Source organism: Streptomyces sp. NPDC037100 (genome assembly GCF_055606225.1).
Genome location: NZ_JBVJSX010000003.1, coordinates 647652 through 704126 on the forward strand (window position 1 = coordinate 647652; position 56475 = coordinate 704126).

General features: G+C 72.4%; 53 protein-coding genes (1 of these 53 cut by a window edge). 36 read left to right on the top strand and 17 right to left on the bottom strand.

Annotated elements, in window-relative coordinates; translation table 11 throughout:
* Positions 1-126: 126 nt before the first annotated feature.
* From ACZ7EG_RS12990 to ACZ7EG_RS13085, 20 genes are all read left to right on the top strand, one after another.
* Positions 127-2202, top strand: coding sequence for a PA14 domain-containing protein (locus tag ACZ7EG_RS12990; RefSeq protein ID WP_471076403.1), 2076 nt, complete (start codon positions 127-129; stop codon positions 2200-2202).
* 287 nt (positions 2203-2489) lie between these two features.
* Positions 2490-2762: a hypothetical protein gene (locus ACZ7EG_RS12995; RefSeq protein ID WP_471076406.1), complete on the top strand. Its 273-nt coding sequence runs from the start codon at positions 2490-2492 to the stop codon at positions 2760-2762.
* A gap of 565 nt (positions 2763-3327) precedes the next feature.
* Positions 3328-3855 carry a DUF2617 family protein gene (locus ACZ7EG_RS13000; protein ID WP_471076409.1) on the top strand — a complete coding sequence of 176 codons (528 nt, stop codon included), beginning with the start codon at positions 3328-3330 and terminating at the stop codon, positions 3853-3855.
* Positions 3856-4112: 257 nt separating this feature from the next.
* Complete coding sequence (locus tag ACZ7EG_RS13005) at positions 4113-5765, top strand: polyamine aminopropyltransferase (RefSeq protein WP_471076412.1); 1653 nt, start codon at positions 4113-4115, stop codon at positions 5763-5765.
* A gap of 196 nt (positions 5766-5961) precedes the next feature.
* Complete coding sequence (locus ACZ7EG_RS13010) at positions 5962-6780, top strand: SRPBCC family protein (protein ID WP_471076415.1); 819 nt, start codon at positions 5962-5964, stop codon at positions 6778-6780.
* Positions 6781-7089: 309 nt separating this feature from the next.
* Positions 7090-7878 carry an aldose epimerase family protein gene (locus ACZ7EG_RS13015; RefSeq protein WP_471076418.1) on the top strand — a complete coding sequence of 263 codons (789 nt, stop codon included), beginning with the start codon at positions 7090-7092 and terminating at the stop codon, positions 7876-7878.
* A 10-nt stretch (positions 7879-7888) separates the two neighbouring features.
* Positions 7889-8437: an orotate phosphoribosyltransferase gene (gene pyrE, locus ACZ7EG_RS13020; RefSeq protein WP_471076421.1), complete on the top strand. Its 549-nt coding sequence runs from the start codon at positions 7889-7891 to the stop codon at positions 8435-8437.
* A gap of 148 nt (positions 8438-8585) precedes the next feature.
* Entirely contained in the window at positions 8586-9608 is a 1023-nt protein-coding gene (fbaA, locus tag ACZ7EG_RS13025; RefSeq protein WP_471076423.1) for a class II fructose-bisphosphate aldolase, read from the top strand.
* Between the two features lie 86 nt (positions 9609-9694).
* Positions 9695-11161, top strand: a complete 1467-nt coding sequence (locus ACZ7EG_RS13030) for an MFS transporter (RefSeq protein ID WP_471076426.1) — start codon at positions 9695-9697, stop codon at positions 11159-11161.
* Between the two features lie 167 nt (positions 11162-11328).
* Positions 11329-11742: a DUF3151 domain-containing protein gene (locus ACZ7EG_RS13035; RefSeq protein ID WP_283968124.1), complete on the top strand. Its 414-nt coding sequence runs from the start codon at positions 11329-11331 to the stop codon at positions 11740-11742.
* Positions 11743-11890: 148 nt separating this feature from the next.
* Entirely contained in the window at positions 11891-12721 is an 831-nt protein-coding gene (locus ACZ7EG_RS13040) for a tryptophan 2,3-dioxygenase family protein (RefSeq protein ID WP_471076430.1), read from the top strand.
* Positions 12714-13898, top strand: a complete 1185-nt coding sequence (kynU, locus tag ACZ7EG_RS13045) for a kynureninase (protein WP_471076434.1) — start codon at positions 12714-12716, stop codon at positions 13896-13898. Before ACZ7EG_RS13040 ends, kynU begins: the two co-directional genes overlap by 8 nt.
* Before the next feature lie 234 nt (positions 13899-14132).
* Positions 14133-14996, top strand: a complete 864-nt coding sequence (locus ACZ7EG_RS13050; protein ID WP_471076437.1) for an alpha/beta hydrolase — start codon at positions 14133-14135, stop codon at positions 14994-14996.
* Positions 14997-15313: 317 nt separating this feature from the next.
* A complete protein-coding gene (locus tag ACZ7EG_RS13055) occupies positions 15314-16360 on the top strand; it encodes an alpha/beta hydrolase (RefSeq protein WP_471076441.1) in 1047 nt (348 codons plus the stop codon).
* Positions 16353-17690 carry an acyltransferase family protein gene (locus ACZ7EG_RS13060; protein WP_471076444.1) on the top strand — a complete coding sequence of 446 codons (1338 nt, stop codon included), beginning with the start codon at positions 16353-16355 and terminating at the stop codon, positions 17688-17690. Before ACZ7EG_RS13055 ends, ACZ7EG_RS13060 begins: the two co-directional genes overlap by 8 nt.
* Positions 17683-19059 (top strand): sensor histidine kinase, encoded by a 1377-nt coding sequence (locus ACZ7EG_RS13065; protein ID WP_471076447.1) that lies wholly within the window; start codon positions 17683-17685, stop codon positions 19057-19059. Before ACZ7EG_RS13060 ends, ACZ7EG_RS13065 begins: the two co-directional genes overlap by 8 nt.
* On the top strand, positions 19056-19739 hold the full coding sequence (locus tag ACZ7EG_RS13070) for a response regulator (protein ID WP_471076449.1): 684 nt from the start codon (positions 19056-19058) through the stop codon (positions 19737-19739). The genes ACZ7EG_RS13065 and ACZ7EG_RS13070 overlap by 4 nt, the downstream gene beginning before the upstream one ends.
* A 99-nt stretch (positions 19740-19838) precedes the next feature.
* Positions 19839-21182, top strand: coding sequence for a sensor histidine kinase (locus tag ACZ7EG_RS13075; protein ID WP_471076452.1), 1344 nt, complete (start codon positions 19839-19841; stop codon positions 21180-21182).
* On the top strand, positions 21179-21844 hold the full coding sequence (locus ACZ7EG_RS13080; RefSeq protein WP_471076455.1) for a response regulator: 666 nt from the start codon (positions 21179-21181) through the stop codon (positions 21842-21844). Before ACZ7EG_RS13075 ends, ACZ7EG_RS13080 begins: the two co-directional genes overlap by 4 nt.
* A 52-nt stretch (positions 21845-21896) precedes the next feature.
* Positions 21897-23114: a cytochrome P450 gene (locus ACZ7EG_RS13085; RefSeq protein ID WP_471076458.1), complete on the top strand. Its 1218-nt coding sequence runs from the start codon at positions 21897-21899 to the stop codon at positions 23112-23114.
* Here ACZ7EG_RS13085 and ACZ7EG_RS13090 read toward each other — a convergent pair.
* From ACZ7EG_RS13090 to ACZ7EG_RS13100, 3 genes are read right to left on the bottom strand one after another with little or no spacing between them, the layout of a single operon-like run.
* Positions 23098-23322, bottom strand: a complete 225-nt coding sequence (locus tag ACZ7EG_RS13090) for a hypothetical protein (RefSeq protein WP_471076461.1) — start codon at positions 23320-23322, stop codon at positions 23098-23100. The genes ACZ7EG_RS13085 and ACZ7EG_RS13090 overlap by 17 nt on opposite strands.
* 46 nt (positions 23323-23368) lie before the next feature.
* Positions 23369-24997: an ABC transporter permease gene (locus ACZ7EG_RS13095; RefSeq protein WP_471076464.1), complete on the bottom strand. Its 1629-nt coding sequence runs from the start codon at positions 24995-24997 to the stop codon at positions 23369-23371.
* On the bottom strand, positions 24994-25908 hold the full coding sequence (locus ACZ7EG_RS13100; RefSeq protein ID WP_471076467.1) for an ABC transporter ATP-binding protein: 915 nt from the start codon (positions 25906-25908) through the stop codon (positions 24994-24996). The genes ACZ7EG_RS13095 and ACZ7EG_RS13100 overlap by 4 nt, the downstream gene beginning before the upstream one ends.
* Positions 25909-25982: 74 nt before the next feature.
* Here ACZ7EG_RS13100 and ACZ7EG_RS13105 point away from each other — a divergent pair, with 74 nt between their 5' ends.
* Positions 25983-26480, top strand: a complete 498-nt coding sequence (locus tag ACZ7EG_RS13105) for a GbsR/MarR family transcriptional regulator (RefSeq protein ID WP_471076470.1) — start codon at positions 25983-25985, stop codon at positions 26478-26480.
* A 19-nt stretch (positions 26481-26499) separates the two neighbouring features.
* Here ACZ7EG_RS13105 and ACZ7EG_RS13110 read toward each other — a convergent pair whose 3' ends face one another.
* On the bottom strand, positions 26500-27396 hold the full coding sequence (locus ACZ7EG_RS13110; protein ID WP_471076473.1) for a diacylglycerol kinase catalytic domain-containing protein: 897 nt from the start codon (positions 27394-27396) through the stop codon (positions 26500-26502).
* Positions 27397-27581: 185 nt separating this feature from the next.
* Here ACZ7EG_RS13110 and ACZ7EG_RS13115 point away from each other — a divergent pair, with 185 nt between their 5' ends.
* Together ACZ7EG_RS13115 and ACZ7EG_RS13120 are read left to right on the top strand one after the other, a co-directional pair.
* Positions 27582-28865, top strand: coding sequence for an adenylosuccinate synthase (locus tag ACZ7EG_RS13115; RefSeq protein WP_471076476.1), 1284 nt, complete (start codon positions 27582-27584; stop codon positions 28863-28865).
* Between the two features lie 141 nt (positions 28866-29006).
* Complete coding sequence (locus tag ACZ7EG_RS13120; protein ID WP_471076479.1) at positions 29007-29300, top strand: hypothetical protein; 294 nt, start codon at positions 29007-29009, stop codon at positions 29298-29300.
* 9 nt (positions 29301-29309) lie between these two features.
* Here ACZ7EG_RS13120 and ACZ7EG_RS13125 read toward each other — a convergent pair whose 3' ends face one another.
* From ACZ7EG_RS13125 to ACZ7EG_RS13135, 3 genes are all read right to left on the bottom strand, one after another.
* Complete coding sequence (locus tag ACZ7EG_RS13125; RefSeq protein ID WP_471076482.1) at positions 29310-29960, bottom strand: hypothetical protein; 651 nt, start codon at positions 29958-29960, stop codon at positions 29310-29312.
* Between the two features lie 121 nt (positions 29961-30081).
* Positions 30082-30783, bottom strand: coding sequence for a GntR family transcriptional regulator (locus tag ACZ7EG_RS13130; protein WP_471076485.1), 702 nt, complete (start codon positions 30781-30783; stop codon positions 30082-30084).
* A 141-nt stretch (positions 30784-30924) separates the two neighbouring features.
* Positions 30925-32280, bottom strand: a complete 1356-nt coding sequence (locus tag ACZ7EG_RS13135; protein WP_471076488.1) for an aminotransferase class III-fold pyridoxal phosphate-dependent enzyme — start codon at positions 32278-32280, stop codon at positions 30925-30927.
* 169 nt (positions 32281-32449) lie between these two features.
* Here ACZ7EG_RS13135 and ACZ7EG_RS13140 point away from each other — a divergent pair, with 169 nt between their 5' ends.
* The 4 genes from ACZ7EG_RS13140 to ACZ7EG_RS13155 all read left to right on the top strand — a co-directional run bounded on the left by ACZ7EG_RS13140 (position 32450) and on the right by ACZ7EG_RS13155 (position 37345).
* The gene (locus ACZ7EG_RS13140; protein ID WP_471076491.1) at positions 32450-33055 is read left to right on the top strand and encodes a DJ-1/PfpI family protein; all 606 of its coding nucleotides are present in this window, start codon (positions 32450-32452) and stop codon (positions 33053-33055) included.
* Positions 33052-33510 carry a MarR family winged helix-turn-helix transcriptional regulator gene (locus tag ACZ7EG_RS13145; RefSeq protein WP_471076494.1) on the top strand — a complete coding sequence of 153 codons (459 nt, stop codon included), beginning with the start codon at positions 33052-33054 and terminating at the stop codon, positions 33508-33510. The genes ACZ7EG_RS13140 and ACZ7EG_RS13145 overlap by 4 nt, the downstream gene beginning before the upstream one ends.
* 78 nt (positions 33511-33588) lie before the next feature.
* The gene (locus ACZ7EG_RS13150) at positions 33589-35661 is read left to right on the top strand and encodes a serine/threonine-protein kinase (RefSeq protein ID WP_471076497.1); all 2073 of its coding nucleotides are present in this window, start codon (positions 33589-33591) and stop codon (positions 35659-35661) included.
* A gap of 130 nt (positions 35662-35791) precedes the next feature.
* The gene (locus tag ACZ7EG_RS13155; protein ID WP_471076500.1) at positions 35792-37345 is read left to right on the top strand and encodes a substrate-binding domain-containing protein; all 1554 of its coding nucleotides are present in this window, start codon (positions 35792-35794) and stop codon (positions 37343-37345) included.
* Between the two features lie 6 nt (positions 37346-37351).
* On the opposite strand, the gene ACZ7EG_RS13160 is transcribed toward ACZ7EG_RS13155, so the two are convergent.
* Positions 37352-38110, bottom strand: a complete 759-nt coding sequence (locus tag ACZ7EG_RS13160) for an SLATT domain-containing protein (RefSeq protein WP_471076504.1) — start codon at positions 38108-38110, stop codon at positions 37352-37354.
* 276 nt (positions 38111-38386) lie between these two features.
* Here ACZ7EG_RS13160 and ACZ7EG_RS13165 point away from each other — a divergent pair, with 276 nt between their 5' ends.
* From ACZ7EG_RS13165 to ACZ7EG_RS13175, 3 genes are all read left to right on the top strand, one after another.
* The gene (locus tag ACZ7EG_RS13165; RefSeq protein ID WP_471076507.1) at positions 38387-38746 is read left to right on the top strand and encodes a YbaB/EbfC family nucleoid-associated protein; all 360 of its coding nucleotides are present in this window, start codon (positions 38387-38389) and stop codon (positions 38744-38746) included.
* A 94-nt stretch (positions 38747-38840) separates the two neighbouring features.
* On the top strand, positions 38841-39440 hold the full coding sequence (recR, locus tag ACZ7EG_RS13170) for a recombination mediator RecR (RefSeq protein ID WP_003991835.1): 600 nt from the start codon (positions 38841-38843) through the stop codon (positions 39438-39440).
* A complete protein-coding gene (locus ACZ7EG_RS13175; RefSeq protein WP_344461245.1) occupies positions 39433-40092 on the top strand; it encodes a DUF5063 domain-containing protein in 660 nt (219 codons plus the stop codon). Before recR ends, ACZ7EG_RS13175 begins: the two co-directional genes overlap by 8 nt.
* A 17-nt stretch (positions 40093-40109) precedes the next feature.
* On the opposite strand, the gene ACZ7EG_RS13180 is transcribed toward ACZ7EG_RS13175, so the two are convergent.
* The 4 genes from ACZ7EG_RS13180 to ACZ7EG_RS13195 all read right to left on the bottom strand — a co-directional run bounded on the left by ACZ7EG_RS13180 (position 40110) and on the right by ACZ7EG_RS13195 (position 43276).
* The gene (locus ACZ7EG_RS13180) at positions 40110-40775 is read right to left on the bottom strand and encodes a response regulator (protein WP_471076510.1); all 666 of its coding nucleotides are present in this window, start codon (positions 40773-40775) and stop codon (positions 40110-40112) included.
* 21 nt (positions 40776-40796) lie between these two features.
* Entirely contained in the window at positions 40797-41705 is a 909-nt protein-coding gene (locus ACZ7EG_RS13185; protein ID WP_471076513.1) for a hypothetical protein, read from the bottom strand.
* A 1-nt stretch (position 41706) separates the two neighbouring features.
* Complete coding sequence (locus ACZ7EG_RS13190; protein ID WP_471076516.1) at positions 41707-42333, bottom strand: hypothetical protein; 627 nt, start codon at positions 42331-42333, stop codon at positions 41707-41709.
* 106 nt (positions 42334-42439) lie between these two features.
* Complete coding sequence (locus ACZ7EG_RS13195) at positions 42440-43276, bottom strand: PhzF family phenazine biosynthesis protein (protein ID WP_471076519.1); 837 nt, start codon at positions 43274-43276, stop codon at positions 42440-42442.
* Positions 43277-43447: 171 nt separating this feature from the next.
* Here ACZ7EG_RS13195 and ACZ7EG_RS13200 point away from each other — a divergent pair, with 171 nt between their 5' ends.
* Positions 43448-43969, top strand: a complete 522-nt coding sequence (locus tag ACZ7EG_RS13200; RefSeq protein WP_471076522.1) for an SgcJ/EcaC family oxidoreductase — start codon at positions 43448-43450, stop codon at positions 43967-43969.
* Positions 43970-43975: 6 nt separating this feature from the next.
* Here the strand turns inward: ACZ7EG_RS13200 and ACZ7EG_RS13205 are convergent, their stop codons facing one another.
* Positions 43976-45334 carry a sensor histidine kinase gene (locus ACZ7EG_RS13205; RefSeq protein ID WP_471076525.1) on the bottom strand — a complete coding sequence of 453 codons (1359 nt, stop codon included), beginning with the start codon at positions 45332-45334 and terminating at the stop codon, positions 43976-43978.
* Positions 45331-46125: a response regulator transcription factor gene (locus ACZ7EG_RS13210; protein WP_471076528.1), complete on the bottom strand. Its 795-nt coding sequence runs from the start codon at positions 46123-46125 to the stop codon at positions 45331-45333. The genes ACZ7EG_RS13205 and ACZ7EG_RS13210 overlap by 4 nt, the downstream gene beginning before the upstream one ends.
* 233 nt (positions 46126-46358) lie before the next feature.
* On the opposite strand from ACZ7EG_RS13210, the gene ACZ7EG_RS13215 reads away from it, so the two are divergent.
* From ACZ7EG_RS13215 to ACZ7EG_RS13230, 4 genes are all read left to right on the top strand, one after another.
* Complete coding sequence (locus tag ACZ7EG_RS13215) at positions 46359-47636, top strand: aspartate kinase (protein ID WP_031140483.1); 1278 nt, start codon at positions 46359-46361, stop codon at positions 47634-47636.
* Complete coding sequence (locus ACZ7EG_RS13220) at positions 47636-48730, top strand: aspartate-semialdehyde dehydrogenase (RefSeq protein WP_471076531.1); 1095 nt, start codon at positions 47636-47638, stop codon at positions 48728-48730. The genes ACZ7EG_RS13215 and ACZ7EG_RS13220 overlap by 1 nt, the downstream gene beginning before the upstream one ends.
* A gap of 551 nt (positions 48731-49281) precedes the next feature.
* Positions 49282-49857 carry a SigE family RNA polymerase sigma factor gene (locus ACZ7EG_RS13225; protein WP_471076534.1) on the top strand — a complete coding sequence of 192 codons (576 nt, stop codon included), beginning with the start codon at positions 49282-49284 and terminating at the stop codon, positions 49855-49857.
* Positions 49858-49985: 128 nt separating this feature from the next.
* On the top strand, positions 49986-51029 hold the full coding sequence (locus ACZ7EG_RS13230) for a hypothetical protein (protein ID WP_471076537.1): 1044 nt from the start codon (positions 49986-49988) through the stop codon (positions 51027-51029).
* 57 nt (positions 51030-51086) lie between these two features.
* On the opposite strand, the gene ACZ7EG_RS13235 is transcribed toward ACZ7EG_RS13230, so the two are convergent.
* Together ACZ7EG_RS13235 and ACZ7EG_RS13240 are read right to left on the bottom strand one after the other, a co-directional pair.
* A complete protein-coding gene (locus tag ACZ7EG_RS13235; RefSeq protein WP_471076539.1) occupies positions 51087-51881 on the bottom strand; it encodes an SURF1 family protein in 795 nt (264 codons plus the stop codon).
* A gap of 98 nt (positions 51882-51979) precedes the next feature.
* Positions 51980-52804 (bottom strand): class I SAM-dependent methyltransferase, encoded by an 825-nt coding sequence (locus ACZ7EG_RS13240; RefSeq protein ID WP_471076541.1) that lies wholly within the window; start codon positions 52802-52804, stop codon positions 51980-51982.
* A 102-nt stretch (positions 52805-52906) separates the two neighbouring features.
* Here ACZ7EG_RS13240 and ACZ7EG_RS13245 point away from each other — a divergent pair, with 102 nt between their 5' ends.
* The gene (locus tag ACZ7EG_RS13245; protein ID WP_471076543.1) at positions 52907-54775 is read left to right on the top strand and encodes a S9 family peptidase; all 1869 of its coding nucleotides are present in this window, start codon (positions 52907-52909) and stop codon (positions 54773-54775) included.
* 143 nt (positions 54776-54918) lie between these two features.
* Here the strand turns inward: ACZ7EG_RS13245 and ACZ7EG_RS13250 are convergent, their stop codons facing one another.
* Positions 54919-56475 carry the 3' portion of a potassium channel family protein gene (locus tag ACZ7EG_RS13250; RefSeq protein WP_471077077.1) on the bottom strand. It continues 336 nt past the right edge of the window, so 1557 of the gene's 1893 nt are visible here — the last part of the coding sequence; its start codon lies off the right edge, out of view; the stop codon is at positions 54919-54921.

The following is a 56475-nucleotide window of genomic DNA, read 5'->3' on the forward strand; positions in this document are numbered from 1 at the left end:
TCCCCCAGTTTTGGGGGGGGGGAACACAACACAGAAACCCCAAAAACCCCCCCCCCTTTGCAGGGGTTTGGGGTGGTGGGGGGGAAACCCTTTTCTCCCCCCCCCCGCCCCAGACCGAAGGAAGGCATGAACCGAGCCACTCGTGCGTCCGCCCTCGCCGCGACCACCGTCCTCGCGACGACCGGAGCCCTGCTCACGTGCACGTCCGCCGCCGGTGCCGCCACGGCGCCCGTGACCTGTAAGTCGCCCGTCTTCAAACGGCAGTTCTACGCGAACACGACTTTCTCCGGTACGCCGAAGAAGACCGACTGCGATTCGAAGATCGATCAGAACTGGGGCACCGGCGCCCCCGCCGCCGGGCTGCCCAGCAACTACTTCGGCGTGCGCTGGACCGTCACCCGGGACTTCGGCTCCGGCGGACCGTTCTCGATCCCCGTCGCGACCCGCGACGGCCTGCGCGTCTACCTCGACGGCACGCGCAAGGTCGACATCTGGAAGAACGTCTCGACAACCCAGACGAAGACCGTCAACATCACCATCCCGTCCGGGACGCACACCCTCCGCTTCGACTTCGTCAACTGGACGGGCGCCGCGAACGTCAAGGCGGACTACCTGCCCCGCACGTCCGCTACCGTCGACACGGTCAAGCCCCTCGTGCCCACCGGCACCTCCCTCACGTACGACTCCTCGTACCAGGCCGACTTCAGCTGGACGGCCAACAAGGAGATGGACCTCGCGGGCTACCGCGTGTACCGCCGGCTCCAGGGCACCTCGTACGGCACCAAGCCGCTGGCCACGACGACCTCCACGTCGTACACGGACACCACGCTGCCGAAGAACGGCGCGGTCTACTACTACGAGGTCCGCGCCTTCGACAAGGCGGGCAACGAGTCCGCGGGTACGGCGGACAAGTCCGTCACCACCGTCGACGAGAGCGCTCCCGCGGCGCCGAAGGGTGTCGAGGATGCCTGGAAGCCCGACTACTCCGAGAAGGTCAGCCTTTCCTGGTACGGGAACACCGAGGCGGACTTCGCCGGGTACAACGTGTACCGCTCCACCACCGGCAGGCCGGTCGCGCTCACCGCGGCGAACCGGCTGAATGGTGACAAGCCGCTCACCCAGTCCTGGTACCAGGAGCCGCTGCCGCTGACCGGGGACACGTACTACTACGTCGTCACGGCGGTCGACACGCACGGCAACGAGTCGGCGGCTTCCGGCACGGTGGAGTTCTACACGCGGGACAAGACGGGGCCCGTGGACACCGCGCACAACGCAACGGCGGTCGAGGACGAGCGCGGGGTCACGCTGACGTGGGACAAGTCCGAGACCACCAGCGAGGACTTCGTCGGGTACACGGTCCTGCGCTATGACAAGCCGCGCACGGAGCCCGGGCGCACGACCGTGGAGGTCGCCAAGGGCATCCGGGGCACGTCCTTCACGGACGCGGCCCCGCCGCCGGGCGCCACGTACTACTACTCAGTCGTGGCTGTGGACGACGCCGGGAACGGGGGCACCCCCTCCGTCGAGATGCCGGTCGCGGTCGCCGGAAACAAGACGCCGCCGCCCCCGGTGACGGGCACGACCGCCACCGCCCAGGAGAACGGCGTCTCGCTGAGCTGGGACGCCAGTGACGATCCCGGTCTCGACCACTACCGCATCCTGCGGGGCACCCTCGTCGACGGCGAGTGGGTCTTCAAGCCGCTCATCGATGCCTGGACCCTCAAGCCCAAGGAGTTCACGGAGACCCACCACCTCGACCGTATGGCCGCCGACGGTGAGCAGTTCCGCTACAGCGTCATCGCCGTCGACCAGTACGGCAACCAGCTCACCGTCGAGACCGGGGCACCCGTCCAGGGCGTCACCGAGCTCGACCTGCGCCCCGACGCCGACGCGGGCCCCGCCGTGGACGACAGCCCGATCGGCCACCTCTACGGCGACGTGAACGGCTGGGTCGGCTGGTGGCTGGGCAGCGCCACGGGCGCCAACGGCAGCAAGGTGACCGGCTTCACCGTCTACCGCTGGAACCGGTCGACCCACGTCTTCGACAAGGTTGACGTCCAGACGCGCGGTGACAGCACCAGTTGGTCGTACGTGGACACCGCCCGGCCCAAGGGAACGACCACGTACTACCGCGTGACGGCCACCCTCGCGGACGGCACGGAGACGGCCGCCCGCGAGATGGGGTTCGCCTCGGAGAATTAGCTCCCGCCAGGGGAAGCAGTGGAGGCGCCCGGCCGGAGTTCCCGGCCGGGCGCCTCCCTGTTCTGTGCCGCTGTATGCGTCAGAGCGACCCGCGGGCCGCTGACAGTGAGCTTCGGACGGCTCCTGATCTTCCTTTCTGTGGAGGTCAGGGACCTTTCCTCATGCGTGACCCTCAGAAGTTCCTCAACTCTGTGTTGGGCCGGGAACGGGGAGGGCATCACCGCCTCACGCAAGAGCGAGGCGCCCACGGGGGGCCGCTTCGGGGGAAACGAAAGGAGGGTGACGCCATGATCGTCGGCATCATCCTGGCGGTGGTCGGAGTCGTCATGGTCGGGGCGCTGGTCTCCAAGGCCCGCAGGGGCGGGCCCCCTTCCCGACGGACGGCGCGGCGCGGGGCGTGGGCGTCCTCCGGTTCGAGCAGCAACAACAGCTGGTGGGCCGGCGGGGGCGACTCCGGCGGCGGACACAGCGGGGGACACTCCTGCAGCAGCGGCTCGTCCTGCGGAGGCGGGTCGTCCTGCGGGGGTGGTGGCGGTGGCTGCGGCGGCGGAGGCAGCTGACTGACGTCGGCCGTCCTCCCTACGGGGAAGCCGTATCCACCGAACGCGGGGTCCGCACCTGGGGGCGGGTCCCGCGTTGTCATGTCCGGGGCTTCCCGGACGGATCACCGGTCGAACGCCTGTGGGGGGTGCGCAAGGGGATCCCGGCAACGCTTCCTGCCTGTAGGACAACTCCCACCCGCCCTGGCGCCGCTCCGGCAACTGTGCGCGTCGAACCGTCCTTTCGGGGGTCGGGCGCAATTCCGCACCCCCGTCCGTCCTGGCTCCGGGCGTGAGCCACGGCGCACCGGCGCACGCCTCCCCGGCACCGGCGCACGCCGTAGTTGAACAGTTGAGCTGTGGAGCCCTCTGAGGGATGGAAACCCTACGAACTTGGGTAAAAACGCTGTGGCGGCGCCGCCGTTCATGATTCCCTCTAAGCCACCGACGCAGCCTCTCGGACGATCTGCGGACACCTTCCTGAAACCGGCCGACCGGGCTGCCCCGGGCCGACATCCCCCGGTGCCGTGCCACCGGGGCGCAGCGGACCCCTCTCCCTCTCCTTGTGTGCTTGCGGAGCCGATCCATGCTCACGACCCTGAACACCTCCTACACCGACACGCGCGCGGCCGATCTCGCATGGGCCCTGGGGCGCGAGCCGCTTCCCGCGCTGGCCGTGCTCGACCTCGAACTGGCGGGCACCAAAGTGCAGTTGCGGCTCCTTGGCGCGTCCCACCAGGTCCTGCTGGAGGAGGAGCGGGGCATCTGCTCGGAGACGGTGGCGTGCATCGCGGGCAGCAGCACCCCGCTTCCGCTCGGCGTCGCCAAGCGGGTGAACGACTGGGAGTACGAGTTCGCCGCCCGCGTCGAGGTCCTCTCGCCCGGCTCCTTCGCGGGCCGCGCCCAGGAGTTGCTGGCCCTCGTCTCCGACCACCCGCACGGCCTCGTCGGCGTCTTCCCCGGCAGCCCCTACGCCTTCACGGCCCTGCTCGCCCAGCACCACGAGGGCCAGGTCCACTGGCGGACCTGGCACGCCTACCCGCAGGACGGCCAGTTGGTGGCGACCCGCACGAAGGTGGGTGTGCGCGTACCGGCGGCGGTGCTCGTCAACTGACCCCGGCGCGAAGGCGACGGCAACGGCGACGGCGATGGCGGCACCCGGCACCCGGCCGCCGACCGCCGTCCGGCCCGCCGGCCCGCATGCGGCGAACCGAGTGGTGCCGGCGACGTTGGCACCCGGCCGCCGACCGCCGTCCGGCCCGCCGGCCCGCATGCGGCGAACCGAATCTCGTACCGATGTCCGGGCCCTGTAAACCAGCACCACACGTGTGGGTGACGAACCGCAGTCGAAGCGTGACGTAACGTCGCAGAGTGATCGAGCCGCACGCGCCCGCCCCGCCCGGTTGCCCGCCGCCCTGGAGCGCCCCTGGCGGCCCCACCGATCCGGCGCGGCTGCCCGTACGGCCCGGTACCGGACGGTTCCTGGTCCTCGCCGGCGTGTTCGTCTGCGCGGCCTGCGGACTCGTGTACGAACTGGAACTCGTCGCGCTCGCCTCGTACTTGATGGGCGACTCCGTCACCCAGGCGTCCGTCGTGCTCTCCGTCATGGTCTTCGCCATGGGCATCGGTTCCCTCGCCGCGAAACGGCTGCGTCCGCTCGCCGCGGCCGGCTTCGGTGCCGTGGAGGCCACCCTCGCGCTCGTCGGCGGGTGCAGCGCGATGGCCCTGTACGCGGTGTTCGCCTGGACCGGCGACTGGGGCGGGATGTGGGCCAACGGGCCGCGCTGCCTGCTGGTCGCCTTCTCCCTGGCCACCGGGCTGCTCATCGGCGCCGAGGTCCCGCTGCTGATGGAGCTGATCCAGCGGATCCGCCGCCAGGACGCGGGCGGCGCGGTCGCCGACCTGTCCGCCGCCGACTACGTCGGCGCCCTCGTCGGCGGCCTCGCCTTTCCCTTCCTTCTGCTGCCGTTCCTCGGGCAGTTGACCGGCGCGCTGCTCACCGGTGCGGTCAACGCGGTCGTCGGCGGTGCGCTGGTGCTCGGTCTGTTCCGCCGGGACCTGACCCGGCGCGCCCGCTGGTTGCTGCTGGCCGGCAACACCCTCGTGCTCGTGGTCCTCGCCTCGGCCGCCGTCCTCGTCGACGACTTCGAACGGGCCGCGCGGCAGGCGGTGTACGGCGACGACATCCGCGTGGCACTCCGGACCGAGGTGCAGGAGATCGTCCTCACCGGCGGCACGCACGGGCGGCCCCTCGACCTGTTCCTCGACGGCCGGCTGCGGGTCAGCGGACGCGACGAGCCGCGCTACCACGAGGCCCTCGTCCACCCCGCGATGAGCGGGCCGCACGCGCGCGTGCTGATCCTCGGCGGCGGGGACGGCCTGGCCACCCGCGAGGTGCTGCACCATCCCGGAGTGGACCGGGTCGACGTCGTCGAACTCGACGCCGAGGTGATCCGCCTGGCCCGCACCGACCCGGCCCTGTCCGCGCTCAACCGGCACGCGTTCGGCGACCCACGTGTGCACGTGACGACCGAGGACGCGTTCGGCTGGCTGCGCGGAGCGACTCCGGCGACGTACGACGTGGTCGTCTCGGACCTGCCGGACCCGGGGATCACGGCGAGCACGAAGCTGTACTCGCAGGAGTTCTACGGCCTCGCGCGGCGCGTGCTGGCCCCCGGCGGACGGCTCGTGGTGCACGCCGGGCCGGTCGCCGCCGGCCCCCGGGTGTACTGGACGGTCGAGGCGACCCTGCGCGCGGCCGGTTTCCGCACCGCCCCGTACGGCACGGGCGGCCGCCACACCGCTTTCGCCGGGCCCGACCGCACCCCCGCCGACCGCTCCCGGGCGCCCCGCGACTGGGGTTTCGTCCTTGCCGCCCACACGGACCCGCGGCTGCGGCTCGACCCGGGCGGCCCGCGGCCCCGAGTCCTCACCGAGGCGTCCCTGACCGCGGGGGAACGGGCGGCACGAAGGACGCGGATCGCGGGGTTGCCGCCGTCGACGCTGGTGCACCCGCGCTACTGAGGGGCGGGGCCGTCCTCGAGGGGCCGTCCTTGCGGGACCGTCCTCGAGGGGCAGCCCTCGCGGGGCCGTCTTCGCGGGGCCGTCCTCGCCGGACCCGTCCTGCGGACCGGGAGGATACGTCTGGTGGGGGTGGATCGGGGGGCTAATTCCTCAGCCGGGGGTGCGTTACGCGCTGTCCTGGGTAGAGTCCGTCGACATGGAGCACGAGGTGTTCGTTCCGGTTCCGGCCGAGCGGCTGAGGGAGGTGCTGGACGACCCCGCGCGGGTCGCCCGGGCCGTTCCCGGGCTCCAGCAGGACGCCGGAGCCGAGCCCGTCGCCGGGCGGCTGAAGATCCGCGTCGGCAGTCACTCCGTCACCTACCGGGGTGCCCTGCGGGTGACCCGGCGCGAGGGCGCGTACGCCGTCGAGGGCGAGGCGGAGGAGTCGCGCGGCAGCGGCTCGGTCGAGCTCGCCCTGCGGATCACCCTGCGCGAGGCGGAGAACGGCTGCACCGTCGTGTACGACGGCACGGCCACCGCGGAGGGACGGATCAAGGACCTCCCGGCGGACGCGGTGGAGGGGGCGGTCACGCGGCTGCTGAACCGTTTCGCGGAGCACCTGGCCGCGGCGGCCACGGACGCGGGCGACGAAGGTGCGCGGCCGGAGGCGGAGGAGAAGGCCCCCACCCACCCCGGTCTCACCGAGGAACCCCCGGCCCCGGAGCGTCCCTCCGGCTTCGGCGCCGACGCCCCGCCCTCCTCTCCGGGACCTGTGGACAACGTGGACGACGTGAACAACGGGAACAACGGGGACGACGAGGACGACGACATCGCCGAAGCGGCGCACGCGCGACGGACCATGATCGGACGCAGCGCCGAGGAGGTCGACCACGCCCCGCCGCGCGGCCGGTACGCTCCCGTGCCCGCGCCCCAGACCGTGGCGGCCCCGGCCCCGCTGCGCTGGGCGGCCCCCGCGGCGGCCCTCGCCCTGGCGTCGGCCGTCGTGGCGGTCCGGGCCCTGCGCAGACGCCGCTGAGCCACGCGGCACCGCCACGGCCGCGAGGTGGCCCGGGGCGGTGACGGCCGCTGGACTTGCGAGCGGCCCGACCCGGACTGTCCCGCCCCGGGCACACAGGGCCCGAGCGGCGCGACCGGTGAGGCCCTCTTGATCACCGCAGCAGACGCCGCTGAGCCACGCGGCACCGCCACGGCCGCGAGGAGGCCCGGGGCGGTGACGGCCGCTGGACCTGCGAGCGGCCCGACCCGGACTGTCCCGCCCCGGCCACACAGGGCCCGAGCGGCGCGACCGGTGAGGCCCTCTTGATCACCGCAGTAGGGTCGTCCCGTGAGTGACGAAGACATCACGCTGACCGCGGGTGACGCGGAGGTGACCGTGCAGCCGGGCAACGGCGGCCGGGTCGGAGGACTGCGGATCGGTGGCGTCGAACTGCTGCGCCAGGGCGAGCGCTTCGGCTGCTTCCCGATGGTGCCCTGGTGTGGCCGGACCCGGGACGGGCGGTTCCTGGACGGCGCCGCGGTGCGGCAGTTGCCGCTGAACGCCCCGCCGCACGCCATCCACGGCACCGTCCGCGACCACGCCTGGCGCACCGCCCGCACGAGCACGGGCGAGGCCGTCCTCACCTGCGAGCTCGTCGACCCCTGGCCCCACCCGGGTCTCGTCACCCAGGTCGTCGCCCTCACCGAGGACGCGCTGACGCTGACCATGTCCGTCGAGACGTACCAGTCCTCCTTCCCGGCGCAGATCGGCTGGCACCCCTGGTTCAACCGGAACCTCGGCGGCCAGGACGTGACCCTCGACTTCGACCCCGCCTGGCAGGAGGAGCGCGGCGACGACCACCTGCCCACCGGCAACCGCCTCGACCCGAAGCCCGGCCCCTGGGACGACTGCTTCGGCATGCCCGGCGGCGTCGAGGCCACCCTGACCTGGCCCGGTCAGCTGGAGCTGAAGGTGACCAGCCGGGAGGAGTGGGTCGTCGTCTACGACGAGCAGCGGGAGGCCGTGTGCGTGGAGCCGCAGACCGGCCCGCCCAACGGCCTCAACACCCTGCCGCACCTGGTCACGCCTCTGGAGCCGCTGGAGGCCTCGACGACCTGGAGCTGGCGCCGCCTCTAAGCTGGGCGGCATGACGGACACACGCGGCGCGCTGCTGCAGCAGATCAAGGACAAGGCCGTGGTGCACGGCAAGGTGACCCTGTCGTCGGGTCTCGAGGCCGACTACTACGTCGACCTCCGGCGCGTCACGCTCGACGGCGAGGCCGCCCCGCTGGTCGGCCAGGTGCTGCTGGACCTGACCGAGGAGCTGGACTTCGACGCCGTCGGCGGCCTGACCATGGGCGCCGACCCGGTCGCCGCCGCCATGCTGCACGCGGCCGCCGCGCGCGGGAAGCGCCTGGACGCCTTCGTCGTGCGCAAGGCCGCCAAGGCGCACGGCCTGCAGCGGCGCGTCGAGGGCCCGGACATCGCCGGCCGCCGCGTGCTGGTCGTCGAGGACACCTCCACGACCGGCGGCTCCCCGCTGACCGCCGTCGAGGCCGTGCGCGAGGCCGGGGCCGAGGTCGTCGCCGTCGCGACCATCGTCGACCGGGCGACCGGCGCCGCCGAGAAGATCCAGGAGGGGGCCGGGGTGCCCTATCTCTTCGCCTTCTCCAAGGACGAGCTGGGCCTCGACTGACCTGGGACTGACCAGGGCGTGGACGGTGGCCTGGACCTTCCGGCCAAGTCTGGAAAGATGGGGCCGACGATGACGTCGCACCCCAAGGTCTAGGTCAGGGCCGTTAGACACAGCAGTACGTCAACCCGCAGATACAAGGAGCGGACGCATGCCCATCGCAACTCCCGAGGTCTACAACGAGATGCTGGACCGGGCGAAGGCAGGAAAGTTCGCCTACCCGGCCATCAACGTGACCTCCACCCAGACCCTGCACGCGGCCCTGCGCGGTTTCGCTGAGGCGGAGAGCGACGGCATCGTCCAGATCTCCACGGGTGGCGCCGAGTTCCTGGGCGGCCAGTACAGCAAGGACATGGTCACCGGCGCGGTCGCCCTCGCCGAGTTCGCGCACATCGTCGCCGAGAAGTACCCGGTGAACATCGCGCTGCACACCGACCACTGCCCGAAGGACAAGCTCGACGGGTACGTACGTCCGCTGCTGGCGCTGTCCCAGAAGCGCGTCGAGGCCGGTCTGAACCCGCTGTTCCAGTCGCACATGTGGGACGGCTCGGCCGAGACCCTCGCCGACAACCTCTCCATCGCGCAGGAGCTGCTGGAGCAGGCCCGTGCCGCGAAGATCATCCTCGAGGTGGAGATCACCCCGACCGGTGGCGAGGAGGACGGCGTCTCCCACGAGATCAACGACTCCCTCTACACCACGGTCGACGACGCTCTCCGCACCGCCGAGGCCCTCGGCCTCGGTGAGAAGGGCCGCTACCTGCTCGCCGCGTCCTTCGGCAACGTGCACGGCGTGTACAAGCCGGGCAACGTCGTCCTGCGCCCCGAGCTGCTGAAGGAGCTGAACGAGGGCGTCGCCGCCCAGTACGGCAAGGCGTCGCCGTTCGACTTCGTCTTCCACGGCGGCTCCGGATCCACGGAGGAGGAGATCCGCACCGCCCTGGAGAACGGCGTCGTGAAGATGAACATCGACACCGACACCCAGTACGCGTTCACGCGCCCCGTCGCGGACCACATGTTCCGCAACTACGACGGCGTCCTGAAGGTCGACGGCGAGGTCGGCAACAAGAAGACCTACGACCCGCGCACCTGGGGCAAGCTCGCCGAGGCGTCCATGTCCGCGCGCGTCGTCGAGGCCTGCGGCAACCTGCGCTCTACCGGCACGAAGATCAAGTAAGTCCGGTCCGCACCGGTTCGCATCCGGTTCGCCCGCGTCGAGCCCGGCACCTGCTCAGGTGCCGGGCTCTTCCGTATGCTCCCTGCATGCCCGATGTCCGGCTGGCCTCACCACAGGGCAAGTGGATCCTGCTCACCACCGTCCTCGGCTCCAGCATGGTGCTGCTGGACTCGACCGTCGTCAACGTGGCCCTGCCGCGCATCGGCCGCGACCTCGACGCGAACCTGTCCGCGTTGCAGTGGACCGTCAACGCCTACATGGTCACGCTGGCCGGGCTGATCCTGCTGGGCGGGGCGCTCGGGGACCGGTTCGGGCGGCGGAAGGTGTTCGTCGTCGGCGTGGTGTGGTTCGCGGTGGCGTCGCTGCTGTGCGGGATCGCGCCGAACGCGGGCGTGCTGATCGCCGCGCGGGCCCTGCAGGGGGTGGGCGGCGCGCTCCTGACCCCCGGGTCACTGGCGCTGATCCAGGCCTCCTTCCACCCCGACGACCGGGGGCGGGCGGTCGGCCTGTGGTCCGGCTTCGGCGGGGTCGGGGCGGCGGTCGGGCCGTTCGTCGGCGGCTGGCTGGTGGACGGGCCGGGCTGGCGGTGGGTGTTCCTGCTGAACGTGCCGGTGGCCCTGGTGTGCGTGCCGGTCGCCCTGCGGCATGTTCCCGAATCGGGGGACCAGCGGGCGCACGGGCGGTTCGACGTGCTCGGGGCCGTCCTGGGGGCGCTCGCGCTCGCGCTGGTGACGTACGCGCTGATCGAGGCCGGCGGGGGCGGGGCGGTGGTGGCCGTCTCGGCGGTGGCCGGGCTGGCCGCGGCCGTCGCGTTCGTGGTCGTCGAGCGGCGCCGGCCCGATCCGATGATGCCGCCGGACATCTTCGCGTCCCGGCAGTTCACGGCCGTCAACCTCGTCACGCTGTGCGTGTACGCGGCGCTCGGCGGGTTCTTCTTCCTCGCCGCGCTCCAGCTCCAGGTCGTCGTGGGCTACTCGGCCCTCGCCGCCGGCACGGCGCTGCTGCCGACGACCGTGCTGATGCTGCTGCTGTCCGCGCGCTCCGGGGAGCTGGCCGACCGCATCGGGCCGCGGATCCCACTGACGGTGGGGCCGCTGCTGTGCGCGGCCGGGATGCTGCTGATGCTGCGGGTCGGGCCGGGGGCGTCCTACCTCGCCGATGTGTTGCCGGCGCTGCTGGTGCTCGGGCTCGGCATGGTCACGCTGGTCGCACCACTGACGGCGACCGTGCTGGGCTCGGTGAGCGTGGTGCGCGCCGGGCTGGCCAGCGGCATCAACAACGCGGCGGCCCGGGCGGCGGGCCTGATGGCGGTCGCGGCGCTGCCGCTGCTGGCGGGCATGGGGGAGGAGGCGTACCGGGAGCCGGCCGCCTTCGACACGGCGTTCGGAAAGGCCATGGGGTGGTGCGCGGGGGCGCTGGTGGCGGGAGCGGTGATCGCCGCCGCGGCGGTCCGCAGGCCGCCCCCGGACTGCAAGCGGCCGGAATGCCTGCGGCACGGCGGCATCACGGCACCGCCACTGGAGGGCGAGCCGGTACGGAAGCGGTTGGGGTAACGGGACCCGGCCTGCGGGCATGCGTGCCGCTGGGGGTGACACGGGTGGGTGTGGGGCCCCGCCTGCTTGAGCGGAGCCGAGAGTGTGGGGGAGGCACACCGCTACGCCGGGTTGCGCACCCCCCGGTCCATGGCGCCGCCGCTGTCCCGATGCCTCAGACTTGAGGCATGTCCATTCACGAGAACCTTCTCGGGGGCCCGCCCCCGACCCATCTCCCCGACGACCCCGGGCCGCGGGAAATGCTCGCCTCGGGTGCCGCGTCCGCCGAGGTCGCCGGCGCGCACCCCACCTCCTCGCTCGCCTGGGCGCAGCTCGCCGACGAGGCGTTCGAGCGGGGCGCTGCCGTGGAGTCCTACGCGTACGCCCGCACCGGCTACCACCGCGGCCTGGACGCGCTGCGCCGCAACGGCTGGAAGGGCCACGGCCCGGTGCCTTGGGAGCACGAGCCGAACCGCGGCTTCCTGCGTGCCCTGCACGCCCTCGCCCGGGCCGCGCAGGCGATCGGCGAGCAGGAGGAGTACGAGCGCTGCTCCCAGTTCCTGAAGGACTCCTCGCCGACGGCGGCGCAGGTCCTGGGCTGATCACGGTCCGTGCACGCGAGGCCCGTCCCGAAAGGCGGGCCTTGCGGTTCCGGGGGACGATTGCGCAAGATGCCCTCGGGGACCGGGGCCCCCGTGTCGGATTCGGCAGGGGCGGACCGCTACCCGGAGTTATACGCAGGAGACAGCGATGTCCCACGAGGCTCACGAGCCCGAGACCCCGCATCTCGACTTCCACGGCACGACGCCGTACGAGGACTACGTCAAGGCGGACGTACTCACCCACCTCCAGCACACCCTCTCCGACGACCCCGGAGAGATGGTCTTCCTGGTGACGACCCAGGTGATGGAGCTGTGGTTCACCGTCATCGTCCACGAGTGGGAGACGGCCGCAGGCGCGCTCAGGGGGGACGACATCCCCACCGCCATCGCCGCGCTCAAGAGGTCCGTCCGCGAGCTGGAGGCGCTCAACCACTCCTGGAAGCCGCTCGCCCAGCTCACGCCGGCCCAGTTCAACTCGTACCGCAGCGCCCTCGGCGAGGGCTCCGGCTTCCAGTCGGCGATGTACCGGCGCATGGAGTTCCTGCTCGGCGACAAGTCCGCGTCCATGCTCGTCCCCCACCGGGGCGCACCGCGTGTGCACGCCGAGCTGGAGAAGGCGCTGTACGAGCCGAGCCTGTACGACGAGGTCGTACGGCTGCTGGCCCGGCGTGGGCACGACATTCCCCAGGCGGTGCTGCGGCGCGACGTCTCGCGGCGTTACGAGCCGTCGCCGGAGGTGGAGGCGGCCTGGACGGCCGTCTACTCGGGCGACGAGAGCGACGAGGTCGCCCGGCTGGGCGAGGCGCTGAGCGACGTCGCCGAGCTGGTGTGGCGCTGGCGCAACGACCATCTGGTCGCCACACGCCGCGCGATGGGCGCCAAGACCGGCACGGGCGGCTCCGCCGGGGTGGCCTGGCTGGAGAAGCGCGCGCAGAAGAACGTGTTCCCCGAGCTGTGGACGGCGCGGTCCTATGTCTGACCTGGCCATAACGGCAGAGAAGCTGGACGCCGCCGACGAACTGGGCGGCAAGCGCGAGGAGTTCGTCCTCGACGAGGTCGTCTACCTCGACGGCAACTCCCTCGGCGCGCTGTCGGCCGTGGTCCCCGGCCGGGTCGAGGACGTCGTACGCCGCCAGTGGGGCGAGCTGCGCATCCGGTCCTGGGAGGAGAGCGGCTGGTGGACGGCGCCCGAGCGGATCGGCGACCGGATCGCCCCGCTGGTCGGGGCGGCGCCCGGGCAGGTCGTCGTGGGCGACTCCACCAGTGTCAACGTCTTCAAGGCACTCGTGGGCGCGGTGCGGATGGCCGGGGAGGGGCGTGACGAGCTCCTCGTCGACGCGACGACCTTCCCCACCGACGGGTACATCGCCGAGTCCGCCGCCCGTATGACCGGCTGCACCCTGCGGCCCGTGACACCGGCCGAGGTACCGGGCGCGTTGGGCGAGCGCACCGCCGCCGTCCTGCTCAACCACGTCGACTACCGCACCGGCCGGCTGCACGACCTGCCCGGACTGACGGCCGCCGCGCACGAGGCCGGGGCGGTCGCCGTCTGGGACCTGTGTCACAGCGCGGGCGCGCTGCCGGTCGGGCTGGACGCGAACGGCGTGGATCTCGCGGTCGGCTGCACCTACAAGTACCTGAACGGCGGGCCCGGTTCACCGGCGTACCTGTATGTGCGGCGGGAGCTGCAGGACCGGTTCGACTCGCCGCTGCCCGGCTGGAACTCGCACGCCGAGCCGTTCGGGATGCGCACCGGCTACGAACCGGCTTCCGGCGCCCTGCGCGGCCGGGTCGGCACACCCGACATCCTGTCCATGCTCGCCCTCGAGGCGGCACTGGAGGTCTGGGAGGGGGTGTCGGTCGAGGCGGTGCGGGCCAAGTCCCTGGCGCTGACGGACTTCTTCCTGGAGTGCGTGGCGGCGTATGTGCCCGAGGGCAGGGTGGAATGCGTGACGCCGGTGGCGCACGCGGAGCGGGGCAGCCAGATCGCGCTGCGCTGCGACGACGCCGCTGACGTGATGAAGCGGCTGATCGAGCAGGGTGTGGTCGGCGACTTCCGGGCGCCGGACGTGCTGCGCTTCGGCTTCACACCGCTGTATGTCGGATTCGCCGACGTGGAGCGGGCGGCGCGGGTGCTGGCCCGGACGCTGGCCTGAGTGGCGGCGGGGCTGGGACGCCGGCCTGAGTGGCGGCGGGGCCGGGATGCCGGCCTGAGTGGCGGCGGGGCCGGGACGCCCATGAGACGTCCCGGGCCCCGCGGCGCCCCGTCCGGACTGACCGAGCGTCACATCCCCGTGTCACCGCACGTCACGCGCCTGGTACCGTCCCGGCCAACGGTCGGCCCCCTCAACTGGGCCGCCGCGTACGGTTCATCGCTGGAGGGTTGGAGCATGACGGACGACGTCGCAGCAGCACGGGCCGCTGCCGAGGAGGAGTCGGCCTTCTCCCACGCGCCCGTCGACCCCGACGCCACCGCGGCCTACGGCGACCATCCGGACCAGGTGATCGACTTCTTCGCGCCGCGCCGGGCGGGCGGACCCGGGCCGGCCCCGGTCGTCGTCGTCCTGCACGGTGGTGCCTGGCGGGCGCCGTACGACCGGCGTCACATCAGCCCGTTCGCGGACTTCCTCGCCCGCCGCGGGTTCGCCGTGGCCAGCGCCGAGTACCGGCGCGGCGGCGACGGCGACTCCGTCGCGGGCCGGTGGCCCGACACCTTCGACGATGTCGCCGCCGCGCTGGACGCTCTTCCCGGGCTGGTACGGGAGGTGCTGCCACAGGCCGACCCGCGCCGTACGGTCCTCACCGGCCACTCGGCGGGCGGGCATCTCGCCCTGTGGGCCTCCGCACGGCACGTCCTGCCGGCCGACTCGCCCTGGCGCAGCGGCAGCCCGGTGTCGCTGCGCGGCGTCGTCGCCCTCGCCCCGATCGCGGACCTCGCCATCGCCGACAAGCTGGACGTGTGCGGCGGTGCCGCACGCCAACTCCTGGGCGGGGACGAGCACTTCGCCGAGAGGCAGCCGTACGCCGACCCGGCGCTGCTGCTGCCCACCGGGATCGCCACCACACTCGTCCAGGGCCGTGCGGATCTGGACGTGCCGCATGCGGTCGCCGAGTCGTACGCGGAAGCGGCGGCGAAGGCCGGGGAGATGGCGTGGGTGACGCTGCTGGAGGACGTGGGGCACTTCCCGCTGATCGACCCGGCGGCGGACGCGTGCGCGGTCGTGGTGGAGGAGATCGCGCAGCTGGCCTGGTGAGCGGTGGGCCGCGAGGCTTCGTGACGGTGTTCTGTGACGGTCCGTCGTGGTGCTGGCCCTGGTGAGTGGTTGGGCGTGCGGCTTCGTGACGGTGTTCTGTGACGGTCCGTCGTGGTGCCGGCCCTGGTGAGTGGTGGGCGTGCGGCTTCGTGACGGTGTCCTGTGACGGCCCGTAGGAGCGGTCCCCGGGTCGTACCCGTAGTACCTGAGAGCTACGCCCCAGGTGAGTTCCCGGGCGGGACGCGGGCGAGGTCACCCGCTCCGTAACTTCCCTTTCACGCGGACCCGATGGCCGGGTGCGCTGGAGGGGGACGACCATGGGGCCCGCACCGAAGTACCGCCGTGCCGGTGACCGTGGTGGCGGCAGACGCCGTGTCGGTGGACGGCGCGACGCCGGCGGACGGCGGGGTGCCGGCCGATGGCGGCGCGCCACGCTCGCCGCCCTTGTCACGGGTGCGGTGGTGTTTCCCCTCTCCGCGGCCGTACGGCCGGAGACCCCCGCCCCGGCCCCCGCCCGGCTCGCACCCCTCCGTGCGTCGACGCTCGGCGAGGCCTACGCGGCCAACCGGGCGAACGCCGCAGAGGCGGCCCGGACGGCGGCAGCCCATCACGACCGGGACCGTGCCGCAACGGACCGTCATCTGTCGTCGCCGAAAAGACACTTGCTGCACTTCGACGGCCGCGGCTCCGGCCGGGTGACGGAGGTCCTCGGCGACCTCGCCCGGGCCGACCGCATCGCCGTCCTGGTCCCCGGCTCCGACACGAGTCTCGACACCTACGGCCGGTTCCACGCGGCGGCCGCAGCCCTGCACCGGCAGCTCGCCCGGCAGGCCCCGGCGGGCACCCGCACCGCGGTCGTGGCCTGGCTGGGCTACGAGACGCCGGGCACGGTCAGCACGACGGTCACCACGACCGGCAGGGCGGAGCAGGCGGCCCCGCACCTGCGGGCGCTCGTCGCCGACCTGCGGTCCATAGCGGGCCCCCGGCCGCGTATCTCGCTGTTGTGCCACTCGTACGGCTCGGTCGTCTGCGGCCGTTCCGCCGCCGGGCTCGCCGTCGACGACATCGCGCTCGTCGGCAGCCCCGGCACCGGCGCGGACTCCGCCGCCGCACTCCACACCCGGGCCCGGGTGTGGGCGGCCCGGGGCGGTGACGACTGGGTGGAGCACGTACCGCACCTCAGCGTGGACCTGTTCGGCACCAGCGTCGGCTTCGGCACCGACCCGGTGACCCCGGCGTTCGGCGCCCGGGTGTTCGCGGCGGGCGATGCCCGCCACAGCACGTACTTCAGCCCCGGCTCGACCTCCCTGACCAACCTGGCCCGGATCGTCCTGGGCGAGACCAAGGCGGTGACCCATGACTGACATCGGCGTACGCGCCGTCCGGCAGCGAGTGCGCCGAGGCGCCGACCGCGTCGGCGAGGCCACCCCACCCCGCCGCGACCGGGCCGTGGACGCCCTGCGGGCCGCCGCCGTCCTCGGTGTCGTCCTCGGGCACTGGTTCGTCACGGCCCTGGTGTCCGACGGCCGCACCCTGCGCACGGCGAGCCCGTTGCAGCACATGCCGTGGCTGGCCCCCGTCTCCTGGACGTTCCAGACACTCGCCGTGTTCTTCCTGGTCGGCGGCCATGTCGCCACCCGCAGTCATGCCTCGGCCCGGGCCCGTGGAGTCCCGTACCGCCGGTGGCTGACGGCCCGGCTGTCCCGGCTGTTCAAGCCGGTCGCCGCCGTCCTCACCCTGTGGACGGTCGCCGCCGTCGCGCTGCTGCTGTCGGGCACCGAGTTCGGCACGGTCCGCACGCTGGTGAAACTGGCCCTGTCCCCCCTGTGGTTCCTCCTGGTGTTCGCCGGTCTGACGGCGGCCACCCCGCTGCTCGCCCGGCTCAACCCGCTCTGGCCGCTGGCCGTCGTGCTGCACGTGGACCTTCTGCGTTTCGGCCTCGGCGGCCCCGCCTGGCTCGGCTGGGTCAACGTCGCGGCCGGCTGGATGGTGCCCTACGCCCTGGGCGCGGCCTGGACCCGGGGCGAGCTGGAGCGCCGCCGCGCGGGCTGGATCCTGCTCGTCGGCGGTGCGGCGGCGACCGCGGGACTCGTCGCGTGGGCGGGTTATCCGGCCTCGATGGTCGGCGTCCCGGGCCAGGGCATGTCCAACCTGTATCCGCCGACACTGGCCGTCGTCACGTTCGGCCTTGCCCAGTGCGGGGGCGCCCTGCTGCTGCGCGAGCGGCTGCGGCACGCGATGCGCCGGCCCGTGGCGTGGGCGGCGGTGGCGTTCGTCAACCTCTCCGCGATGACCGTCTTCCTCTGGCACCAGACGGCCTTGACGGCGACGACCGCCACCGGCCTCCTCGCGGGCAGGCTGCCCGGCCTGCACACGCCGCCCGACGGACTGGCCTGGGTGGGGGACCGGCTGCTGTGGCTGCCCGTGTTCGTACTGGCCCTCGCGGTCTGCTGGGGCGCCTTCCGCTCCTTGGAGGGCAGCGCCGGCGAGCGGCTGAGCGGCGGCGGGGGGCTGATCGGTGGCGAGCGGCTGAGCGGTAGCGGGGGGCTGAGCGGTGGCGAGCGGCTGAGCGGTGGCGGGGGGCTGAGCGGTGGCGGGGGGCTGAGCGGCGAGGGCCGGGACCGCGGGTCGCGGGTGGTTCGGGCGCACCGTCCGTGCGACCGGGACGCGGCGAGGGAGGCACGTCATGTCTAGGCTGGGCCGCGTGACGGAGACGGGGGTGGGCCGCGCGCCGCGGGCGCGCGTCAAGGGCTGGCTGCGGGGCGCGCGCGAGGACCTGTGGACCGTCCGGATCGATCCGCTGCCGCCCTCCACCTGGATGCGCTGGCTGCCGCACGGGCTGTTGTGCCTGGCCGCCTTCGGCATCACGCTCGGCGGCACGGGTGACATGAACGACAACGGCCATCTGGCCCCCGGCCTCGCTCTCCTGATCGCGGGCGGGCAGGGCGGCGCCGTGGTGCTGGGGCTGTGGCGGCCGGTGCCGGCCTGGTGGCTGTCCCTGGGACTGTTCGCCCTGGGCGCCGCCGCGGTGCGCACCCGGATGGGCTTCGACCTGGAGACCTACACCTGGCCCTGGACCGCGGCCGGAATCATCGCCGAGATGCTCGTGCTCCTGCTGCTCGCCCTGCGGGTGCCGACCCGTGCGGCGGTGGCGGCCCTGGTGGTGACCTGGCTCTTCACCTACGCCTTGGAGAGCCTGGGGACCGGGGAGCCCTACGACACCACCGGTGTGCTCGCGGTCTCCCTGTTCACCGTCGTCGTGATACTCGGCACCGCCCTGCGCGGCCGCCGCGAGGCCCGCGCGCAACTCGTCGAGCAGACCACCCTCACCGCGGAGGAACGCACCCGGCGCACCCTGCTGGAGGAGCGCAGCCGCATCGCGCGGGAGCTGCACGACGTGGTTGCCCACCACATGTCGGTCATCTCCATCCAGGCGCAGGTCGCCCCGCACCTCGTCGAGAACCCGCCCGACGAGCTCAGGGAGAACCTCGCGGGCATCCGGCAGAACGCCCTGGAGGCCTTGATCGAACTTCGCCGCGTGCTGGGCGTGCTGCGCTCGGAGCACCCCGGGCCGGGGGAGCCGTTCGCCGACGCGGGTGACCTGACCACACCGCACGCCCCGCAGCCCACGCTCGACCGGCTCGACGCGCTGGTGGAGAACACCCGGGCTGTCGGCCGCGAGGTCGTCACCGACATCAAGGGCGAGCGGCGACCGCTGCCGCCCGGCGTGGAGCTGTCGGCGTACCGGATCGTGCAGGAGGCGCTGAGCAACGCCCTGCGGCACGCGCCCGGCGCGAGGATCACCGTCCGACTCGCCTACGAGCCGGACGGTCTGGAGGTGGAGATCGTCAACGGCCGCCCGACCGGGCCGCCCCCGCCGTCGACCGGCGCGGGACACGGACTGCTCGGCATGCGGGAGCGGGTCGCGATGCTCGGTGGCACGATGACGGCCCACCCGTGGCACTGGGACGGCTTCAAGGTCACCGCCTTCCTCCCGGACACCCCGCCCGCCGACGCCCCGGGCACCCACCCACCCACCGCCCCCCGGAGAAGGACCTCATGACGAGCGGTACCGGCGAACCCATCAGGGTTCTGATCGTCGACGACCAGGCGATGGTCCGGCAGGGCTTCACCGTGCTGCTCGGCGTCCAGCCCGACATAGAGGTCGTCGGCGACGCGAAGAACGGTGAGGGCGGCGTCGCCCTGGCCGCGGAGCTCGCCCCGGACGTCGTCCTGATGGACATCCGCATGCCCGGCATCGGCGGCATCGAGGCGACCGAGCGCATCACCGCCGCCCACCCGGACATCAGGGTGCTGGTGCTCACCACCTTCGACCTCGACGAGTACGTGTACGACGCGCTGCGCGCCGGAGCCTCCGGGTTCCTGCTGAAGGACGCGTCGTCCGAGCAGCTCGCCGAGGCGGTCCGGGTCGTCGCGGCCGGGGAGGCGCTGCTCGCCCCGGTCATCACCCGCAAGCTGATCGCCGAGTTCTCCCGGCTCGACGGCAAGCCCCGCGCCCCGCTGAAGGAACGCGTCGGCGATCTGACCGAGCGGGAGACGGAGGTGCTCTCGCTGATCGCGCAGGGCCTGTCGAACGCGGAGATCGCCGGGCATCTGTTCGTGGCCGAGCAGACGGTGAAGACCCACGTCGGCAGGATCCTGGTGAAACTGGGCCTCAGGGACCGGACGCAGGCGGCGGTGTTCGCGTACGAGTCGGGGCTGGTGCGGCCGTCGGGATACTGAGGGGCGGCGCGGCGGGCCCCGTAGTACCTGAGAGGGACTCTGCGGAACCCCTCTCACTGGGGACGACCGGGACCCGGGGGCGCGCTTACCGTTCTGTACGTGACCGAGACGACTCACACACAGACCACGCCACCGGGGGACGGGGCGGCCATACCGCGCAGCCCGGAGTACCGGGTGGCGGTGGACTCCCTGCGCGGGCTGCGACAGGACCTCATCCACGACGCCTTCGCCTACCGGCCGCTGCCGGGCCGGCGCACGGACGGGCGGTTCGCCCGGCGGCTGCCGGGGCGGCTGCGGGAGTACGCGGCCTGGCTGCCGCACGCCCTGATCGTCGCGGCGGCCCTGATCTCCGTGGCTTTCGCCACCGTCGACTCCGGTGGGCCCGCCGCGCTGATGGGTCTGTTCTGCGCGGTTCCGGTGCTGCTGACCATGGTGCGGCCGGTGGGGGCGTTCTGGGCGTCCATGGTTTCCACCCCGGTCGTGGCCATGCTCGGCAGCCGCTGGTTCGAATGGCCGTGGGCGGCCGGCAGCTTCGTCAGCCATCTGACCGTGCTGACGGTGGTGGCGATGCGCACCAGGCCGCGCACGGCCGGGTGGATGTGGGTGCTGACGGCGCTGTACGCCATCGTCGCGGACAGCGGAATCGCCCCGACCTACATGTACGGCAGCAACTCCGGCGGCATGCTGATCATCTCGGCGCTGATCCTGCTCTGCGTCACCGTCTGGCACATCCGCCGCAACGCCGAGCAGGAAGTCACGGCCCAGCTGACGGTCACCGCGCACGAGCGCTCCCGCCGCACCCTGCTGGAGGAGCGCACGACCATCGCCCGCGAGCTGCACGACGTGGTCGCGCACCACATGTCGGTGGTCGCCATCCAGGCGGAGGCCGCGCCCTACCGGGTGGACAACCCGCCGCCGGAGCTGGAGAAGGCGTTCGCCACGATCCGGGAGAACGCGGTGGCGGCGCTGACCGAACTGCGCCGCGTCCTGGGCGTCGTCCGCGCCGAGGACTACGAGGCCCCGGACGCCCCGCAGCCGACGCTCGCCGATCTGGACGGGCTGCTGGCCAACGTGCGGGAGGCCGGGCTGGGCGTCGACAAGGTGGTGACCGGTGCGGTGCGTGAGCTGCCGCAGGGCGTGGAGCTGTCGGCGTACCGGATCGTGCAGGAGGCGCTGAGCAACTCCCTGCGGCACGCCCCGGGCGCGACCGCCCGGGTGGAGATCGGGTACGTGCTCGGCGGTCTGGGTCTGCGCATCGTCAACGGCCCGCCGCCGAACCCGATCCTGATCAAGCCCTCGCCCGGCGCGGGGCACGGCATCACGGGCATGCGGGAGCGGGTGTCGATGCTGGACGGAGAGATGACGGCGGGCCGCACGGACGACGGAGGGTACGAGGTGGCGGTGTTCCTGCCGGTCGCCCTGCCGGACGAGGGTGACTCATGACCATCCGGGTGCTGATCGCGGACGACCAGATGATGGTGCGCGAGGGCTTCTCGGTCCTGCTGAACGCGATGCCGGACATCGAGGTCGTCGGCGAGGCGGTGAACGGCCGGGAAGCCGTCGCCAAGGTCCGCGAGCTCGCCCCGGACGTGGTGCTGATGGACATCCGCATGCCCGAGCTGAACGGCATCGAGGCGACCCGCGAGATCGTCGCCGCCGACGGCGCGGCCAAGGTGCTGGTGCTCACCACCTTCGACCTAGACGAGTACGTGTACCAGGCGCTGCGCGCGGGAGCCTCCGGCTTCCTCCTCAAGGACGCCTCGGCGCGCCAGCTCGCCGACGGGGTGCGTGTGGTGGCGTCGGGGGAGGCGCTGCTGGCGCCGTCGGTGACCAGACGGCTGATCACCGAGTTCTCCAAACTCTCCGAGACCCCGCGCCTGATGCCCTCCGCACAGGCCGCCTACGGGGATCTCACCGACCGGGAGACGGAGGTGCTGGTGCTCATCGCGCAGGGGCTGTCGAACTCGGAGATCGCGGAGCGGCTGGTGGTCGCCGAGTCGACGATCAAGACACACGTCAGCCGGATCCTGGTGAAGCTGGGCCTCAGGGACCGGACACAGGCGGCGGTGTTCGCCTACGAGGCGCGGCTGGTGACGCCGGGGTGACAGGGGGCGCCGCCCCTGGTCAGAGTGGGGGGTGCCGGGCTAGCGTCCGTTCATGGCAGCTGTTTCCGACCTCGGGTTCGACCCGTGGGACCCGGCGTTTCTCGCCGACCCGTACCCCGCTTACGCCGACCTGCGTGCCCAGGGCCGCGTGCACTGGTTCGAGCCCACGAACCAGTGGCTCGTCCCGCACCACGCGGACGTCTCTGCCCTGCTGCGCGACCGGCGCCTCGGGCGGACGTACCAGCACCGGTTCACGCACGAGGAGTTCGGCCGCACGGCGCCCCCGCCGGAGCAGGAGCCGTTCCACACGTTGAACGACCACGGGATGCTCGACCTGGAGCCGCCGGACCACACCCGGATCCGCCGCCTGGTGTCCAAGGCGTTCACACCGCGCACGGTGGAGCGGCTGAAGCCGTACGTGCGGGGCCTGGCCGACGACCTGGTGTCCGGGCTGGTCGCGGCGGGCGGCGGCGACCTGCTGAAGGACGTCGCCGAGCCCCTCCCCGTCGCGGTGATCGCCGAGATGCTCGGCATCCCGGAGCCCGACCGGGGCCCGCTGCGGCCCTGGTCGGCGGACATCTGCGGAATGTACGAGCTGAACCCGTCCGAGGACACCGCGGCCAGGGCGGTCCGCGCGTCGGTCGAGTTCTCCGACTATCTGCGCGAGCTGATCGCGGCGCGCCGCAAGGAGCCCGGCGACGACCTCGTCTCCGGTCTCATCGAGGCCCACGACGAGGGCGACCGGCTCACCGAGCAGGAGATGATCTCCACCTGCGTCCTGCTGCTCAACGCCGGCCACGAGGCCACGGTGAACGCCACGGTCAACGGCTGGTACGCCCTGTTCCGCAACCCGTCCCAGCTGGAGCTGCTGCGCGCGGACCACACGCTCATCCCCTCCGCGATCGAGGAGCTGATGCGCTACGACACCCCGCTCCAGCTCTTCGAACGCTGGGTCCTGGACGAGATCGAGATCGACGGCACGACGATTCCCCGAGGCGCGGAGATCGCGATGCTGTTCGGCTCCGCGAACCACGACCCGGCGGTGTTCCGGAACCCGTCCGCCCTCGACCTCACCCGCACCGACAACCCCCACATCTCCTTCAGCGCCGGCATCCACTACTGCATCGGCGCACCGCTGGCCCGTATCGAACTGGCCGCCTCGATGGGGGCGCTGCTGGAGCGGGCGCCGACGCTGCGCCTCGCCGAGGAGCCGGAGCGGAAGCCGAACTTCGTGATCCGGGGTCTGGAGGGGCTCAGCGTCGAGGTCTGAGCCGCCGGAGCAGGGCCCAGGCCGCCAGGGCGGCGGCGGCCCCGCCGAGGACCGCAAGCGGCAGTTCGGCGTAGAGCACGCTCCAGTCCGGGGCCGCCTCGAACCGCCAAAACCGCCCCCGGACTCCGACGGCCCACACCGCGAGTCCCGCGCCGGCCCCGAGGGCGGTGGTCAGACATCCCGTGGCGGCCTGCGTACGTTGTCCCATGCCCGGCATGGACGTACGCGTGCCGCTGCACAGTTCCCGCCGCCGCTCAGGCCGACATGTCGCGGCGGCGCAACCCCGCCAGGCCCGCGGCCACCAGCAGCACCGCCAGCCCGGTCAGCACCAGCACCGGCCCCCACTCCATCGATCCGCCCGGCAGCTTCGGCAGGTGCCCGAACGGTGAGACGTCCAGCACGGCCTGCGGTGCGTCCAGGGCGGGCCCGACCCAGCCGATCAGGAGCACGGCTCCGGCGACGCCCCACGCCGCCAGGGCCGCCCGGGGCAGGATCCCGTGCAGCAGCACCGCCAGCCCGCCGATCACCCACACCGCCGGGAGCTGCGCCAGGCACGCTGCCAGGATCGGGCCGGTCTCCTCGCCGTGGCCGACGGCGAAGCCGAGCCCGGCCAGCAGCATGATCAGGGCGGCGCCACCGAAGGCGATCACCAGGTGGCCGGCGGCCCAGCGCACCCGCCCCACCGCGTTCGCCAGCACCGGTTCCGCCCGGCCCGAGGTCTCCTCGCCGTGCAGGCGCAGCACCGACGCCACGATGTACAGCGCCGCGATCAGGCCCAGCATCCCGATCATCGACGCCAGGAACGCGTCCGTCAGGCCGGACTGGCCGCCCATGCGCTCGAAGATGCGCCGGGCGCCCGCGTTGTCGCCCACCAGATCCGCCGCGCTGTCGGTCATGCCGCCGTAGACGACCCCGGCCAGGAAGAAGCCGATGCTCCAGCCCAGCACGCCGCCGCGCTGCAGCCGCCAGGCCAGGGCGCCCGCGCTGCCCAGCCGGCCGGACGCCGGGCCCGGCCGGGTCGGCAGGAAGCTCATGCCGAGGTCCCGGCGGCCGGCCAGGGCGTAGGCCACCGCGCCCTGGAGGGCCACCGCCCCGGCGAGCAGGGCCAGCACCCACCAGCGCTCGGACGCGTAGGGCCGCAGGTACTCCAGCCAGCCCAGCGGCGACAGCCAGGTCAGGACCGACGAGCCTCCCCCCGTGCCGAAAGCCTGGGAGGTACCCCCACCCGTCGCCGCGTCGCCCGCCGCGCGCAGGACGAACGCGGCTGCGAGCACAGCCGCCGTCAGGCCGCGTGCCAGCCGCGCGCTCTCCGTCAGCTGCGCGACGATCGCGGCCATCGTGGCGAAGACCATCCCGACGGCGGCGATCCCGAGCCCGAGGGCCAGGGCGCCGGTCGCGCCCTGCCCGGCCAGCCCCGCCGTCACCAGCAGGGCCAAGACCCCGTTCGCGACCGCCGCCGCGAGCAGGGCCGCCGTCAGGGAGGCCCGGCGGCCCACCATCCCGGACGCCACCAGCTCCTGACGGCCGCTCTCCTCCTCGTCCCGGGTGTGCCGTACGACGATCAGCAGGCTCATCACGGCCGCCAGGGCACCGGCGTAGATGCCGACGCGCCAGGCCGTCAGGGCGCCCAGCGAGTCGCCGAAGACCGGGCCGACCATCGCGCGCAGCGAGGAGTTGGTCTCCATCTGCCGGAGCAGGTCGGCGCGTTCGGCCGGGGTGCCGTACAGGCCCTCCAGGGTGCCCGGCATGGAGAGGACCATCAGCGCGTTCACCGCGATCCACACGGGGATCATCAGCCGGTCGCGGCGCAGGGCGAACCGCAGCAGGATGCCCGTGCCGGCCAGCTGGCGTGAACTGCCGGGCCGTACAGCGAACGTGGTCATCGGGCCACCGCCGCGTCCGGCCCGGCCGTCTCCTCCTGGTAGTGCCGCAGGAACAGCTCCTCCAGCGTGGGCGGTGTCGACGTCAGCGACCGTACGCCCGCGCCGCTCAGCGACCGCAGGACGGCGTTCAGCCGGTCGGTGTCGACCTGGAGCCGGACGCGGTGCCCCCGCACGTCGAGGTCGTGCACGCCGGGCAGCTCCGCCAGGCCGTCGGGCGGACCCGCGAGTTCGGCGACGACGCTGGTGCGGGTGAGGTGGCGCAGGTCGGCGAGCGAACCGCTCTCGACCGTGCGGCCGTTCCGGATGATGCTCACCCGGTCGCACAGCTCCTCGACCTCGCTGAGGATGTGGGAGGAGAGCAGGACCGTACGCCCCCGGTCGCGCTCCTCACGGACACAGCGCTGGAAGACCTCCTCCATCAGCGGGTCCAGACCCGAGGTCGGCTCGTCCAGGATCAGCAGGTCGACGTCCGAGGCGAACGCGGCGACCAGGGCGACCTTCTGCCGGTTGCCCTTGGAGTAGGTGCGGCCCTTCTTGGTGGGGTCGAGTTCGAAGCGCTCGATCAGCTCCGCGCGGCGCCGCGCGTCGAGCCCTCCGCGCAGCCGGCCGTAGAGGTCGATGACCTCGCCGCCGGAGAGGTTGCGCCACAGCGTGACGTCCCCGGGGACGTAGGCGATGCGGCGGTGCACCTCCACCGCGTCCGTCCACGGGTCGCGGCCGAGGACCTGCGCGGCGCCCGAGTCGGCGCGCAGCAGGCCGAGCAGGACCCGGATGGTGGTGGACTTCCCGGCGCCGTTGGGGCCGAGGAAGCCGTGGACCTCGCCGGCGGCGACCTCCAGGTCGAGCCCGTCGAGAGCATGCGTCCGCCCGAAGGACTTGTGCAGTCCGGAGACGGTGATGGCCTTCGTCATGTTTCAGAACGTACGCTTCTTTCAGAAATTTGTGAAGTTAAGGAAGCATGTGAATCGAGGATAGGGTGGGCCTCATGACGGAATCAGCCAGGACCGGCCGGGACGCGGAGGCCGTGTCGAGGTTCGTGGAGTCCTTCGCGGCGCAGCTGGTCGAGGCGGGGATGGCGCGGATGCCCGCCCGGGTCTTCGCCGCGCTGCTCTCCTCCGACGCGGGCTCGATGACCTCCGCCGAGCTGGGGGAGCAGCTGCGGATCAGTCCCGCGGCGGTGTCCGGGGCGGTGCGCTACCTGGCCCAGACGCACATGGTCTCCCGCGAGCGGGAGCCGGGCTCGCGCCGGGAGCGCTACCGGGTGCGCGGCGACCAGTGGTACGAGGCCCTCACCAACCGCGACGCCGTCCTCAAGCGGTGGGAGATCGCCCTGCGCGAGGGCGTCGCCAGCCTCGGCGCCGACACCCCGGCCGGCCGCCGGATGTCGGAGACCCTCGCCTTCTTCGAGTTCGTGGAGGTCGAACTCGCCGCGCTGATGGAGCGCTGGCGGGTGCACCGGGACAAGACGTTCGGGCCGGGGTGAGCCCCGTACCCGGCGAGGATCACGAACCTGCCGGCTCACTGCCCGCCGGCACCGTCAGCCCCCACGCCCCCTCCCGCACCATCCACGTCCTGGTCCGCACCGGCCCCGACACCACCGCGTCCGCGCGGTAGCGGAAGTGCGCCCCGGACACCGTCACCGTCCGGCCCCGCGCGAGCAGCGGTGAGGCCTCCGCGCCCACCGACACCGGTCTGACCTCCACCGACGCGACCCCCGCCGCGTCCGGTGCCACCGACACCGCCTCCACCGGCTGGTCCAGATCGACGAGCGTCTCCCCGTCCACCTCGACCCGCAGCCGGGACGGCCCCGGCTCGGGCGCGGCGGCGAGCCGGGACGGGCGGCCCGCCGGAACCAGCGTCCGGACCAGGGACTGGCAGGTCCGCAGCCAGGGGCGGCCCGGCACGTCGTCCGGATCCGGCGCGGCCTCGGGGGCCGCACCGGCCGGGGCGGGCCGCAACGGCGGTATGCGCAGCGCGCCGAGCACCACCCCGTCGCTGTCGTCGACCATCAGGTCCAGGCGCCGCTCGACCCCGTCGAGCACCGCCCGCGCCGCCGCCACCGTCCCCGTCGGCACCCCCAGCGACCGGGCCAGGGACAGCGCACCCCCGACCGGCACCACCGACAGCGCACATCCGGCCAGCTCCCGGTGCCGGTGCAGCAGCGCCACCGCGCGGATCAGGGCCCGGTCGTCGCCCACGACCACCGGCCGCCGCGAGCCCCGCCGGGCGAGCGCCCGGGCGAACTCCTCCGGCCCGTCCGGCAGGCACAGCTTCATGCCGGCACCCGCTCCGAGCACGTCTTTCGCGATCCTGACGGACTCGCCGTCCGACCTACGGGCGATCGGGTCGACCACCACCAGCAGCTGCTCGGACGTCGCGGAAGTCGCCACCTCGGCCATGCCTCGCTTCCTCGGGTAGCATCTTTGTGCAAGAGCCCCTTGCGCTATTGCGCCAGGGGCTTCGTCTATTCCGGGGCATCCGGTCCGACGGTTGGCGACCAACGGCGGTCGCGGCGCACGCGGCTGCAATCATCCGCGTTCGCCCTCGACCATGGACATGCCCCGCCCGGAAGGGGTGTACGCGCGTGCCCGCACTTGTGCTGCTCGGTGCTCAGTGGGGTGACGAAGGCAAGGGAAAGGCCACCGACCTTCTCGGTGGCTCCGTGGACTATGTAGTGCGCTACCAGGGCGGCAACAACGCCGGCCACACGGTGGTCGTCGGTGACCAGAAGTACGCACTGCACCTCCTCCCTTCCGGAATCCTGTCTCCCGGCTGTACGCCGGTCATCGGTAACGGCGTCGTCGTCGACCCGTCGGTCCTGCTCTCCGAGCTGAGCGGTCTGAACGAGCGTGGCGTCGACACGTCCAAGCTCCTCCTCAGCGGCAACGCGCACATCATCACGCCGTACAACGTGACGGTGGACAAGGTGACCGAGCGCTTCCTCGGCAAGCGGAAGATCGGCACCACCGGGCGCGGCATCGGCCCGACCTACGCCGACAAGATCAACCGCGTCGGCATCCGCGTGCAGGACCTGTACGACGAGTCGATCCTCACGCAGAAGGTCGAGGCGGCCCTCGACGTCAAGAACCAGGTCCTCACCAAGCTCTACAACCGGCGCGCGATCGCCGTGGACCAGGTGGTCGAGGAGCTGCTGGCCTACGCCGACAAGCTCGCGCCGTACGTCGCCGACACCGTCCTGGTGCTCAACCAGGCGCTGGAGGACGACAAGGTCGTCCTGTTCGAGGGCGGCCAGGGCACGCTCCTGGACATCGACCACGGCACGTACCCCTTCGTCACCTCGTCGAACCCGACCGCGGGCGGCGCCTGCACCGGCGCCGGCGTGGGCCCGACGAAGATCAGCCGGGTCATCGGCATCCTCAAGGCGTACACGACCCGTGTGGGCGCCGGTCCGTTCCCGACCGAGCTGTTCGACGAGGACGGCGAGGCGCTGCGCCGGATCGGCGGCGAGCGCGGTGTCACCACCGGCCGTGACCGCCGCTGCGGCTGGTTCGACGCGGTCATCGCCCGCTACGCGACCCGCGTGAACGGCCTGACGGACTTCTTCCTCACCAAGCTCGACGTCCTCACCGGCTGGGAGCAGATCCCGGTCTGCGTGGCGTACGAGATCGACGGCAGGCGCGTCGAGGAGCTCCCGTACTCCCAGACCGACTTCCACCACGCCAAGCCGGTCTACGAGATGCTCCCCGGGTGGAACGAGGACATCTCCAAGGCCAAGTCCTTCGGCGACCTGCCGAAGAACGCCCAGGCGTACGTGAAGGCGCTGGAGGAGATGTCCGGCGCCCCGATCTCCGCGATCGGCGTGGGCCCGGGCCGGGACGAGACGATCGAGATCAACTCGTTCATCTGACCCGCCCCCGCCCCCGCATCCACAGGCCGCCCCCCGTGCGCACGGGGGGCGGCCCGCTTTCTCCCGCAGGGAGAGTCGCCGGGAACGGGCATACGCTGAAGCCATACCCCCACGTGCGTCGACCAGAAGAAGGTGAGTGCGATGCGCGTACTGCTCAAGGCGTCCATGGACACGGAGAAGGCCAACGAGGCCATCCGGAACGGCACCCTGGGGAAGCTGATCCAGGAGTCGATGGAACAGATCAAGCCCGAAGCGGCCTACTTCACCTCCGACCACGGCAAGCGCACCGCCTACGTGGTCTTCGACATGCAGGACAGCTGGCAGATGCCGGTCATCAGCGAGCCCTTCTTCCTCCAGCTGGGCGCGGAGATCACCTACACGCCGGTGATGAACATGGAGGACGTGCAGAAGGGTCTCTCCCAGCTGGGACGGTGAGCCGCCGGCTCAGCTGAAGACGATCATCGACCCCTGGGCCAGGCTGCGGGTCACGGCCGCGTGCAGTCCGAGCCAGACGTGCCGCTCGCGGGCGAACGGGCTCGGATCGTACGGGGCGGGAACGGCGGGTTCCTCCAGTTCCGTCGGGGCGAGCGGCGGCTGGGGGGCCGCCGGCGGGTTGGCCGGGTCGATCCCGATGGCCGGGGCGACCACCTCCAGCTCCCGCAGCAGGGCGTGCGAGGAGCCCAGCGGGCCGCCGCCCGCGAGGAGATCGTCGTCGGCGAGCGGCCCGGGGAAGTCGACGGGGACGTAGGCGCCCGCGTGGTCGTAGTGCCAGACCAGGTGTGACTGCTGGGCCGTCGACTCGAACATCTCCAGCAACTGCTCGTAGTCGCCGCCCAGCTCGTCCACGGGCGTCACCGGCAGGCCGCACACCTGGAGCAGGTAGGCGCGGCGCAGGAAGTGCAGCGCGTCGTAGTCGAAGCCCGCGACCGGGGCGACCTCGCCGGACAGGCCCGGCATGTACTGGTACACCGGCACCGGCGGCAGACCGGCCTCGGTGAGCACCTTGTTGTATTGCGCGAGTTCCTCGGCGAAGGGATTGTCCGGCGTGTGGCACAACACGTCGACGAGCGGTACCAGCCACAGGTCACAGGCCAAAGAAGGCTCCTCGCTCAGCGCGGTCGTCGGGTAGCACGGTGGTCAAGAAGGGTAGCGGTGCGCCGCGGTCACGGCGCCCGCCGTGCATGTCCCATACCCATACGGACAGCGGCGACGCGGGTCATCCGGTGGCGAGCCGCTCGATCAGGGTGAGCGAGTGCGTGTTGTATTCGGCGATGATCGCCCGGGCGGCGTCGTTGTCGCGGTCGATCAGGGCGTCGACCAGCTGGGTGTGATCGGCCCACAGCTCGCCGCGCAGATCGGTGAGCCGGCGCAGGTGCTGCACCGCGCAGACCCAGGTCTGGACGCGCAGCCGGTTGAGGAAGTCGGCGAGGTAGGGGTTGCCGAAGCAGGCGCCGAGCTCGCGCCAGAAACGCAGGTCGTAGCCGATGAGGACGGTGAGATCACCGGCGGCGGCGGCCCGCTGCGCCTCCTCGCCGCGCCTGCGGACCCCGGCGACGACGGCGGCGGACCGGGGATCGTCCGGCCGCACCGCGCCGGGGCGTCCCTCGGTCAGCGCGAGGAACATGCCCTCGATGACCAGCCCGCGGGCCTCGATCATGCCGCGGAAGTCCTCGACGGAGTACTCGTGGACCCGGAAGCCGCGGTGCTGGTCGGCGTCGAGGAGCCCCTGCGCGGAGAGGTCGACGAGCGCCTCGCGCACCGGCGTCGCGGACACCCCGTACTGTTCGGCGATCTCCTTGACCGTGAACTCCTGCCCCGGCTGGAGCCGCCCGGCCAGCACCTCGTCACGAAGCGCGTCGGCGATCTGCTGTCGCAGGGTGCTGCGCGTCACGGCGCCGTTGCCGGAGCTGGCGGGCATGGTCAGGGCGTCTCCCTCGTCGCGTTGGGGGTGGCGTGCACGTGTATGTATGTCTACGAGCACGCCACCTTACGCGTTCGAATGAGGCACGAGGATGTCGGTTACTGACGGGTTTACCGGTGTTTACCGTGTGCCCGGTGTCTACCGCGTGTGCTCGTCCGCCACCGAGAGCGCCGCGTCGAGCGCCGCCAGGCCTTCCTTGAGCTCGGCCTCGCCGATGGTGCAGGGCGGCACGACGTGCGTCCGGTTCATGTTCACGAAGGGCCACACCCCGCCCTTCTTCGCGGCGGCGGCGAAGGCGGCCATGGGGGCGTTCGCCTCACCGGCCGCGTTGTACGGCACCAGCGGCTCCCGCGTCTCGCGGTCGCGCACCAGCTCCAGCGCCCAGAACATGCCGGTGCCGCGCACCTCGCCGACGCTCGGGTGCCGCTCGGCGAGTGCCCGCAGTTCCGGCCCGACGACCTCGGCGCCCAGCCGGGCCGCGTTCTCGACGACGCCCTCCTCCGCCATGACGTTGATCGTCGCCACCGCGGCCGCGCACGCCAGCGGGTGCCCGGAGTACGTCAGACCGCCGGGGTACGGGCGCTTGCCGAACGTCTCCGCTATCGCCCCGGAGATCGCGACACCGCCCAGCGGCACATAGCCGCTGTTCACGCCCTTGGCGAAGGTCAGCAGGTCGGGCGTGACGTCGAACAGGTCCGCCGCGAACCACTCGCCGGTCCGTCCGAAGCCGGCCATGACCTCGTCCAGGACGAAGACGATCCCGTGCCTGTCGCAGATCTCCCGCACCCCGGCGAGGTAGCCGGGCGGCGGGACCATGATCCCGGCCGTGCCCGGGATCGTCTCGAGAATGATCGCCGCGACGGTCGAGGGCCCCTCGAAGGAGATCGTCGTCTCCAGGTGCTCCAGCGCCCGCGCGCACTCCTGCTCCTCGGTCTCCGCGTAGAAGCGGGAGCGGTACAGGTAGGGCGCCCAGAAGTGCACGACCCCGGCCGAGCCGCTGTCGGAGGCCCAGCGGCGCGGGTCGCCGGTGATGTTCACGGCCTGCTGGGTGCCGCCGTGGTACGAGCGGTACGCCGAGAGCACCTTCGGGCGGCCCGTGTGCAGACGGGCCATCCGGATGGCGTGCTCGACGGCGTCGGCACCGCCGTTGGTGAAGAAGATCTTGTCCAGGTCGCCCGGGGTCCGCTCGGCGATCAGCCGGGCCGCCTCCGAGCGCGCCTCGATCGCGAAGGCGGGCGCGAAGGTCGTCATCTTCGCCGCCTGCTCCTGGATCGCGGCGACGATCTTCGGGTGCTGGTAGCCGACGTTCGTGTAGACGAGCCCGCTGGAGAAGTCGAGGTAGCGGCGGCCGTCGTAGTCCCAGAAGTACGACCCCTCGGCACCGGCGACGGCGAGCGGGTCGATGAGCTCCTGGGCGGACCAGGAGTGGAACACGTGGTCACGGTCGGCGGCCTTGACGGCGGCGCCGGCTTCGGGGTTCGGCTGAGGGGTCATGCGGGCGAGCGTAGGCATGGGGGGCGGGGGCGGAAAATCGGCGTCGTGTGTGAGGTCTGGGCGTTTCCACGACAGGTTGTCGACGGGAGGGTGCCGCACCGGCGGGTTGTTGACAGCAAGCTGCCTATTCGACAGTATGTTGTCATACATGGAAGCCGTAGGAGGAGCCATGAGCCGCAAGCCCGTCCATCTCGCCGTCTACGACACCCTCGCCGACTGGGAGACCGGCCACGCCACGGCCCACCTCGCCCGCGCCGGGCACGAGATCCGCACCGTCGGCCCGTCCACCGCCCCGGTGCGGAGCACCGGCGCGCTGCGCATCCAGCCCGACCTGGCGCTCGGGGACCTGCGCCCCGAGGACAGCGCGCTGCTGATCCTCCCGGGCGCCGACCTCTGGGACACCTCGGACGACCTCGCCCCCTTCGCCCGCACCGCCCGGGCCTTCCTCGACGCGGGCGTCCCGGTCGCCGCGATCTGCGGCGCCACCGCCGGACTCGCCCGCGAGGGCCTGCTCGACGACCGCGACCACACCAGCGCCGTCTCCTTCTACCTGGCCGCGACCGGCTACGCGGGCGGCGGGCGCTACGTCGACACCGACGCCGTCACCGACGCCGGACTGGTCACCGCCGGCCCGACCGAGCCCGTCGCCTTCGCCCGGGAGATCCTCCGGCTGCTCGGGGTCTACGACGGGGAGGTGCTGGACGCCTGGTACCGGCTGTTCCACGACTCCGACGCGGCGGCGTACGAGGTGCTGGAGAAGGCCGGCGCGCTGTGAGCCGGGAGCGTCAGGCCCTGCTCAGCAGCAGCGCCCTCGGGGTGTTCCGGCTCAACGGCCAGTTCCTCGCCGTCGCGGAGGAACTGGCCCGGCCCGCCGGGCTCACCGCCGCCTGGTGGCAGGTGCTCGGCGCGGTCCTCGGGGAGCCGCTGCCCGTCTCCGGCATCGCCCGCGCCATGGGCATCACACGGCAGAGCGTCCAGCGCATCGCCGACCTGCTCGTCGACAAGGGGCTCGCCGAGTACCGGCCGAACCCGGCGCACCGCCGCGCCAAGCTCCTCACGCCCACGGAGGAGGGGCGTGCGGCGATCGCCCGGATCGACCCCGGGCACGCGGCGTTCGCCGACCGGCTGGCCGAGGCGTTCGGCCAGGCGGAGCTGGCGGAGGCGGTGCGGGTGCTGGAACGGCTGTCGACGGTGCTCGACCAGGTGGGTCCGCCTGTTACGGAACCGTAGACGTAGCCCAGGTCACCCCGCCCCGGCCCCGCACTATTCTCGCTCTGTTGCTCGCGTGTGGGGGAAGGCGGCTGAGCGATGGAGAAGCTGGGGCCCGGGGATCCGCTGGGGGTGCCCCCAGGCGTTGAGCACTGGGGGAAGATCGGTTCGTACCGGTTGCTGGCGCGGCTCGGTGCGGGCGGCATGGGCCACGTGTATCTGGCCCGCTCCGAGCGGGGCCGTACGGTCGCCGTGAAGCTGGTCCGTGAGGAGCTCGCCGCACAGGAGGAGTTCCGGGAGCGGTTCCGCCAGGAGGTGCAGGCCGCGCGCAGGGTCGGCGGGTACTGGACGGCGCCGGTGCTGGACGCCGACACCGAGGCGGCCGTGCCGTGGGTCGCCACCGGGTACGTCGCCGGGCCGAGTCTCCAGCAGGTCGTCGGGCAGGACCACGGTGCCCTGCCCGAGCGGACGGTCCGCATCCTCGCGGCCGGGCTCGCGCACGCGCTCAAGGACATCCACGCGGCCGGCATCGTCCACCGTGACCTCAAGCCGTCCAACGTGCTGGTCACCATCGACGGCCCGCGCGTCATCGACTTCGGTATCGCCCGCGCCCTGGAGACCGTGACGGACGGCGGGCTCACCCGCACCGGCGCGCTCGTCGGATCGCCCGGCTTCATGGCGCCCGAGCAGGTGCGGGGCGACAGGATCACCCCGGCGTGCGACGTCTTCTGCCTCGGCTCGGTCCTCGCCTACGCCGCCACCGGCGCCCTGCCGTTCGGCACCGCCAACAGCGGCGTGCACGCCCTGATGTTCCGCATCGCCCAGGAGGAGCCGGATCTGGAGGGCGTCCCCGAGGGCATCGCCGACCTCGTCCGGGACTGCCTGCGCAAGGACCCCGCCGCCCGGCCCTCCCTCGACCGCGTCCTGCAGCGCACGGGCGCGGACGACACCGTCTCCGACGGCCGTGCCCTCGACCCGTGGCTGCCGAGCGCACTGGTGGCCCAACTGGGGCGGCACGCGGTGCGGTTGCTGGACGCGGAGAACCCGGAGGCGGGGCAGGCCCGGCCCGCCGCCGAAGGGGCGCTGGGCGGCGACACCGGCGGCTCCGCCGCGCGGGCGCGACCGGCCCCCACCGGCCCGCAGCCGGAAAGCGACGCCGCGAAGCAGCCGGGCCCGGTCCCCGCGGACGACTTCGGCCCCGGCCCGACCCCCGAACACGCCCCCGCCGCCGACGAGTCGTCACCGCGCCCCGCGCTGCCCCCGGCCCCCGCGACGGCGCCCGCGGTGACCCCCGGCCCGCCCCCGCCGGGCCTGCCCGGCCCGCAGGGCGACGGGCCGTCGGTGAACCATCTGCCCACCATGGCCGCAGGGCAGAGCGCGCCCCCGGCACCCCACCGCCCGCCGGGCCCGGGCGCCCCGCCCCACCCCCAGCCGCAGGCGCCCCCGCATCCGGCGTACGGCTACCCCCAGCAGCACCCCCAGCCCGGCGCCCCGGGCGTTCCCCCGCCGCACCCCGCCTACGGCGGCCTCGGCTCCACCCCGCCCTACGGCCCGCCGCCGTACGGCACGACCCCGCCGTACGGCCCCCCGCAGCCCCGGCCGACGCGGGGGGACGGCCGTTCCGCCGCGCTGCTCGTCGTGATCGCCCTGGTCGTCGCGCTCGCCGCGGGCGGGTCGGTGTTCGCCCTGATGCAGGGCGGCGACGACCGGGCCGACGACGGCCGCGGCGGCACGCAGAGCACGGGCCCGGCCCCGACCACCCCCGGCCCGTCCCCGACGACCTCGCAGCCGGACATCTCACCCTCCCCGGCGGACGGCACGATCCCGGCCGGCTACCTCGGCACCTGGACCACGACCATCGACAACGCCGACGGCGAGCACAGCCGTTCGCTCACCCTGCAGCAGGGCGAACCGGGCGACACGGTCCTGTCCCTCGTGGCCGACGGCCCGACCAAGGGCGGCGGCACCTACCACTGCGTCTTCGAGGGGCGGTTGACCGCGGAACCCGGCACCGACGGCGCGGTGCGGATCGGCCCGTCCACCGTCAAGGTCGGGCAGCCGCGCACCGCCTGCACCCCGGGAGCGGCCACCGAGGTGACCCTCCTCCCGAACGGCACGCTGGAGCGCGTGAACACGAGCAGCGGGGAACGGCTGACGTACACGAGACGGTGACCGACTCCCGTCGCCGGAGCCGTTGTTGAACGTCGGGCGAATTCCGGCCGACGACATCCGGATGGGAGCTCGCACGGCCGTACGGTGACCGGACGATCGGATCGTCCGGGCGGCGGCGGGGGCACTCACGGTGGAGTGGTTGAGCGCGGAGAACCTCGTGGCCGTGGCCACCGCCCTCCTCGGCATCATCGCCTCGGGCGTGATGGTCTGGTACGAGCGCCGGGTACCGCGCCGCAAACGCGTCGGCTACCGCGTGCAGATGGACAACCCCATCGGCGACGACGTGCGCTCGGGCCGCGCCAACCGCCGCCTCGGCCTGTTCGACGAGGCTCCCGACATGTCCGACGCGACGCTCGTCCTGCTGCGCATCGAGAACGACGGCTCGCAGGGCATCGACCGCGACGACTACACCGGCCCCGAAGTGCACGGTCTGACCGCGGTGTTCGCGGGCCGTACCGTCCGCGGTGTCTCGGTCACCCAGCCGTCGGACACCGACCACCTCATGGACCACTTCACGGCCGGCCGCGGCTTCGCCTACGACGGGAACACCCTGCGCATCCCGCGCGTCCCGCTCAACCGCGGCGACCATTTCAAGCTGCTCGTCCTCCTCTCCGGCGGTGACGTCGGGGACGAGATCCGGCTGGTCGGCGGCCTGCGCGACGGCGAGGTGCACCCCAACCGCAGCGCCACGCCGGACGAGAAGCCGCCGCTGTTCAGCCGGGCCGCGCGGCTGATCACCATCGCGCTCACGGCGAGCGTGGTCACCCTGGCGGCGATCGTCGTCGCCCAGGACGACACCCCGCCCCCGATCGGCTGCGCGAGCGGCACCCTCACCCTCACCGGCTCCACGGCGTTCGCGCCCGTCCTGCGCGAGGTGGCCGAGAAGTACGAGCGGGACTGCGGCGGCGACCCCGTCATCGACGTGGACGCCCACGGTTCCACGGCCGGGATCCGCGAGCTCACGGCCGCCGGCGACCGGGCGAAACGGGACTCCGCGGGCTCCCCGCCGGTCTTGGCCCTCTCGGACGGCCCCAAGCCGGCCGGCCTGCCCGACCTGCGCGAGAACCGGGTGGCGGTGTCCGTCTTCGCGCTCGTGGTCAACGACGACGTGAAGCTGACGAACCTGTCCACCGACGACGTCCGGCGCCTGTACCGGGGCGAGATCCGCAACTGGCGGCAGCTCGGCGGCCCCGACCTGCCCGTGCGCCTCGTCAGCCGGGACGCCAATTCGGGGACGAGACAGGTCTTCCAGCGCCGGGTGCTGGGCCGGGGCGAGATCGCCAACTCCTCCGTCGACTGCGTCCACAAGGACGACCCCACGGCGACCGTCCTGCGCTGCGAACTCGACTCCACCGAGCAGGTCCTGGCGACCGTCGCCGGCCTTCCCGGCGCCGTCGGCTACAGCGAACTGAACCTCGCCGCCCGAGCGAAGGGCCTGCACGCGCTGCGTCTGGACGGCGACCCGCCGTCCGTCGACGCCATCGAACGCGGCACGAGCGCCTACCCCTACCGCGAGATCGAGTACGCCTACACCTACGGCCGCCCCCCGGCCGACTCCCTCGCCAGCAGCTTCCTCACGTACCTGGCCCGCGGCAACGGCCAGGACGTCATCCGCACCCACGGCCACGTGCCGTGCTGGATGCCGGATGGGCTCACCCTGTGCGCGCAGGACGGCGGGAGTTGAGGCCCCTCACCGCGGCTCCGGCGGACGCTGGCGGGGCATGTTCGGCCGGGTCCCGCCGTGCGGCGGCACCGGGAACCGTCCGTTCAGCCCTGTCTCGGGCCCGCGGCCCGGCCCCGGGAACACCACCGCCTGCAACCCCGCCGGCGCGGCACCCCCCGACCGGAACTCCCCCATCCAGTCCGCCGTCTCCACCCGCACCAGCTCGGTCACGTCCTCGGAGAACCTCCGCAGCACCGACAGACACCGCTCGGCCGCCTCACCGGCCGTCCCCTCCGCCGGCCCCAGCACCTCCCGCACACTCTCCGCAGCCCAGTCGAACTGCAGCGCCTGCAGCCGTCGCTGCACGGCCTGCGCGGTGGCCACGTCCCGCATCCAGCCGGACGTCACCCCGAAGTACCGGTCGACGGCCACGCACGCCGCCCCCAGCAGCAGCGCCAGACACCCCCAGGGTGCGATCCCGCCCGCGACCCCGGTCAGATCCAGCAGCGGCAGCGCGACCCCGGTGACCGCCCCTGCCGCGGCCCCGCAGCGCAGCACCCGCGCGCACCGCCGCTTCCACACCCGGTCGGCGAGGTACCAGGCCGCCGTCCGCAGCGCCCCGCGCTCCACCCACCGGTACAGCTCGTCCAGCCGGAGGGCCGGCTCGCCCCAGTCCCCGAGCGGGAAGACCCGCCCGGTCAGATCGCCCGGCCGCAGCCCGGCCGCCGCCTGCTCGCCCCGCCCGTCCTGAGGCGGCCCCTCGGGCTGCATCTCCGGCTGACCCACCCGGCACTCCTCACTGACCACGAATGACCACGTACGGTTCACTCACCGATCACGCTGCGCGATGGACGAGAACCCGCATCCGGAACGCGCCCGACTCTTCCTACCTCCCAATGGGTGGCGAAGACGTAGCTTTCGCCTCTTTTCCGCCCGGAAGTATTCCTTGATCAGGTATAGGGCGCGAGGGGGACTCACTCGAAAGAGTGCTGGGGCGACGGCAGCCCCGACCACGTAGGCTCGTGCCGAACGGGAAAACCCGTACCGAGCAAGGAGCTGATCGTGATCCCCGGTGGTGGCCAGCCCAATATGCAGCAGCTGCTCCAGCAGGCCCAGAAGATGCAACAGGACCTGGCGCAGGCGCAGGAGGAACTGGCGCAGACGGAGGTCGACGGGCAGTCGGGCGGCGGTCTGGTGACGGCCACCGTCACCGGCGCCGGCGAGCTGCGCGCCCTGAAGATCGACCCGAAGGCGGTGGATCCCGAGGCGGCGTCCGCCGAAGAGACGGCCGAGACCCTCGCCGACCTGGTCGTGGCGGCCGTCCAGGCGGCCAACGAGAACGCGCAGACGCTCCAGCAGCAGAAGCTGGGCCCGCTCGCGCAGGGTCTGGGCGGCGGCGGCATCCCCGGCCTGCCGTTCTGACCCTGCACACCGCCTTCCTCGGACAGGCGGCAGACAACTACGGTACGTACGGGACGGTACGCACCGACCCCGAAGACCCAGGAAGGGCAGTCCGTTGTACGAAGGCGTGGTCCAGGACCTGATCGACGAGCTGGGGCGGCTGCCCGGCGTCGGTCCGAAGAGCGCCCAGCGGATCGCCTTCCACATCCTGCAGGCCGAGCCGACCGACGTACGGCGTCTCGCACAGGCCCTGATGGAGGTCAAGGCGAAGGTCCGCTTCTGCGCGACCTGCGGCAACGTCGCACAGGAGGAGCTGTGCAACATCTGCCGCGACACCCGCCGCGACCCGGCCGTCATCTGTGTGGTCGAGGAGCCGAAGGACGTCGTGGCGATCGAGCGCACGCGTGAGTTCAGGGGCCGCTACCACGTCCTGGGCGGCGCGATCAGCCCGATCGACGGGGTGGGCCCCGACGACCTGCGCATCAGGGAGCTCCTGGCCCGGCTCGCCGACGGCACGGTCACCGAGCTGATCCTCGCCACGGACCCGAACCTGGAGGGCGAGGCGACGGCGACGTACCTCGCCCGCATGATCAAGCCCATGGGCCTGAAGGTCACCCGCCTGGCCAGCGGCCTCCCGGTGGGTGGGGACCTGGAATACGCGGACGAGGTCACCCTCGGACGCGCCTTCGAGGGGAGACGACTCCTAGATGTCTGACGCCACGCTGCACGCGACCGACCAGAACCCGGACGACTTCGCGGTCCAGATCGCGGACCAGATCGAGAGCTTCCTGGTCGCCGTCACGGAGGTCGCCAAGGGCGACGAGCCGGAATCGGCCGTCCCCTTCCTCCTGCTGGAGGTCTCCCAGCTCCTCCTGGCCGGCGGCCGGCTCGGCGCGCACGAGGACATCGTGCCCGACGAGCGTTACGAACCCGACTCGGGTCCCGAGGCGGACGTCGACGAGCTCCGCGAGAACCTGGCCCGCCTGCTGGACCCGATCGACGTCTACTCCGAGGTCTTCGACCCCTACGAGCCGCGCAAGGCCCCGGTGCCGGCCCGTATCTCCGACGACCTCACGGACGTCATCACGGACCTGCGGCACGGCATGGCCCACTACCGGGCGGGCCGCACCACGGAGGCCCTGTGGTGGTGGCAGTTCTCCTACTTCTCCAACTGGGGCTCCACCGCCTCGGCGAGCCTGCGGGCCCTGCAGTCGGTCCTCGCCCACGTCCGCCTCGACCAGCCCCTCGCCGAACTCGACGGCCTGGACACGGACCAGGGCATGGGCGACGACACACTGGAGATCGAGGCGGGCCGGGTGATGGCGGAGGAGATCGCGGGGCCGCTGGGGCTGCGTCCGGCGAAGTAGCCGCCGTGGAGCGGTGCTCAGCCCTCGGCCGCTCCCGGGAACTCCCCTGCGCCGTGCAGCAGATCGAAGAGTTTCACCGGTGACCATGCGACACCGTTGCCGCCCGCGGTGGCGATCTCGTCCGTCCTCGCCGCCGTCTTGGCGCTGGCGTAGACGAACACCGGTGTCGCGTCGTCGAAGGTCCGGATCTCGCGGATGAGGTCCAGTCCGGCGTCCGTGTTGTATCCGGCGGCTTCGCTCCGGCCCATGTCCGAGATCACGGCGTCGAAGGCGGGCCGAGCCCGGTGCAGAGCACGGACGCCCTCCTGCGTGGACGTGGCGTGCACCACCTCCACGCCCAGGGCCTGGAGTTGGGCCGTCTCGTAGGCGTTGTTCGCCGGCTGGTCGTCCACCCACAGCACTCTGCGGAGCAGACGGGGTGGCCGCTCGGTCGGTTCGGACGCCTCCCGCGGCCCGTCGCCCGCGCTGACGGCGGTGAGCCGCTGCTGGATGTCGGCGGTGGTCTCCACGAGCTGGTCGGAGAACTGCTGCACGGTCAGCTCGGCGTCCCCGACCCGGACGGTGAAGTTGCCCCTGCCCACGAGGCCTTTGATCAAGGGGAACAGCCGCCAGACCACCACCGAGGCGAACAGCGGCCAGGCGAGCCCGGTGAGGGCCTCGATCAAGGCGCTCGCTTCCTTCATGTCATGCCTCCGAGAGGGCGGTCACAGGTCGAGAGGCGGAATGTGCGGACCGGGTGGCCTCGCCACATCCATCCCGATGTTCAGCGGCACCTCGGCTACGGCCGGCAGTTCACCGGCCACGTCCGCCAGCAGGCGACGCATCCTGACCTCGCCGAAACGCCGTACCCCCATCGCCATCGCCCCGATCACGTCGAGGTCAGCGACATCGACGGGGGCCGCCGCCTTGAACCAGGTCAGTTCGTTCGCCATGGCGAGATCGACCGACTTGGCGTAGGCCCGGGACAGCTCGGACAGCGTTGCGGCGTAGGACTCCGCCGCGTGGTCGCCGTCCTCCTCCAGGAGGTTCAGGGCGAGCCCCCAGAACATCCGTACGGGCATGGCCAGGGAGCCCACCGGTACCACGCCGACCCGGTGCGGCGACTCGGTGGCGAATCCGGTGAGCGTGTCCCTGGCTTCCGGATCCCCTCCGGCCAGCATGGCGCATGCCAGCAGGAGGTAGGCCTGCTGCTGCGGGTGGTCCAGCAGGTCGTCCGTCTCGCGCCTCATGGCGTCGTCGGCGCTTCTGGGAGTGCCGTGCAGGAGGAGCCGCCGGGTCCACCTCTCGCGAGTGGACCGCTCGACCCCGCGGGGTGCCAGTGAGGCCTGGAGATAAGCGCCGAAGGTGAGACCTGCCCTGGTGAACAGGTCGGCGGCCTGCGCGAGCGCCCCCCGAACGGCCTGGTGGGGATCGACCAGCAGGCGCCACTGGCCGGCCAGCCGGTAGGCCGACGCGGCCTCGATCAGGGCATGCGAGGCCGGCCTTCCGTCGGAATCCGCTTCCCCGAGGACCAGGCGGGCGTAGGCCTCGTGGAAGTCGGCGGCGAGGGCGACCTGTTCGGCGGAGAGCTGAAGCGGCCGCAGCGGCGAGGGATCCGAGGGCGGCAAGGCCATCTCAGATCAGCTCCCTGACATTGCTCAGCGCCTCGGGCTCCGTGAAGTGGGGATTGAGGTACTCCCACCTTTTCCGCAGCCGTTTCTCCCTGCGGTCCCAGGTCCACTTCTCGCAGCCGCGTACCTGCGTCGCGGGCACGTAGACCTTGGCCGTCACTTCGCCCTCGGTCTGGAAGGGCGAATACCTGCGGTAGGTGTTCAGGTCCCGGATCTCCTCGGCGACCCCGGGCACCGACACCGCCGACCGGGGTGCCAGCACGACCCAGCACGTGTAGAGGTAGGCCTCCGGCCGGGCTCCGAACTGCGTGCCGAACCACAACGCCGTGTGGCGCGCGGTGTGGACGAAGTTGGTCTTCGCCACCGCGTCCCGCTCCACCGTCCCGCACGAGAGGGAGATGAACGGGCTCTCCTCGCAGAACGGCCGTCCGGTGGCCGGGTCCTTCCGCTCGAAGTGATTGACGTGCCGATCAAGGTTCTGCTCGGTGAGCCTGGTCGCGAATTCGGCCAGCGGGACCTGGCCGTTCTTCAGCAACCAGCGGCTGGAGATCCCGGACCTGCCGTCGATGAGCGCGCGGGCCTCGTCGTCACCCGGTAACGCCAGCCCTTTGATGCACCACTGCACGATCATGTTCGCCCCCCGACAGCGACGTGCGCGAGCAAGTCAGCGTAGGGCAACACCCGTCTGCAGCAAGGGGGTTGGCGCGCATTTCACGCGGAAGAGCGACCTTCCCGGGTCAGAGCCGTACGGCCGTCCCCGTCACGCCGATGCCCGTGTCCGGTTCCGCCGGTACGGTCACGGTGATCGTGCTGGGCCGTCCCAGGTCCGCGCCCTGGTGAACCGTCAGGGTGGCAGGGGTCGGTACGAGGCCGAACTCGCGCAGGTAGCCGCCGAACGCGGCGGCCGCCGCCCCCGTCGCCGGGTCCTCGACCACCCCACCGGGCGGGAACGGGTTGCGGGCGTGGAAGACGGTGGGCGACTCCCGCCAGACCAGGTCGATCGTGGTCCAGTCCCGGCGGGCCATCAGGGTGGTGAGCGCGGCCATGTCGTAGTCCAGGTCCGCCAGCCGTTCGCGGCTCGCGGCGGCGATGACCGGGTGCCAGGCGCCGGCGAAGGCGACCCGGGGCGGCAGCGCCGGGTCCAGGTCACCGGCGGACCAGCCGAGGATCGCCAGCAGTTCGGCGAGGTCCGCCCCTTCGAGCGGGACCGTGCGCGGCGCGACGCTCACCAGGGTCGCCACGAGGGAGCCGTCCGCCGCCCGGTCCGTGGTGACGGTGACCGGTCCGGCCTGGGTGCGCAGGCGCAGTCGTCCGGTGCCGTGCCGCTCCGCGTGCGCCACGGCGGTGGCGATCGTCGCGTGGCCGCAGAACGGCACCTCGGCGAGCGGGCTGAAGTACCGGACGTCCAAGGGGCCGTCGCCGGAGTCCACCACGAAGGCCGTTTCGGAGTAGCCCACTTCGGCCGCCGTCGCCAGCATCGCCGCGTCGTCGGCACCGCTCGCGTCGAGCACCACCCCGGCGGGGTTGCCGCCCTTGGGATCCGTGCTGAACGCCACGTAGCGCAGTATCTCCATGCCCAGACGGTAGCGCCCGGCCCCCGCTCACGCCGCGTGATTTGGAGTCTCCTTGCACGTCCCCTGTATGTGGGCTGCACGGCCCCTAACCGGTGGAACGCGAGGCTGGAGTCACTTCCACCGCGGAGAACGCGGAGGGAAGCAGACTCCCCTCGACGCACTGGAGATGTCATGGACCGCCGCCCCGCCAGCCGACGCATAGCCGCAGCCGCCACCGCAGTCCTGGCCGCCGGCACCTTCGCTCTCGGGGCCGGGGTCGCCGGAGCGGACGCGCAGAACAAGGGCACGAAGCATGCCAAGCCGGTGACCAAGGCGCAGGTGCTCGGCCTGTTCGACGACTGGAACGCCGCGCTGCAGACCGGTGACCCGAAGAAGGTCGCCGACCTGTACGCGAAGGACGCGGTCCTGCTGCCGACCGTCTCCAACCAGGTCCGTACGGACAGAGCCGGGATCGTCGACTACTTCGAGCACTTCCTGCAGAACAAACCGTTCGGCACGAAGCTCGAGTCCGTCGTCAACATCCTCGACCGCGACACCGTCATCGACACGGGTGTCTACGAGTTCGCGCTCACCGACCACGAGACGGGCGAGAAGCGCACCGTCAAGGCCCGCTACACCTACGCCTACGAGAAGCAGCCGAACGGCAGGTGGCTGATCGTGAACCACCACTCCTCGAAGATGCCGCAGGGCTGAGCCGGGTCAGCCGCCGCCCCGGTGGGACGCCCGTAGCGTGATCGTCACGCACAGGCCGCCGCCCGGCACGTCCGTCAGCGCCACGGTCCCGCCGTCGTCCGTCACCAGCTGTCGGACGACGGCGAGACCGAGCCCGGAGCCGGACTTCCCGGTCAGGCCCTGGCCGCGCCAGAACCGGTCGAAGGCGCGGGACTTCTCGGCGTCGGACATGCCGGGCCCCTCGTCGAGCACCGACACCCCCACCACATCGCCCCGGGGCTCCACCCGCACGGTGATCGTCCCGCCGTCGGGCGATACCTCCAGGGCGTTGGAGAGCACGTTGTCCAGCATCTGGTCCAGATGACCGGGGCTGGACAGCACAGACGGGCGGCCGTCGGCACTCCCCCTGAGCGCGATGGTGACACCGCGCTCGTCGGCGGCCGGCCTCCACACGGCGAGCCGCTCCCGCACGATGTCCAGCAGCGGGAGCGGCTCGGCCGCCGTCACCCTCGCCTCGGCCCGGGCCAGCACCAGCAGCCCGCTGACCAGCCGGCTCATCCGCACGACCTCCGCCGTCGCCTGCTCCACGTCCTCCCGCACGAACTCGTCGTCCACGCCGTCGGCGATGTTGTCCAGGGACAGCCGCAACGCCGTGAGCGGGGTGCGCAGTTGGTGGGAGGCGTCCGCGACGAAGATGCGCTGGGCCGCGATGAGCGTGTCCAGGCGTTCGGCGCCCTGGTTGAGGGTGCGCGCCAGGGTCTGGGTCTCGGGCGGGCCCGTCACGGGGGAGCGGGCGGTCAGATCGCCGTCGCTGAACTTGCTGGCCATGTCGTTGAGCTGGCGCAGCGGCCGGGTGAGGCGACGGGCCACCGCGACGCCGAGCAGAGCGGCCACGCCGAGGACGAGCACGGCGAGGATCGCCCGGAAGCCCCAGATCTGCCACAGCCGGCTGGTCATCTCGCCGGTGGAGTACACGATGCGTACGGCGCCGACGATTCGGTCCGTGCCGGCCGCCCGGGCGGGCACGGTGACCACCAGCTCGGGGCCCCAGATGAAGGAGGAACCCCAGTCCGTCGTGGGGGTGCCGTCCTCCAGGGCCTTGGCCAGGGCCGCGTCCCTGGTGGGCCGCGGCAGGTCCGCGGGGCAGTTCGCCGTGCGGGTCACCTGGATCTCGTCGTCGTAGGCCCTGGCCATCTCCTCCAGGGCCCGGCAGGAGGCGGCGCGGCCGTCCCCGAGCAGCAGGGCCATGGCGTCGGCCTCGCGCGTGACGGCCGACCTGGTGTCGTCGCGCAGCTGATCCGTGAGCGTGAACGCCACCGGCACGGTGAACAGCGCGATGGCGACCGCGACGAGCAGGACGTAACTGCGGACGAGCTGGCGGATCATGAGACGCCGCCGCTCCCGCCTGCGCCGCTGCTCTCGCCCGTGCCGCTGCTCCCGCCTGCGCCGCTGCTCCCGCCCGTGCCGCCGCTCCCGCCCACGTCGGTGTCGGCGTCGGTGTCCCTGGTGATCTCCAGCCGGAAGCCGACCCCGCGCACCGCCTCGATGGTGATCGCCCCGGCGAGCTTGCGCCGCAGCGCCGCCACGTGCACGTCCAGCGTCTTCGTCGGGCCGAACCAGTTCGCGTCCCAGACCGCTTCCATGATCTGCTCGCGCGACATCAGCGCCCCGGGCTCCTCGGTGAGGAAGGCCAGCAGGTCGTACTCCTTGGGCGCGAGGGCGACCTCCTCGCCGTCCAGGCGCACCCGGGCGGCCTTGCGGTCGAGCGTGAGGCGCGTGCCGTAGCGGTCGGGGCCGGCGTCGGGCGTCCCCGCGGGGGTGCGGGGCCGGGTGCGGCGCATGACCGCCCTTATCCGCGCGATGACCTCGCGGACGCCGAACGGCTTGGAGACGTAGTCGTCCGCGCCGAGCTCCAGGCCGACCACCCGGTCCGTCTCGTCGCTGCGGGCGCTGATCACGATGATCGGGACGTCGCCCCGCTCGCGCAGCGCCTTGCAGACGTCCAGGCCGTCGGTGTCGGGCAGACCGAGATCGAGCAGGACGACGTCGTAGGGACCCTCGTGCCCGAGGGCCGCCCCGCCCGTGGGGACCCACTCGACCTCGAAGCCGTAGCGCTTGAGGCCACGGCGCAGGGACGCGGCGACCGGTTCATCGTCTTCCACCAGGAGTACGCGCACAGCCGAACCCTAGTGCTTGAAAGTTGTGAGACCGGGATCGCCCTCGTGCGATTGTGACACCGGGCACTTTCCCGAGTGGCCTGTGCCCAGATGGGCATGAGCGACTCTGGACGGGCGGACCGAGATCTCACCATGCGATATCGCGGAGGGGTTTTTCGGACGCTCGTTAGACTGAGCCGACCGCGGTACGAATGCGTATGAGCGGATAGAGACGGATTGAGCGAGGAGCGCACGTGGGCCTTGTCGTGCAGAAGTACGGAGGCTCCTCCGTAGCCGATGCCGAGGGCATCAAGCGCGTCGCCAAGCGGATCGTGGAAGCGAAGCAGAACGGCAACCAGGTGGTCGCCGTGGTTTCCGCGATGGGCGACACGACGGACGAGCTGATCGATCTCGCCGAGCAGGTTTCCCCGATGCCTGCCGGGCGCGAGCTCGACATGCTGCTGACCGCCGGAGAGCGGATCTCCATGGCCCTGCTGGCCATGGCGATCAAAAAGCTGGGCCACGAGGCCCAGTCGTTCACCGGCAGCCAGGCGGGTGTCATCACCGACTCGGTCCACAACAAGGCCCGGATCATCGACGTCACGCCGGGCCGGATCAAGACCTCGGTGGACGAGGGCAACATCGCGATCGTCGCCGGTTTCCAGGGCGTCAGCCAGGACACCAAGGACATCACCACGCTCGGCCGCGGCGGCTCCGACACCACCGCGGTGGCCCTCGCCGCCGCCCTGGACGCCGATGTCTGCGAGATCTACACCGACGTCGACGGCGTGTTCACCGCCGACCCGCGCGTGGTGAAGAAGGCCCGGAAGATCGACTGGATCTCCTTCGAGGACATGCTCGAACTGGCCGCTTCCGGGTCGAAGGTGCTGCTCCACCGCTGTGTGGAGTACGCCCGCCGGTACAACATCCCGATCCACGTCCGGTCCAGCTTCAGCGGACTTCAGGGCACATGGGTCAGCAGCGAGCCGATTACGCAAGGGGACAAGCAGGTGGAGCAGGCTCTCATCTCCGGTGTCGCGCACGACACCTCCGAGGCCAAGGTCACGGTCGTCGGCGTGCCGGACAAGCCGGGCGAGGCGGCCTCGATCTTCCGCACGATCGCCGACGCCGAGATCAACATCGACATGGTCGTGCAGAACGTGTCCGCCGCCTCCACGGGCCTGACGGACATCTCCTTCACGCTGCCGAAGACCGAGGGCCGCAAGGCCATCGACGCGCTGGAGAAGAACAAGGCCGGCATCGGCTTCGACTCCCTGCGCTACGACGACCAGATCGGCAAGATCTCCCTCGTCGGCGCCGGCATGAAGACCAACCCGGGCGTCACGGCCGACTTCTTCACGGCCCTGTCCGACGCGGGCGTGAACATCGAGCTGATCTCGACCTCCGAGATCCGCATCTCGGTCGTCACCCGCGCCGACGACGTCCCCGAGGCCGTCCGCGCCGTGCACTCCGCGTTCGGGCTCGACTCCGACAGCGACGAGGCCGTCGTCTACGGAGGCACCGGCCGCTGATGGCCGATCTCCGACAGGACGCCCGGACCGGACGGTCCGGGCGTCCGACGCTTGCCGTGGTGGGGGCGACCGGAGCCGTCGGCACGGTCATGCTCCGGATCCTGTCCCAGCGGGCCGACGTCTGGGGCGAGATCCGGCTGATCGCCTCCCCGCGCTCGGCCGGCCGCAAACTGACCGTCCGCGGCGAGGAGACCGAGGTCGTCGCGCTCGCCGAGGAGGCCTTCGACGGCGTCGACGTCGCCATGTTCGACGTCCCCGACGAGGTCGCCGAGCGGTGGGCGCCCGTCGCCGCCGCCAAGGGCGCGGTGGTCGTCGACAACTCCGGCGTGTTCCGGATGGACCCGGACGTGCCGCTCGTCGTGCCCGAGGTCAACCCGCACGCCGTGCGGATGCGTCCGCGCGGGATCATCGCCAACCCCAGCTGCACGACGCTCTCCATGATCGTGGCCCTGGGCGCGCTGCACGCCGAGTTCGGCCTGCGCGAGCTGGTCGCCTCCTCGTACCAGGCCGTCAGCGGCGCCGGGCGCGCCGGCGTGGAGACCCTGCGCCGGCAGCTGTCCCTGGTCGCGGGCACGGAGCTGGGCGTGCACCCGGGCGACGTACGCCGGGCCGTCGGCGACGGGACCGGGCCGTTCCCCGAGCCGGTCGCGCTGAACGTCGTGCCCTGGACCGGTACGGCGTGCGAGGACGGCTGGTCGTCGGAGGAGCTGAAGGTGCGGGACGAGGCCCGCAAGATCCTCGGTCTGCCCGGCCTTCCCGTGGCCGTCACCTGTGTCCGGGTGCCGGTGATCACCACGCACTCGGTGACCGTGCACGCCCGCTTCGAGGGCGAGGTCACCGTCGACAAGGCCCGCGAGATCCTCGCCACGGCGCCCGGGGTCGTGCTGTTCGACAACCCGGCCGCGGGGGAGTTCCCGACCCCCGCCGACGTGGTCGGCACCGACCCGACCTGGGTCGGTCGGGTCCGGCGTGCGCTGGACGACCCCACGGCGCTGGAACTGTTCGTGTGCGGGGACAACCTGCGCAAGGGCTCCGCGCTCAACACCGCTCAGATCGCCGAGGTGGTCGCGGCCGAGCTGTCCCGACCCGTGTGAGCCGGCAGACGGCGCGACCGTCTCCTACCGCAGGCCGCAGGTCGCCGGGTGTCGTGGCGTTTCCGCCGCGCCGAATCCCCCGGCCGATGTCAGAGGCGGTTTGTAGGATCTGTGGACGACATGTGAGCCGGTCGATGATCCGGACCACTTGTCCATGGCGCTTCGGCATCAGAGGATTTACCTCCCCGCTCTCCGCAACCGCGCGAAGGGCGGGGAGCGTCTTTGCGGTCGCCCTTCGGCCGTGGGAGCGCTTACAGGCGTGGGGACGCCTGGAACCGGGCGTGGGGACGTCCGTTCACATTTGGATATAAGGGAAGAGCGGGACGCATGAGGGCCATGAACGCACCATCGACTGTGCTGCCTGACGCGGGTAGACCGGCAACAGCGACGGTCGGCGTGAAAGTGATGCCCGGCACGTACAACCCTCACGGGGGTCAGCGTGTCCAACAGGCGTGGCAGAGGTACTCGACTTCAGTGCGGCGCGCGGCGCGGTCCTCCGACCGCCCCGTCCGGCGGCTCTCCGACCCCGCATGGCCGGTACGCCCGGTGGCATGCCGGTGATCGCGCCCGTGCCCGCAGCGCGGCCGGCCCGCATACCCGACCAGCGTGACGGCGCAGAGGACGGCGTGGCGGCCGGGACCTCCGTCGACCACCTCACCGAGACCTACCGGGCGCACTACCGCTCGCTGCTGGGCCTCGCCGCCCTCCTCCTCGACGACACCGCCTCCTGCGAGGACGTCGTCCAGGAGGCGTTCATCCGTGTCCACTCCGCCCGCAAGCGCGTCCGGGACCCCGAGAAGACCCTGGCGTACCTGCGCCAGACCGTCGTCAACCTCTCCCGTTCCGCGCTGCGCCGCCGCATACTCGGCCTGAAGCTGCTGTCGAAGCCCATGCCCGACATGGCCAGCGCCGAGGAAGGTGCCTACGACCAGCTGGAGCGCGACTCCCTCATCAAGGCGATGAAGGGGCTGCAGCGCCGCCAGCGCGAGGTGCTGGTGCTGCGCTACTTCGCGGACATGACCGAGGCGCAGGTCGCCGAGACGCTCGGCATATCCCTCGGCTCCGTCAAGGCCTACGGATCGCGCGGTATCGCGGCGCTCCGGCTGGCCATGGAGGCGCCGGCATGAGGGACGGCAACGGCACCGGCGGCAACGGGCGCGACCGCCCCGAGCCCGTCGAGCGCCTGGGAGAGTGGCAGGCGCCGACAAGGCGGCACGGGCAAGATCCGAAGCAATCGCACGCTGGGAACGGAACTGTGAACCACGGCCCCGACGACCAGAACCCCGAAGGGTTCGACTCGGACGAGCTGGACCTGCGCACAATGCTGCACCAGGTGGTGCAGGAGGTGGAACCGCGCGACGGCACCCTGGACTACCTGCGCAAGGCGGTACCGCAGCGGCGGGCCCGCAAGCGGCAGGCCGTCGTCGGCATGGCGGCCGCCGCGCTCTTCATCGGCACGGCCGTCCCCGCCCTCGTGCACGTCTCCAACGCCACCGGCTCCGAGGCCAACCCGGCCGCCATCGGCCACACCTCGCAGACCCAGGGCGGTACGAGTCAGGGCAAGGGCCCGGACGGCGGCGAGAGCACCGCGGGCGGCTCCTCCGGCAAGGCCGAGGGCAAGGAGAAGGGCGACAAGAAGGAGAAGGGCAAGGGCAAGGGGGCCGGCACCTCCACCGGCGCGTCCCAGGGCGGCGGTACCGGCCCTTCCTCCACCGCCGCCGCAGGCATCCAGGCGTGCACCGCGGCCCAGCTCGGCCCCGCCTCCGGAAGCGCGGGCGCCCCCGACTCCACCGGCGCGGTCTCCGGCTCCTTCCGCGTCACCAACGTCTCCGGCGCGGCATGCACGGTCACCGGCCCCGGCTCGGTGAGCGTGCTGCCGCAGGGCGCGGCCGACGTCAGCAAGGTCGGTCAGGCCCGCCACACCGCGGGCGACGCGGCGGCCGGTCTGCTGCCCGACCCGTCCCTGGAGGCCGCCCAGCTGGTGCTCCAGCCGGGCATCGGCTACGACGTGAAGTTCGCCTGGGTGCCCTCCGAGACCTGCCCCACTCCCGGCGGCAGCGTCGGCGGCCCCGACCCCAGCCCGGATCCGACCCCGTCGGAGGACCCGACGACCACGGCCGGCACCTCCACCGGCGGCGACACGGGCACGGCCCCCCAGCTGGTCAGGGAGGACGGCACGGTCGACGGCAGTGTGGCGGTGACGTACACCCCGGTCACCGGCTCGGGCGCGAACACGGTGACGGTGTCCAACGCGTGCGCGGGCACCGTGTACTGGACGGGCGTGCTGGCGGGATCGTAGGCGGGGGCGCGGCCCGTCAGGGGTTGCGGACCCACCCGGCCCGGGCGAAGGCGCCGCTCACTTCGCAGCGGCGTCCACCGTGACAGGCTCCTCGTCCGCGACCAGACCCAGCTCCGCGTCCCGCGCGAACTCCACCTCGCGCCGCAGCAGCCGGAACCACATGAAGATCACGAACCCCACGAAGGCGAACCACTCGGCGGTGTAGCCCAGGTTCTGGAACGCCTTCAGGTCCAGGCCCGAATCCGGCGGCGCGGCGGCCGGCACCGCCTTCATCCCCGCGTCGCCCTTCGACAGGGTGACCCACGCGTCGTACACGTCGTACGGCACCAGGTTGACCAGGGACGCCGCGCTGATCGCCGCGGTCTGCCCGGCCGGCAGGCCGCCCTGCGCACTGACTCCGTTGTCGCCGGGCGTCTCCGACGCCTGCAGCGCCCCGGTGATCGTGACCTCACCGGACGGCGGGGCGGGAACCTTCGCCGCGCCGGGAGCCCCGGGCAGCCATCCGCGCACCACCGGCAGCGCCTCACCCGAGTCGGTCCGCAGCAGCGTCAGCACGTAGAAGCCCTGCTTGCCGTCGAGTTCCCGCCCGGGCACCAGCAGCTGCTTGCCGTACCGCCCGCTCGCGGTGACCAGCTTCCCGGAGGTCGCCTTGTCCACCGGCAGCATGTCCTTCAGGGGCCGGGGCGCCTCGCGCCGGGCCTCGGAGACCTGCTCGGTCGCGGTGCGATGGTCCCGCACCCGGTCCTCGAACCGGCCCAGCTGCCAGGACCCCATGAAGACGCAGAAGGGGATGGACAACAGCACGAAGACGTTGATCCCCCACCATCGGGGCGTCAGCAGAAACCGGTACACACCCCCACGGTACGGGGCTGTCGGGCGGCCCCGGCCCGCGGGGTCGGCGACGCAGCGGGCCCGGCGGCCGGTTCCGGAGGCCGTGAAGCCCCCTGCGGTCAGTCCTTGCGGGCCCGGATCGAGTACATCAGCGGAATCCGCGGCCGGCCCGCGGGGAAGCGGAAGTAGCCGTCCCGCCGCTCGAAGTTCTCGAACCGCCGGAACAGCGACACGTCGTGCTCGTGCAGGAACTCGATCCGCAACCCGGCCGCCGCGAGCGCCGAGACGACCTCGCCGACCGGATGCTGCCACTCCACCCGCCGGCCGTGGGTGAACTCGGCGTCCTCGGCCGCGTACGACCCCGCGCTCTCCTCGATCCAGGCGTCGCGGGCGAAGTAGTCGTGCACGATCCGCGAACCGGTCTCGTCGTCGAGGACGTCGGTGAGCGGGTGGAACTCGGCGAGGTAGAGGAACCCGCCGGGCGCCACCAGCGACGCCACGGTCGCCGCCCAGCGCCCGATGTCGGGCAGCCAGCACAACGCGCCGCCGCCGGTGTACACGATGTCGTACGACGGGTCCGGGACCGCGGCCGCCGCGTCGTACACGTCCGCCGCCACGAACTCCGCCCGGTCCGGGCCGAGACCCAGGTCGCGCGCGAGACCGCGGGCCAGGCCGACCGCGGGTCGGGAGAAGTCCAGGCCGACGACGCGGGCGGCGCCGTGCCGGGCCCAGGACAGCGTGTCGAGGCCGATGTGGCACTGCAGATGCAGCAGAGAGCGGTTGCCGACCTCGCCCACCTCGGCGAGCTCGAAGTCGCGCAAGGGGTCCTGACCGGCCCGGAAGGCGTCCAGGTCGTAGAAGTCACCGGCGACGTGCAGCGGGACGCGCTCGTCCCAGTGGGCGCGGTTGGCCTCGTTCCAGTCGGCGGGGGCGGGGGAGTACATGGCCGGGACTCCTGACCTGGTGGGAGGGGTGACTGGTGGAGGTTATCCACAGGCTGGGGACCTCGCGAGCGGATTGTCGGCCGGGGCGGGCAGTATGGGGCCATGACTGAGAGCAACGGGTCCGACGAGCGGGATCAGCGGGACCAGCACGAGCAAGCGGTACGGGCGGGACGGCAGGAGGGGATGCCGGACTGGGAGAAGCGCTTTCGGGCGCCCCGGGTGTCCTTGCCCGACTGGGCGGAGGACGCGCCGGACCGCTCCCTGTTCGTCTCGAACGCCACGGGGACGTACGAGCTGTACGCCTGGGACCGGTCGACCGGCGAGCAGCGCCAGGTGACGGACCGGCCCAACGGCACGACGGACGGCGTGCTGTCCCCGGACGGCGCGTGGATCTGGTGGTTCGACGACAAGGACGGCGACGAGTTCGGCGTGTGGCGCCGCCAGCCCTTCGAGGGCGGCGCGGACGAACCGGCCGCCGCGGGCCTGGAGCCCTCCTACCCGGCGGGCCTCGCCCTCGGCCGCGACGGGCGTACGGCGGTCGTCGGCCGCTCCACGGACGAGGACGGCACGACCATCCACCTCGTCCGCACCGGCGAGGAGCCGACGGAGATCTACCGCCACCGCGAGTCGGCCGGTGTCGGCGACCTCTCCCACGACGGCTCGCTCATCGCCGTCGAGCACACCGAACACGGCGACGCGATGCACTCGGCGCTGCGTGTCCTGCGCCCCGACGGCACGGCGGTCGCCGACCTCGACGACACCGAGGGCGGCACCCGCGAGCTGGGCCTCGAGGTCCTCGGCTTCGCACCCGTCGACGGCGACACGCGCCTGCTCATCGGCCACCAGCGCCGCGGCCGCTGGGAGCCCCTGGTGTGGGACGTGGCCACCGGCGAGGAGACGGACCTGGCGCTGGAGCTGCCGGGCGACGTCAGCGCCGAGTGGTACCCGGACGGCAGCGGTCTGCTCATCGCCCACAGTTTCGAGGCCCGCAGCGAGCTGTTCCGCTACGACCTGTCCGGCCGCGCCCTGACGGAGATCCCGACCCCGCCGGGCACGGTCTCCGGCGCGACGGCCCGGCCCGACGGCAGCGTGGAGTACCTGTGGTCCTCGGCGGCCGAGCCGTCGGCGGTCCGCTCCACGGCGGGCGGTGTGGTGCTCGACCCGCCCGGCATGAAGTCGCCCGGTTCGGTGCCGGTGCAGGACGTGTGGGTGGAGGGGCCGGGGGGCCGCATCCACGCCCTCGTCCAGAAGCCGCAGGGCAGCACCGGACCGCTCCCCACGGTCTTCGACATCCACGGCGGTCCCACCTGGCACGACAGCGACTCCTTCGCGGCGGGCCCCGCCGCCTGGGTGGACCACGGCTACGCGGTGATCCGTGTCAACTACCGCGGTTCCACCGGCTACGGCCGTGCCTGGACGGACGCCCTGAAGCACCGCGTCGGCCTCATCGAACTGGAGGACATCGCCGCGGTCCGTGAATGGGCCGTCGGCTCCGGTATCGCCGACCCGGACCGCCTCGTCCTCACCGGCGGTTCCTGGGGCGGCTACCTCACCCTCCTCGGCCTCGGCGTCCAGCCCGACGCGTGGACGCTCGGCATCGCGGCGGTGCCCGTCGCCGACTACGTCACGGCGTACCACGACGAGATGGAAGCGCTGAAGGCGATGGACCGCACGCTCCTGGGCGGCACCCCCGAGGAGGTCCCCGACCGCTTCGAGGCCTCGTCCCCCCTCACCTACGTCGACCGGGTCAAGGCGCCGGTCTACATCTCGGCCGGCGTCAACGACCCACGCTGTCCGATCCGGCAGATCGAGAACTACGTCAAGCGCCTTGAGGCGCGGGGCGCGGTGCACGAGGTGTATCGCTACGACGCCGGGCACGGGTCGCTGGTGGTGGACGAACGGATCAAGCAGGTGCGGTTGGAGCTGGAGTTCGCGGAGCGGCACCTCAAGGGGGTGCCGGGCGCCCAGTAGCTCTGGAGGCGGGGGTGGTTCGGCGGCTGGGGGTGGGGTGTGGCTGATCCGCGCAGGTCCCCGCGCCCCCAGGGCTGCTTCGCAACCGGGCCCGGCACCGACCGGGGCACCTTGTGACGCCGAGCCGTGAACACCGCTCGGCGTCACGCCCCGGCCCGCTCCCGCCGTCTCCGCCCCAGCAGATCCGCAAGCCCCCGCCGCGTCGCCGCCAGCACCACCCGGTCCCCGGGCCCCAGCACATACGTGGGAGGCAGATCCCACACCAGCCCCGAAGCCGGCAGTCGCTCCTCACCCGGGGACTCGGCCTCTCCCCGGCGCCCCCCGGGAGGTGACGTGTTGAGCGCCAGCACCCGCCAGGCACCGGCCCGGAACGCTTCCCCGACCGTCCGCCCCTCCAGCTGCGGATGCCCGGCCACTTCCACCTCGGCGAACAGCAGCACCCGCCGCTCCACCGGGATCGCCCCGAGGATCTGCCGCCCCATCATCGCTCCGGCGAACGCGGGCGCGGCCAGATGCGACACACTCCGGCTCCGCGTCAGGGCGAACGGGTGCGCGGCCCGCAGCGTCCGGTACACGGCCGTGGCGAAGTCGTCGTCGTACAGCCGCAGCACGACCCGCAGGTCGGGCCGTACGGACCGCGCGTACAGCGAGGCTTCCAGATTCGTCGTGTCCGCGCTGGTCAGCGCCAGCAGGGCATGGGCGCGGTGGATCTTCGCGGCCTCCAGCACGCCCTCCTGCGTGACGTCACCGAGCACCACCGGCACCCGCAGCCGCCGCGCCGTGGCCATCCCGCGCGCGTCCGGATCGGACTCCACGCACACCACGGGGATGTTCAGTTCCCGCAGCCGCGTCAGCACGCGCGTCCCGATCTTGCCGAGCCCGAGCAGCACCACGTGCCCGCCGAGCCCCCGGGGCGGCTTGCGCAGGGCGGACGCGCTGCGGAACGTGCCGAGCGCTTCCAGCACCGCGGCCAGCAGCACCGGCAGCAGCAGCAATCCGACCAGACCGGACAGCAGTTGCAGCACCTGCTGTCCCGTCGACTCGTGGAACGCGGGATCGTTGATGCCGAACAGATCGAGCAGCGTGATGTACGTCGCGTACAGCGGATGCGCGCCGGTCACGATCATCAACCCGACGGCGAGCGCCAGCACACAGCCCACCAGGCCGGCCAGCGACCACCGCAACCGCCGCGAGAACAACGAGGCGAACGGCGGCACACCGGCCCGCCCGGCGGGAAGGGACGGCCCGGAGTACGACACCTGCTCCAGAACCACGGTCCCGCGCCCGGTCGCCGACGCCACGGCCGCCTCGTCGGGCAGGAGTTGCGGCCCGAGCTCTCCGCTGCCCTCCGAACCGTCCGCGCCGGCCGGGTCGTTGCTCGTCGCGGACAGCAGCGCCAGGGTGCACAGCCCCGGGTCGGCCACCTCGCCCGGCCGCGGCGGCTGCCGTTCCACCGCCCGCAGCACGAGCCCTTCCGTCTGAACGACCTTGCTGGTGCCGACCAGCGCGGTGGCGGCCAGTGCGGGCGCGGCCGTGTCGGCGTCGGACAGCACCGTCGTCGACGCGTCGATACCCGCTCCCTGACCGTCCCCGGAGGCGACGGCGGCGGTCTGGTCCAGCAGTTCCTCGATGTGCTGCCCCAACCGCCGGTTGTAGAGCCGCAGTACGAGGCGGATACGGGGGTTGAGCCGGCGGGCCGT

Coding starts and splice junctions, on each gene's coding strand:
- ACZ7EG_RS12990 (WP_471076403.1), top strand. CDS start 127: ATGAACCGAGCCACTCGTGCGTCCGCCCTCGCCGCGACCACCGTCCTC.
- ACZ7EG_RS12995 (WP_471076406.1), top strand. CDS start 2,490: ATGATCGTCGGCATCATCCTGGCGGTGGTCGGAGTCGTCATGGTCGGG.
- ACZ7EG_RS13000 (WP_471076409.1), top strand. CDS start 3,328: ATGCTCACGACCCTGAACACCTCCTACACCGACACGCGCGCGGCCGAT.
- ACZ7EG_RS13010 (WP_471076415.1), top strand. CDS start 5,962: ATGGAGCACGAGGTGTTCGTTCCGGTTCCGGCCGAGCGGCTGAGGGAG.
- pyrE (WP_471076421.1), top strand. CDS start 7,889: ATGACGGACACACGCGGCGCGCTGCTGCAGCAGATCAAGGACAAGGCC.
- fbaA (WP_471076423.1), top strand. CDS start 8,586: ATGCCCATCGCAACTCCCGAGGTCTACAACGAGATGCTGGACCGGGCG.
- ACZ7EG_RS13030 (WP_471076426.1), top strand. CDS start 9,695: ATGCCCGATGTCCGGCTGGCCTCACCACAGGGCAAGTGGATCCTGCTC.
- ACZ7EG_RS13035 (WP_283968124.1), top strand. CDS start 11,329: ATGTCCATTCACGAGAACCTTCTCGGGGGCCCGCCCCCGACCCATCTC.
- ACZ7EG_RS13040 (WP_471076430.1), top strand. CDS start 11,891: ATGTCCCACGAGGCTCACGAGCCCGAGACCCCGCATCTCGACTTCCAC.
- kynU (WP_471076434.1), top strand. CDS start 12,714: ATGTCTGACCTGGCCATAACGGCAGAGAAGCTGGACGCCGCCGACGAA.
- ACZ7EG_RS13050 (WP_471076437.1), top strand. CDS start 14,133: ATGACGGACGACGTCGCAGCAGCACGGGCCGCTGCCGAGGAGGAGTCG.
- ACZ7EG_RS13055 (WP_471076441.1), top strand. CDS start 15,314: ATGGGGCCCGCACCGAAGTACCGCCGTGCCGGTGACCGTGGTGGCGGC.
- ACZ7EG_RS13060 (WP_471076444.1), top strand. CDS start 16,353: ATGACTGACATCGGCGTACGCGCCGTCCGGCAGCGAGTGCGCCGAGGC.
- ACZ7EG_RS13065 (WP_471076447.1), top strand. CDS start 17,683: ATGTCTAGGCTGGGCCGCGTGACGGAGACGGGGGTGGGCCGCGCGCCG.
- ACZ7EG_RS13070 (WP_471076449.1), top strand. CDS start 19,056: ATGACGAGCGGTACCGGCGAACCCATCAGGGTTCTGATCGTCGACGAC.
- ACZ7EG_RS13080 (WP_471076455.1), top strand. CDS start 21,179: ATGACCATCCGGGTGCTGATCGCGGACGACCAGATGATGGTGCGCGAG.
- ACZ7EG_RS13085 (WP_471076458.1), top strand. CDS start 21,897: ATGGCAGCTGTTTCCGACCTCGGGTTCGACCCGTGGGACCCGGCGTTT.
- ACZ7EG_RS13090 (WP_471076461.1), bottom strand. CDS start 23,322: ATGGGACAACGTACGCAGGCCGCCACGGGATGTCTGACCACCGCCCTC.
- ACZ7EG_RS13095 (WP_471076464.1), bottom strand. CDS start 24,997: ATGACCACGTTCGCTGTACGGCCCGGCAGTTCACGCCAGCTGGCCGGC.
- ACZ7EG_RS13100 (WP_471076467.1), bottom strand. CDS start 25,908: ATGACGAAGGCCATCACCGTCTCCGGACTGCACAAGTCCTTCGGGCGG.
- ACZ7EG_RS13105 (WP_471076470.1), top strand. CDS start 25,983: ATGACGGAATCAGCCAGGACCGGCCGGGACGCGGAGGCCGTGTCGAGG.
- ACZ7EG_RS13110 (WP_471076473.1), bottom strand. CDS start 27,396: ATGGCCGAGGTGGCGACTTCCGCGACGTCCGAGCAGCTGCTGGTGGTG.
- ACZ7EG_RS13120 (WP_471076479.1), top strand. CDS start 29,007: ATGCGCGTACTGCTCAAGGCGTCCATGGACACGGAGAAGGCCAACGAG.
- ACZ7EG_RS13130 (WP_471076485.1), bottom strand. CDS start 30,783: ATGCCCGCCAGCTCCGGCAACGGCGCCGTGACGCGCAGCACCCTGCGA.
- ACZ7EG_RS13135 (WP_471076488.1), bottom strand. CDS start 32,280: ATGACCCCTCAGCCGAACCCCGAAGCCGGCGCCGCCGTCAAGGCCGCC.
- ACZ7EG_RS13140 (WP_471076491.1), top strand. CDS start 32,450: ATGAGCCGCAAGCCCGTCCATCTCGCCGTCTACGACACCCTCGCCGAC.
- ACZ7EG_RS13150 (WP_471076497.1), top strand. CDS start 33,589: ATGGAGAAGCTGGGGCCCGGGGATCCGCTGGGGGTGCCCCCAGGCGTT.
- ACZ7EG_RS13175 (WP_344461245.1), top strand. CDS start 39,433: ATGTCTGACGCCACGCTGCACGCGACCGACCAGAACCCGGACGACTTC.
- ACZ7EG_RS13180 (WP_471076510.1), bottom strand. CDS start 40,775: ATGAAGGAAGCGAGCGCCTTGATCGAGGCCCTCACCGGGCTCGCCTGG.
- ACZ7EG_RS13185 (WP_471076513.1), bottom strand. CDS start 41,705: ATGGCCTTGCCGCCCTCGGATCCCTCGCCGCTGCGGCCGCTTCAGCTC.
- ACZ7EG_RS13190 (WP_471076516.1), bottom strand. CDS start 42,333: ATGATCGTGCAGTGGTGCATCAAAGGGCTGGCGTTACCGGGTGACGAC.
- ACZ7EG_RS13195 (WP_471076519.1), bottom strand. CDS start 43,276: ATGGAGATACTGCGCTACGTGGCGTTCAGCACGGATCCCAAGGGCGGC.
- ACZ7EG_RS13200 (WP_471076522.1), top strand. CDS start 43,448: ATGGACCGCCGCCCCGCCAGCCGACGCATAGCCGCAGCCGCCACCGCA.
- ACZ7EG_RS13205 (WP_471076525.1), bottom strand. CDS start 45,334: ATGATCCGCCAGCTCGTCCGCAGTTACGTCCTGCTCGTCGCGGTCGCC.
- ACZ7EG_RS13220 (WP_471076531.1), top strand. CDS start 47,636: ATGGCCGATCTCCGACAGGACGCCCGGACCGGACGGTCCGGGCGTCCG.
- ACZ7EG_RS13225 (WP_471076534.1), top strand. CDS start 49,282: ATGCCGGTGATCGCGCCCGTGCCCGCAGCGCGGCCGGCCCGCATACCC.
- ACZ7EG_RS13240 (WP_471076541.1), bottom strand. CDS start 52,804: ATGTACTCCCCCGCCCCCGCCGACTGGAACGAGGCCAACCGCGCCCAC.
- ACZ7EG_RS13245 (WP_471076543.1), top strand. CDS start 52,907: ATGACTGAGAGCAACGGGTCCGACGAGCGGGATCAGCGGGACCAGCAC.